This window comes from Empedobacter sp. UBA2044 (assembly GCF_002333005.1).
In the GTDB taxonomy this organism is placed as follows: Bacteria; Bacteroidota; Bacteroidia; order Flavobacteriales; family Weeksellaceae; genus Empedobacter; species Empedobacter falsenii_B.
Genome location: NZ_DDBA01000027.1, coordinates 1 through 57,671, shown reverse-complemented (window position 1 = coordinate 57,671; position 57,671 = coordinate 1). Strand labels below are relative to the sequence as shown.

49 protein-coding genes and 3 pseudogenes (1 of these 52 running past the window's edge) are annotated in these 57,671 nt (G+C 33.2%); 34 read left to right on the top strand and 18 right to left on the bottom strand.

The genetic code is table 11. The features are described 5' to 3' along the window. From ccoO to B4E59_RS04285, 13 genes and pseudogenes are all read left to right on the top strand, one after another. Positions 1-646 carry the end of a cytochrome-c oxidase, cbb3-type subunit II gene (gene ccoO, locus B4E59_RS04345; RefSeq protein ID WP_180905302.1) on the top strand. 1,622 nt of this gene lie to the left of the window's left edge, so 646 of the gene's 2,268 nt are visible here — the last part of the coding sequence; the start codon falls outside the window, past its left edge; its stop codon occupies positions 644-646. Beyond that, positions 646-846 (top strand): cbb3-type cytochrome c oxidase subunit 3, encoded by a 201-nt coding sequence (locus B4E59_RS04340; RefSeq protein ID WP_180905301.1) that lies wholly within the window; start codon positions 646-648, stop codon positions 844-846. Before ccoO ends, B4E59_RS04340 begins: the two co-directional genes overlap by 1 nt. After that, entirely contained in the window at positions 843-1,790 is a 948-nt protein-coding gene (locus B4E59_RS04335; RefSeq protein ID WP_180905300.1) for a cbb3-type cytochrome c oxidase N-terminal domain-containing protein, read from the top strand. Before B4E59_RS04340 ends, B4E59_RS04335 begins: the two co-directional genes overlap by 4 nt. 103 nt (positions 1,791-1,893) lie before the next feature. Continuing rightward, the gene (gene ccoG / locus B4E59_RS04330) at positions 1,894-3,375 is read left to right on the top strand and encodes a cytochrome c oxidase accessory protein CcoG (RefSeq protein ID WP_291051662.1); all 1,482 of its coding nucleotides are present in this window, start codon (positions 1,894-1,896) and stop codon (positions 3,373-3,375) included. Between the two features lie 4 nt (positions 3,376-3,379). Then, positions 3,380-3,823, top strand: coding sequence for a FixH family protein (locus tag B4E59_RS04325; RefSeq protein ID WP_291051659.1), 444 nt, complete (start codon positions 3,380-3,382; stop codon positions 3,821-3,823). Next, the gene (locus B4E59_RS04320; protein WP_286487080.1) at positions 3,808-4,524 is read left to right on the top strand and encodes a sulfite exporter TauE/SafE family protein; all 717 of its coding nucleotides are present in this window, start codon (positions 3,808-3,810) and stop codon (positions 4,522-4,524) included. Before B4E59_RS04325 ends, B4E59_RS04320 begins: the two co-directional genes overlap by 16 nt. A 71-nt stretch (positions 4,525-4,595) precedes the next feature. Next, positions 4,596-5,732 (top strand): helix-turn-helix domain-containing protein, encoded by a 1,137-nt coding sequence (locus tag B4E59_RS04315; RefSeq protein WP_291051653.1) that lies wholly within the window; start codon positions 4,596-4,598, stop codon positions 5,730-5,732. Between the two features lie 125 nt (positions 5,733-5,857). Further along, entirely contained in the window at positions 5,858-7,363 is a 1,506-nt protein-coding gene (locus tag B4E59_RS04310) for a serine hydrolase (RefSeq protein ID WP_291051650.1), read from the top strand. A gap of 6 nt (positions 7,364-7,369) precedes the next feature. Beyond that, a pseudogene (locus B4E59_RS04305) lies at positions 7,370-8,767 on the top strand (serine hydrolase). Positions 8,768-8,927: 160 nt separating this feature from the next. Continuing rightward, positions 8,928-9,509 (top strand): Holliday junction branch migration protein RuvA, encoded by a 582-nt coding sequence (ruvA, locus tag B4E59_RS04300; RefSeq protein ID WP_180905294.1) that lies wholly within the window; start codon positions 8,928-8,930, stop codon positions 9,507-9,509. After that, positions 9,509-16,702: a T9SS outer membrane translocon Sov/SprA gene (gene sov, locus B4E59_RS04295; RefSeq protein ID WP_291051646.1), complete on the top strand. Its 7,194-nt coding sequence runs from the start codon at positions 9,509-9,511 to the stop codon at positions 16,700-16,702. The genes ruvA and sov overlap by 1 nt, the downstream gene beginning before the upstream one ends. Positions 16,703-16,723: 21 nt before the next feature. Then, positions 16,724-17,104 (top strand): glycine cleavage system protein GcvH, encoded by a 381-nt coding sequence (gene gcvH, locus B4E59_RS04290; RefSeq protein ID WP_038335019.1) that lies wholly within the window; start codon positions 16,724-16,726, stop codon positions 17,102-17,104. After that, on the top strand, positions 17,097-17,477 hold the full coding sequence (locus tag B4E59_RS04285) for a VanZ family protein (protein WP_221854263.1): 381 nt from the start codon (positions 17,097-17,099) through the stop codon (positions 17,475-17,477). Before gcvH ends, B4E59_RS04285 begins: the two co-directional genes overlap by 8 nt. 228 nt (positions 17,478-17,705) lie before the next feature. Here B4E59_RS04285 and nadE read toward each other — a convergent pair whose 3' ends face one another. Continuing rightward, positions 17,706-18,500, bottom strand: a complete 795-nt coding sequence (gene nadE / locus B4E59_RS04280; protein ID WP_286495309.1) for an NAD(+) synthase — start codon at positions 18,498-18,500, stop codon at positions 17,706-17,708. A gap of 100 nt (positions 18,501-18,600) precedes the next feature. On the opposite strand from nadE, the gene gldB reads away from it, so the two are divergent. The 6 genes from gldB to B4E59_RS04250 all read left to right on the top strand — a co-directional run bounded on the left by gldB (position 18,601) and on the right by B4E59_RS04250 (position 23,196). Then, positions 18,601-19,650, top strand: a complete 1,050-nt coding sequence (gene gldB / locus B4E59_RS04275; protein ID WP_291051644.1) for a gliding motility lipoprotein GldB — start codon at positions 18,601-18,603, stop codon at positions 19,648-19,650. 17 nt (positions 19,651-19,667) lie between these two features. After that, positions 19,668-19,994 carry a gliding motility protein GldC gene (gene gldC / locus B4E59_RS04270; protein ID WP_038335027.1) on the top strand — a complete coding sequence of 109 codons (327 nt, stop codon included), beginning with the start codon at positions 19,668-19,670 and terminating at the stop codon, positions 19,992-19,994. 96 nt (positions 19,995-20,090) lie between these two features. After that, a complete protein-coding gene (locus B4E59_RS04265; protein WP_291051642.1) occupies positions 20,091-21,413 on the top strand; it encodes a TolC family protein in 1,323 nt (440 codons plus the stop codon). A 152-nt stretch (positions 21,414-21,565) separates the two neighbouring features. Then, entirely contained in the window at positions 21,566-22,237 is a 672-nt protein-coding gene (tsaB, locus tag B4E59_RS04260; RefSeq protein ID WP_291051639.1) for a tRNA (adenosine(37)-N6)-threonylcarbamoyltransferase complex dimerization subunit type 1 TsaB, read from the top strand. 18 nt (positions 22,238-22,255) lie between these two features. Next, a complete protein-coding gene (locus B4E59_RS04255) occupies positions 22,256-22,639 on the top strand; it encodes a DUF423 domain-containing protein (RefSeq protein ID WP_291051637.1) in 384 nt (127 codons plus the stop codon). 35 nt (positions 22,640-22,674) lie between these two features. Then, on the top strand, positions 22,675-23,196 hold the full coding sequence (locus B4E59_RS04250; protein WP_291051635.1) for a hypothetical protein: 522 nt from the start codon (positions 22,675-22,677) through the stop codon (positions 23,194-23,196). 33 nt (positions 23,197-23,229) lie between these two features. On the opposite strand, the pseudogene B4E59_RS04245 reads toward B4E59_RS04250, so the two are convergent. The 3 genes and pseudogenes from B4E59_RS04245 to B4E59_RS04235 all read right to left on the bottom strand — a co-directional run bounded on the left by B4E59_RS04245 (position 23,230) and on the right by B4E59_RS04235 (position 25,196). After that, positions 23,230-23,790, bottom strand: a pseudogene (locus tag B4E59_RS04245) (cytochrome b/b6 domain-containing protein). 57 nt (positions 23,791-23,847) lie between these two features. Then, the gene (locus B4E59_RS04240; RefSeq protein ID WP_038335039.1) at positions 23,848-24,348 is read right to left on the bottom strand and encodes a hypothetical protein; all 501 of its coding nucleotides are present in this window, start codon (positions 24,346-24,348) and stop codon (positions 23,848-23,850) included. 161 nt (positions 24,349-24,509) lie between these two features. Then, on the bottom strand, positions 24,510-25,196 hold the full coding sequence (locus tag B4E59_RS04235; protein WP_291051631.1) for a YceI family protein: 687 nt from the start codon (positions 25,194-25,196) through the stop codon (positions 24,510-24,512). A gap of 100 nt (positions 25,197-25,296) precedes the next feature. Here B4E59_RS04235 and B4E59_RS04230 point away from each other — a divergent pair, with 100 nt between their 5' ends. Together B4E59_RS04230 and B4E59_RS04225 are read left to right on the top strand one after the other, a co-directional pair. Continuing rightward, on the top strand, positions 25,297-26,310 hold the full coding sequence (locus B4E59_RS04230; RefSeq protein WP_291051628.1) for an ABC transporter ATP-binding protein: 1,014 nt from the start codon (positions 25,297-25,299) through the stop codon (positions 26,308-26,310). Continuing rightward, positions 26,301-26,840: a GNAT family N-acetyltransferase gene (locus tag B4E59_RS04225; RefSeq protein ID WP_286495302.1), complete on the top strand. Its 540-nt coding sequence runs from the start codon at positions 26,301-26,303 to the stop codon at positions 26,838-26,840. The genes B4E59_RS04230 and B4E59_RS04225 overlap by 10 nt, the downstream gene beginning before the upstream one ends. 82 nt (positions 26,841-26,922) lie before the next feature. Here B4E59_RS04225 and B4E59_RS04220 read toward each other — a convergent pair whose 3' ends face one another. From B4E59_RS04220 to B4E59_RS04210, 3 genes are read right to left on the bottom strand one after another with little or no spacing between them, the layout of a single operon-like run. Further along, positions 26,923-27,699 (bottom strand): alpha/beta fold hydrolase, encoded by a 777-nt coding sequence (locus B4E59_RS04220; protein WP_291051625.1) that lies wholly within the window; start codon positions 27,697-27,699, stop codon positions 26,923-26,925. A 3-nt stretch (positions 27,700-27,702) separates the two neighbouring features. Continuing rightward, the gene (locus tag B4E59_RS04215) at positions 27,703-28,428 is read right to left on the bottom strand and encodes a pyridoxine 5'-phosphate synthase (RefSeq protein ID WP_291049654.1); all 726 of its coding nucleotides are present in this window, start codon (positions 28,426-28,428) and stop codon (positions 27,703-27,705) included. Positions 28,429-28,437: 9 nt separating this feature from the next. Continuing rightward, a complete protein-coding gene (locus B4E59_RS04210) occupies positions 28,438-29,697 on the bottom strand; it encodes a mechanosensitive ion channel family protein (RefSeq protein ID WP_291051622.1) in 1,260 nt (419 codons plus the stop codon). A gap of 65 nt (positions 29,698-29,762) precedes the next feature. On the opposite strand from B4E59_RS04210, the gene B4E59_RS04205 reads away from it, so the two are divergent. The 6 genes from B4E59_RS04205 to ggt all read left to right on the top strand — a co-directional run bounded on the left by B4E59_RS04205 (position 29,763) and on the right by ggt (position 39,978). Further along, a complete protein-coding gene (locus tag B4E59_RS04205; protein WP_291051619.1) occupies positions 29,763-30,248 on the top strand; it encodes a DUF456 domain-containing protein in 486 nt (161 codons plus the stop codon). A 110-nt stretch (positions 30,249-30,358) separates the two neighbouring features. Then, a complete protein-coding gene (rimP, locus tag B4E59_RS04200; protein ID WP_291051616.1) occupies positions 30,359-30,820 on the top strand; it encodes a ribosome assembly cofactor RimP in 462 nt (153 codons plus the stop codon). 15 nt (positions 30,821-30,835) lie between these two features. Then, on the top strand, positions 30,836-32,071 hold the full coding sequence (nusA, locus tag B4E59_RS04195) for a transcription termination factor NusA (protein WP_038335048.1): 1,236 nt from the start codon (positions 30,836-30,838) through the stop codon (positions 32,069-32,071). A 63-nt stretch (positions 32,072-32,134) separates the two neighbouring features. Beyond that, complete coding sequence (gene infB / locus B4E59_RS04190; RefSeq protein WP_291051613.1) at positions 32,135-35,194, top strand: translation initiation factor IF-2; 3,060 nt, start codon at positions 32,135-32,137, stop codon at positions 35,192-35,194. Between the two features lie 238 nt (positions 35,195-35,432). Beyond that, positions 35,433-38,234, top strand: coding sequence for a TonB-dependent receptor (locus B4E59_RS04185; protein ID WP_291051610.1), 2,802 nt, complete (start codon positions 35,433-35,435; stop codon positions 38,232-38,234). Positions 38,235-38,310: 76 nt separating this feature from the next. Continuing rightward, positions 38,311-39,978, top strand: a complete 1,668-nt coding sequence (gene ggt / locus B4E59_RS04180) for a gamma-glutamyltransferase (protein WP_291051607.1) — start codon at positions 38,311-38,313, stop codon at positions 39,976-39,978. Positions 39,979-40,040: 62 nt separating this feature from the next. Here the strand turns inward: ggt and metQ are convergent, their stop codons facing one another. From metQ to hutH, 11 genes and pseudogenes are all read right to left on the bottom strand, one after another. After that, complete coding sequence (gene metQ / locus B4E59_RS04175) at positions 40,041-40,850, bottom strand: methionine ABC transporter substrate-binding lipoprotein MetQ (protein ID WP_291051604.1); 810 nt, start codon at positions 40,848-40,850, stop codon at positions 40,041-40,043. A gap of 8 nt (positions 40,851-40,858) precedes the next feature. Beyond that, the gene (locus B4E59_RS04170) at positions 40,859-41,512 is read right to left on the bottom strand and encodes a methionine ABC transporter permease MetI (RefSeq protein WP_291051601.1); all 654 of its coding nucleotides are present in this window, start codon (positions 41,510-41,512) and stop codon (positions 40,859-40,861) included. Further along, complete coding sequence (locus tag B4E59_RS04165) at positions 41,493-42,530, bottom strand: methionine ABC transporter ATP-binding protein (protein ID WP_291051598.1); 1,038 nt, start codon at positions 42,528-42,530, stop codon at positions 41,493-41,495. The genes B4E59_RS04170 and B4E59_RS04165 overlap by 20 nt, the downstream gene beginning before the upstream one ends. A 256-nt stretch (positions 42,531-42,786) precedes the next feature. Beyond that, on the bottom strand, positions 42,787-43,068 hold the full coding sequence (locus tag B4E59_RS04160; RefSeq protein ID WP_291051595.1) for a GNAT family N-acetyltransferase: 282 nt from the start codon (positions 43,066-43,068) through the stop codon (positions 42,787-42,789). A gap of 24 nt (positions 43,069-43,092) precedes the next feature. Beyond that, positions 43,093-43,965 carry a pirin family protein gene (locus tag B4E59_RS04155; protein ID WP_291051592.1) on the bottom strand — a complete coding sequence of 291 codons (873 nt, stop codon included), beginning with the start codon at positions 43,963-43,965 and terminating at the stop codon, positions 43,093-43,095. Positions 43,966-44,482: 517 nt separating this feature from the next. Next, complete coding sequence (locus tag B4E59_RS04150; protein ID WP_291051589.1) at positions 44,483-44,749, bottom strand: hypothetical protein; 267 nt, start codon at positions 44,747-44,749, stop codon at positions 44,483-44,485. A 127-nt stretch (positions 44,750-44,876) separates the two neighbouring features. Further along, positions 44,877-45,761: pseudogene (locus B4E59_RS04145) on the bottom strand (IS982 family transposase). 102 nt (positions 45,762-45,863) lie between these two features. Then, positions 45,864-47,843 (bottom strand): urocanate hydratase, encoded by a 1,980-nt coding sequence (gene hutU, locus B4E59_RS04140; protein ID WP_291051586.1) that lies wholly within the window; start codon positions 47,841-47,843, stop codon positions 45,864-45,866. A 28-nt stretch (positions 47,844-47,871) separates the two neighbouring features. Then, the gene (locus B4E59_RS04135) at positions 47,872-48,246 is read right to left on the bottom strand and encodes a ribosomal maturation YjgA family protein (protein ID WP_291051583.1); all 375 of its coding nucleotides are present in this window, start codon (positions 48,244-48,246) and stop codon (positions 47,872-47,874) included. A 14-nt stretch (positions 48,247-48,260) separates the two neighbouring features. Continuing rightward, complete coding sequence (locus B4E59_RS04130) at positions 48,261-48,611, bottom strand: hypothetical protein (RefSeq protein ID WP_291051580.1); 351 nt, start codon at positions 48,609-48,611, stop codon at positions 48,261-48,263. Between the two features lie 28 nt (positions 48,612-48,639). Next, positions 48,640-50,148 carry a histidine ammonia-lyase gene (gene hutH, locus B4E59_RS04125; RefSeq protein ID WP_291051578.1) on the bottom strand — a complete coding sequence of 503 codons (1,509 nt, stop codon included), beginning with the start codon at positions 50,146-50,148 and terminating at the stop codon, positions 48,640-48,642. Between the two features lie 139 nt (positions 50,149-50,287). On the opposite strand from hutH, the gene folE reads away from it, so the two are divergent. The 7 genes from folE to B4E59_RS04090 all read left to right on the top strand — a co-directional run bounded on the left by folE (position 50,288) and on the right by B4E59_RS04090 (position 57,614). Further along, positions 50,288-50,965 (top strand): GTP cyclohydrolase I FolE, encoded by a 678-nt coding sequence (gene folE, locus B4E59_RS04120; RefSeq protein WP_291051576.1) that lies wholly within the window; start codon positions 50,288-50,290, stop codon positions 50,963-50,965. Between the two features lie 17 nt (positions 50,966-50,982). After that, a complete protein-coding gene (cysS, locus tag B4E59_RS04115; protein WP_280037258.1) occupies positions 50,983-52,455 on the top strand; it encodes a cysteine--tRNA ligase in 1,473 nt (490 codons plus the stop codon). Between the two features lie 95 nt (positions 52,456-52,550). Continuing rightward, the gene (locus tag B4E59_RS04110; protein ID WP_291051572.1) at positions 52,551-54,479 is read left to right on the top strand and encodes a putative porin; all 1,929 of its coding nucleotides are present in this window, start codon (positions 52,551-52,553) and stop codon (positions 54,477-54,479) included. 109 nt (positions 54,480-54,588) lie between these two features. Further along, positions 54,589-55,626: an alpha/beta hydrolase gene (locus B4E59_RS04105; protein ID WP_291051570.1), complete on the top strand. Its 1,038-nt coding sequence runs from the start codon at positions 54,589-54,591 to the stop codon at positions 55,624-55,626. A gap of 18 nt (positions 55,627-55,644) precedes the next feature. After that, complete coding sequence (locus tag B4E59_RS04100; RefSeq protein WP_291051567.1) at positions 55,645-56,706, top strand: DUF2891 domain-containing protein; 1,062 nt, start codon at positions 55,645-55,647, stop codon at positions 56,704-56,706. Between the two features lie 300 nt (positions 56,707-57,006). Then, on the top strand, positions 57,007-57,237 hold the full coding sequence (locus tag B4E59_RS14585; protein WP_312067554.1) for a hypothetical protein: 231 nt from the start codon (positions 57,007-57,009) through the stop codon (positions 57,235-57,237). An 80-nt stretch (positions 57,238-57,317) separates the two neighbouring features. Next, positions 57,318-57,614 (top strand): hypothetical protein, encoded by a 297-nt coding sequence (locus tag B4E59_RS04090; protein ID WP_038335098.1) that lies wholly within the window; start codon positions 57,318-57,320, stop codon positions 57,612-57,614. Positions 57,615-57,671 lie beyond the last annotated feature (57 nt).

The window sequence follows — 57,671 nt, the reverse complement described above, 5'->3', positions numbered from 1 at the left end:
AATCGTAGTAAAATCGAACGTACCTACAATCGCAAGTATCAAACCTTATACTCCGTTAGAATTAGAAGGACGTGATTTATATATTCGTGAAGGATGTAATGCTTGTCATACGCAAATGGTTCGTCCATTCCGTGACGAAGTAAAACGTTATGGTGAATACTCTAAAGCAGGAGAATTTGTTTACGATCACCCATTCTTATGGGGTTCTAAAAGAACTGGTCCAGACTTACACCGCGAAGGAGGTAAAAACCCAGATGCTTGGCATTACAAACACATGTGGAATCCACGTTCTACATCAGATGGTTCTATCATGCCACGTTACCCTTGGTTAATTGACAATAAATTAGACCGTGAGTTAACGCGTGATAAAATGAAATCAATGGTTGCATTAGGTGTTCCTTATCAACAAGAAGATTTTGACAGTATGCAAGTTTCTATGAACAAACAAGCTTTAGCAATCGAGCAAACTATCTTTAAAGATGCGTCTGACTTGAAAGAGTTATATGCGAAAAAAGAAGCAGAAGCTAAACAACAAGGTAAAGAGTTTGTTCCGTTAAGAGATCGTGAGATTACAGCGTTAATCGCATATTTACAACGTTTAGGAACAGATATCAAAGCTGAACAAGTAGAGACAGCAAGTAACTAATGTTAAAATATTATAAAGAATTCCTTTCTCAGTATGAGTATGCATCTTTATTGCAGACATTAATCCTAATAGGATTTATAGCAGTCTTTGTGACGATTTTTGTTAAGGTTATGAAAAAACCAAAAGAGTTTTACAAAGACAGCGAGTCAGCAGCTTTAGATTTAGAACCAGAAGAGAACGAAAAAAATAATACAAAATGAGACAACGTACCCCGGCTTATATATTTATTCCATTAACGCTATTAGCAGTAATCTTAGCGTTTACAATGGTGACGCCAGTAGATGTGGTGCCAGAACCAGGTTTTCAAGGAATGATGCACAATTTATTGGAGCACTTGAAACATGTGTTTGCACAAGGAATTTTCTGGGCAGTATTAGCAGTTGCAATCGTGATGCTTTTAATCATCAATGCTTTAAACAAAGTTGTTGAAGCAGAGAAATTTAAAAGATTATCTGAAGAAGAACAAGCTAAATATTTAGAAGATGGTAAAATCGGTTACTTCAAAAGATTGTTCAGTAGTGCTGGTAAAAAACAATCAGACGAAGAAGAAGAATCTATTATCTTAGATCACGGTTTTGACGGAATCAAAGAGTTAGACAACGCTTTACCACAATGGTGGTTATCATTATTCTACTTTGGTGTAGTATTTATGGTAGTTTACGTAATGGCATATAGCTTCACTGACTTTGCTCACATGGACAAAGAATACGAAGAAGAAATGGTTTACAAAGATGCGCAAGATAGTATTTGGGCAGTTGCAAATGATATTGATATCACAGGAGCTGTAAACAAATCTAACGATCCTGCAATCGTAGAACAAGGTAAAAAAATCTTTGAGCAAAACTGTACACAATGTCACATGGAAGGTGGTAAAGGAGGTATTGGACCAAACTTAACTGATGATTACTGGGTGAATCATGTAGAAGATAGTTTGTTCAAAAATATCTATCACATTGTTTATAATGGATCTCCTCACAATCCTCAAATGCGTGCATTTGGTCAACGTAAAGAGTTATCTGGATTAGCAATTGAGAAAGTAGCTTCTTATGTTTATTACATCAACCAAAAAGAACCTACGAAAACAGTTGCAGAAGGTGCAGCTGCTCCTCAAGGTGACTTAATGGAAGCATGGAAACAAAAGTAATTCATTAAATAATTACAACAAATATCATATTGAAAGAGAGCTTATTTATAAGCTCTCTTTTCTTTTTTAGTCGTAAATTTGTATACATTTAAAATTCACTAAAATGAGTGTTCAAAATTCTGACCCAAAAGATGAATTTAATTTAGACGATTATTTGGATGATAACAACCAAATGAAAGAAGATGTTCGTAGTTCCATTGGAACCATGGAGCGAACTGGAGAACGTAAATGGGTTTATCCTAAAAAGCCAAAAGGTAAGTTTACAAACTATAGGACGTATGTAAGTTATGTATTGTTAGCAATATTAATCTTAACGCCTTTCTTTAAATTACCTAATGGAAATCCATTATTCAAATTTGATGTTTTGCACAGCCAATTCATCTTATTCGGATTTCCGTTCTTTACATCCGATTTCTTCCTTTTAGCTTTAGGAATGATTACGACAATTATTTTCATCGTATTATTCACCATGGCTTATGGTCGTTTGTTCTGCGGATGGGTATGTCCGCAAACAATTTTCTTGGAAATGGTTTTCCGAAAAATAGAATACGCCATAGAAGGAGATAGAGCAAAACAAATTAGATTAGATAAGCAAGATTGGGACGAAGAAAAAATTCGTAAAAAATTATTGAAATGGACCATCTTCGCTATCATTTCATTTATTATTGCTAATGTTTTCTTAGCATATATTATTGGTGCTGACGCTTTATACGCAGTTATAAAAGAAGGACCAGCCGAAAATGTAGGAACATTGGTTGGATTAGTTTTCTTCTCAGCAATGTTTTATTTCGTATTCGCATGGTTTCGCGAACAAGCGTGTACATTGGTTTGTCCTTACGGACGTTTCCAAGGAGTATTAATTGATTCGCATACAATCAATGTAACATACGATTTCAAACGTGGTGAAGGAACAGCTGGTCGTGCAAAATTCAAAAAGAATGAAGATCGTAAAGCAGAAGGAAAAGGAGATTGTATTGACTGTGGTCAATGTGTTGTTGTTTGTCCTACTGGAATTGATATTCGTAACGGAATCCAATTAGAATGTGTTAACTGTACAGCTTGTATTGATGCATGTGACGAAGTAATGGAAAAAGTCGGTTTACCAACAGGATTGATTCGTTATGCTTCGGAAGATGATATCAAACGTGGCGAAAAATTCAAATTCACAAAACGATTAGCTGCTTATACATTTGCTTTATTATTATTAATTGGAGCAATGACAGCTTTCTTGTTCTCTCGTTCTGATGTAGAATCTAAATACCTTAAAGTTCCTGGAACAGATTACAAAGTAGAAGGTAAATATTACGTTAATCAATTCGAGTATACATTGTACAATAAAACAAATGCAGACCAAATTGTAACTGTTCAATTGCTATCTCACAAAAACTCAAAAGTAGAAATGTACGAAGGCGAAAATAAATTGGACATGGAAAAAGGTCAAATCATCCAAGGGAAATTCTTCTTGAAAATTCCAATGGATGAAGTTAAATCGTACAAAGAAAAAGTCGTGATTGGATTAGTCAATCAAAAAGGAAAAGTAATCGATAAATACGAAACGAGCTTCTCAGCTCCATTCAAATATTAATCATATGAAGTTAAATTGGGGACATTATGTAGCAATTGCTTTGGGATGTTTTATGATATTCATTCTATCGTTGTTATATTTTGCAGGAGATACAGGCGGAATGGTAACCGAGGATTATTACGAAAAAGAAATTCATTTTCAGGATGAAATAAATGCTGAAAAACGTGCAAATGCTTTGGAAGAAAAGCCAGAAGTCATTGTACAAGCAAATGGATTTTTATTTCAATTTCCAGCGACTACTGCTGCCGATTTTAAAGGAGATATTTTTTTGATGCGTAATGATGACGAAACAAAAGATGTCAAAATGCCGATTAAATTATCTGATAAAAAGAATTTTTTAGTACCATCTGTTAAGTTAATTGATGGAGAATACGAATTAACTTTAAGCTGGAAAGAAAATAATCAAACTTATTTGATTAAAAAGTCCATTCGATGGATTTCACAATAGTTATCATAGCATTATCCATAGGTCTTACATCGTCCCTGCATTGCGTGGGGATGTGCGGACCTATTGCTTTATCTTTGGGATTAGAATCTCAAAACAAACTAAAATTTACACTTCGTAATTTGACTTATCAATTAGGACGTGTAACCACTTATACAATTTTAGGTGCAATTTTAGGATTGATTGGTGAATCATTTTCATTTGTTGGATTACAAAATTATCTAAGTATTTTGATTGGAGTTTTGATGATTATTATGGTCATGATTCCAAAATTTTACGAAAATGGTGCTACGCAACTTCGTCCTGTAAACGCCTTGATGGTAAAAGTAAAACTCTCTCTTGGTAAATTCTTAATCAAGAAAGATTCTTCCTCTCTTTATATAGTTGGTGTATTAAACGGACTTTTACCTTGCGGAATGGTTTACGCTTCACTTACAGCAGCCATTGGTTTAGGATCTGTTTACAAAAGTGCGATGTTTATGTTCTTCTTCGGACTTGGAACTTTGCCTCTGATGTTTGCAACCGTTTTATTTGGTAATTTTTTATCAGTGAAACAGCGTCAAACGATCTTGAAAATCTTACCAATTATCACACTTATTTTGGGTGTATTATTTATCCTTCGTGGATTAGAATTAAACATACCTTTTATCTCACCAGCCAAAGAAGCACTTCAGCTAAATGGAATGGATGAGCATTGTATGTAGATTTTATTGAATAAATGTATTTTCTCAAAGATGTGAAAAAATATTACATTTGATTTTGTATTCAAAACAAAATGGACAACTTCACATTTAAAGAAATAGCTGCTTTTATAGGGATTTTCCTTGTACTTGTCCTTGCCTTATTTTTGGTTACGGTGAAAACCAAGCACAAACTTTCCAACTGTTTATTGGCGTTTTTCCTTTTTACGACTGCTGCGGATGGTTTGAAGTTTTTGATGCGGGATTTCCCTATCAATTACATCAATCTAGAAGCTTTTCGTTGGAGTTTTAATTTTATCTTTCAGGCATCATTTTATTTCTACGTTTGTTCGGTTTGTTTTACAAAATTTCATTTAAAAGCAAAACATTTATGGCATACCATTCCGTTTATTGCGTTCAACTTGTATATGGCGTACGGGATTTATTTTCAAGATAAAGCAGCAAAAATTAGTTTTATCAATGGACTTAAAGAATCGCCGATAATGATTTTTTTTCATATTCTTTTTGAAGTTCTATTTCAGGCTTATTTCATTGCTTCATTTTTGGCGATTAGAAAAGCTAAAACGGTCTATCTCGAGAATTATACCAACCCCAATATTTCCATTTTCAATACGCTTTATAAAATTAGCATTCTGTATTATGTTGTACATTTTTTAGTATTGACACGATGGGTAGTTACTTTTATTTTGGGAAATGTAGAATTGAGGGAATGGATTGTTATGCTTGATAGCGTTTCTTTTTTTATCTGTACCTGTTGGTATCTATTAGTAGCATTAAACAATCCAGATTTTTTCCGTAGAGTGAATTCGGATTTAAAACCGATTAAAGAAGTCGTTTCCGAAGAAAAACCGAGTCCCGAAATTAATGAGGAGAAAAATGCCGCAATCGAATCTTTAAAAGATTTTATGCTTAAAAACGAGCCTTATTTGGATTCGTCTTTAACAATTCAGAATTTGGCGGAGCAAGTCAAGATGCCCGTGAAAGATTTATCGGCTTTGATTAATCTATATATGAACAAACATTTTTTTGATTTTATTAATGAATACCGAATCGAAAAAGCCAAAGAAATTTTAAGAGATCCATCTAAAAAAGACGTGACAATTTTAGAGGTCCTTTATGAAGTAGGTTTTAATTCCAAATCATCATTTAGTACTTCATTCAAAAAATATACGGGTACAACGCCGACTGATTTTAGGAAAAACGCGAATTAATTGTTACTACTTTCAGGAAAATGAGTTCGACTTTTTTTAGTCGGTCGTGTATTAAAGCATTTTGACGCAGTTTTGCAGAAAAATAATTATTATTGAATATGAATCACAATCAAATGGTTTCACTTATGAAAAATGCAATCCTTTTCCTATTTCTGATTTTTTCAAGCTTTACCTATGCTCAAAATGTCAACGAAAAAATCAAATCTTTAGAGAATAATTTAAATGCTTGGGACAAGACTAAAACTAAAAAAACGACTTTAAAAGAGCGAATGGATTTTTACGAAGTCAATGCAGTAAGTATTGCTGTCGTTAAAAATTACAAGATTGAATGGGTAAAGGCCTATGGTTTTGCGGATGTCTCTGAGAGAAGACCAACGACTTCAAAAACGTTGTTTCAAGCAGCATCGATTAGTAAATCGTTTAACAGTTTGGGCGTTCTAAAGTTGGTTGAAGCTAAAAAATTAAATCTGGATCAGGATATTAATACCTTTTTAAAAACATGGAAATTTCCTTACGATTCGATTTCAAAAGGAAAAAAAATCAACATCGCACAATTGTTAAGTCATACGGCTGGACTTTCTGTCAGCGGTTTTGGTGGTTATGAAAAAGGACAAGCTTTACCGACGATTACGCAAATTTTGGATGGCGAAAAACCTGCAAATTCTAATGCCGTTCGTTCTATTTTTGAGCCTGGTCTCAAGTTTCAATATTCAGGCGGTGGCACGACTGTTTCTCAATTAATTGTTGAAAATGTAACTAGCGAAAAATATGCAGATTATATGCTAAAAAATGTTTTGCAACCTTTGGGAATGAAGCAAAGTTCCTTCAATCAACCGCCATCGTCGGACAAGCAAAATCTTTTAGCGACGGGTTACAATGGAAAGGTAGAAGTTGTTGGTAAATACCATATTTATCCCGAACAAGCTGCTGCTGGTTTGTGGACAAATCCGACAGATTTGGCAAAATACATCATCGAAACTCAACTGTCTTTACAAGGGAAATCCAATAAAATTCTTTCAAAAGAAATGTCAATTAAAAGGCTTGATAACAATTTAGGTGTATTTGTTCAAGATTATAATGGTACAAAATACTTTGGTCACAGCGGTGGAAATGATGGATTTGTTTGTCACTACATTGGAAGTTTGGAAGATGGAAACGGCGTTGTTGTGATGACCAACGGTAGAAACATGCAGCTAATCAATGAAATTGTTTCAAATATTGCTTATCAAAATCATTGGAGAAATTATCCATTTGAACCCATAAAGGAATCTATTTCGTTAACAATTAAAAAAATCGCCAATCAAGACATTGATAAAGGCATTGAACTTTACAAAAAATTGAAGTTAACCAATCCAAACGATTACAATTTTTCGAATGCAAGCGAACTGAATACTTTGGGTTACGAATTTTTAAGAAATAACAAAATTGATGAAGCTATCAAGATTTTCAGTTTGAATATTAATCAATTTCCTGATTTAGCAAATGCGTACGATAGCCGTGCTGAAGCTTATTTTGATAAAAAAGATTTCGCAGCATCAAAAGCTGATTATCAAAAAGTATTGCAGTTGGAACCGGCCAATCAAAACGCAAAAGAAATGCTTTCAAAAATTGAAAAAGAATCGAAGAAATAGACAATTATGATAGTACATAATCTAGCAAAAAATATCGGTTTCCTTTTCGTTTTGCTGATTTTTTCAAGCTTCACTTTCGCTCAAAATGTCACCGAAAAAATCGATTTCTTAATGAGTAAATCTTACGAAAGAGGTTTGTTCAATGGAAATGTTTTGGTTGCCAAAAAAGGAAAAATCATCTATCAAAAATCATTTGGTTTTACCGATGAGACAAAGAAAACACCCTTAACGAAGAACTCAATTTTAAATTTTGGCTCTATTGCAAAGGAATTTAATGCAGTTGCAATTATGATGTTGGTAGAGCGCGGTAAACTCAATCTTGACGAGTCGATTTCGAAATACAATTTAGATTTACCAAAATGGTCGGAAAAAGTAACGACAAGACATCTGATTAATTATGCCAGCGGAATTCCCAGAATAGAAAATGGGCTAATAGTCCCGAAAAATGATGAAGAAGCTTGAAAGATTTTGAGAAAAACGGATACTTTGTTATTTGAACCTGAAAAGGATTACCGATACGATAATGGCAATGTTTTTTTACAGAGAAGAATTATTGAAAAAATAACAGGAATGACTTTTCAAGATTTTGTAACGAAAAACATTATTAAACCTTTGAAAATGACAAATTCTGTGTTTGATGCAAAATTCGATTATAAAAACCGAACATCTTGTTATGATATGGACAATGTTCGATGCCCAGAAATGGAATTTATCAGTGGTTGGCTTTGGATGGATACAAACGATATGTACAAATGGGTTGATGCGATGGATCATAATCGTTTGATTACCCGAAAATCCTATGAAACCTTATTGAATAATCCCTATACAAAAGACCATCAAGGTGGATCATTTGGAGATTATTTTGCAGAAGAAGAATTGCAGCGTCATAATGGTGTCTCCTACAAATTTGAATCTTTGGTGTTAAATGATATGAAGAATGATGTAGTTATCATTTTAGCATCCAACAATCGAAATAAAGTTTGGGATTTAGGACATATCATTCGTGATATTATGTTGGGAAAATCGTTTGAAATCCCTAAAAAATCGATTTACCAAGCGTTAAGAAAAGAGGCACAAACTGATGTCAATAAAGCGATTGAGAATTATTATCAATTGAAAAATACTTCCGAAAAAGAGTATAGTTTTGAAAATCCAACTGAACTTAACACATTGGGTTACGAATTATTAAGAGCAGACAAAATTAATGAGTCTATAAAAATATTTCAACTGGTTGTAAAAGAGTTCCCAAATAACGCAAGTGTTGCCGATAGTTTGGGCGAAGCTTATCTTACTAACAAGCAATATGATTTGGCGTTAGAATGGTACAATAAAGCCATCAGTCTTGGCGGAACCAACGGTAATGCCGAAAGAATGATTGAGAAAATTATAGCGTTAAAAAACTAAAAATTGATTTCTCAAAATATTTAATTCAAATCACTCGAAGCCTTATCAAGGGTTCTAAATCTTGACAAGGCTTTCATTCAAATCAATACTTTCATCCTTACAAAATAAATTGTATTTTTGACGTTATCACTATATGTAGTGTAACTAAATAAACGTCAAAATGATAACACAATTAAGAGGTAAATTAATCGAGATTTATCCAACAAATGCTGTAATAGATTGCAATGGTGTCGGATATTGGGTCAATATTTCATTGAATACTTATTCTACTTTAGAACACGAAGAGTTGGTTACAATTTTTACACATTTAATTGTTCGAGAAGATGCGCATATACTTTATGGATTTGCAACAAAATTAGAACGAGAAATTTTTCAGAAATTAATTAGTGTTAACGGTGTTGGTCCAGCTTCTGGAATGATGATTATTTCTACACTTTCTTCCAAAGAAATTGCAACTGCAATCGCTCAAGAAGATGCCAAATTATTGCAAAGTGTAAAAGGAATTGGAGCTAAAACGGCGCAAAGAATCATCATTGATTTGAAAGATAAATTGGATCAAAATTTAATATTAGATGTTAATTCTACTTCGGTTAAAAATAAATCTAAGAATGAAGCGTTATCTGCTTTAGAAGTTTTAGGAATTCCTAAAAAATCTGCGGAGAAAATCATGGACAAAATCTTACAAGATCAACCAGATGCAGACGTGGAATTCTTAGTAAAAGAAACCTTGAAGAAAATTTAATGAAGATTCATAACGAACCAAAAACTATTCGTAAAGGCTCTACTATAGCGGCTTTGTGTTTCCTTTTTGCAATGGGAACTATGAGCGATGTTATGGCTCAGGAAAGTGATACGCTTAAGTTTCCTATCCGAGATCAAAAAGGTGGATTGTTTTTAGATAATCAAATAAAATACGATGTACAATATGATGCGATAAAGCGTCAGTATATTTTATATCCTCAAATTGGAACAAGTTTAGTTTCCGAACCTATCTATTTGACACGTCAAGAATACCTGACTTTGGTTCAGAATCAAGACATGAAAAATTATTTCCGTACAAAATCTCAAACCAATGATCAATTTTATCGTGAAGAACGTTTTGGTGATAAGGAAGGAAAAAAAGAAGGAAGTATTTTACCAAGTTTTAAGGTGAAATCTAAAGCTTTCGAAACTATTTTTGGTGGATCAGAAATTTCATTAATTCCGCAAGGTTATGCAAATTTAGAATTGGGTGTTTTCTTGCAAAAGATAGATAATCCAATGTTGTTGCCACAAAACCGTCAAACGCTTACAATGGATCTTAACCAACGTATGCAATTGAGTATTTTGGGTAGAGTCGGAGAAAATCTTCAGATGAAAGTGAATTATGATACGCAAGCCGGTTTTGGCTTCGAAAATCAAATGAAACTTCAGTGGAGAAAGGCTTTAGGGAATAAATTAGATCCATTTGGTGGAGAAGATGATATCCTACAAAATATTGAGGTTGGTAATATTTCGATGCCGCTTAGTACTTCGTTGATTACGGGTGCGCAGTCACTTTTTGGAGTTAGAACAGATCTTAAATTTGGTCGTACAAATGTATCGGCTGTCTTTTCAGAACAACGTTCGGAATCTAAAAATATCGTGGTTCAAGGAGGTGGTGTGATGACTGATTTTAAAGTCGCTGCCGAAAAATATGAATACAATAGACACTTTTTCTTAGGTCAATTTTTTAGAAATAGTTACGACAAAGCATTAGCAAATTATCCTGCGGTTAATAGTAATATCAATATTAGTAATATTGAGGTTTGGAAAGTTGATAAATCTGGAGGGAATCAACAGAATAGACGTTCTATTATCGCTTTGCGAGATATTGCAGAAGGTGATACAGCGCCTCAAAATAGTAGTAATGCCTTATTTAATGAGATTAATTCTCAAGGTTTTACTAAGATTAGTGATGCAAGAAGTTATTTGAACGGATATTCTTTCAATGGAGAACAATTTCAGGATGGAGAAAACTTTATCGTCAACGAAAATGTTCGTAAACTTGATGCTTCCGAATTCACTTTCTATCCAAAATTAGGATACATTTCCTTGAATACGCCTTTGGTTGATGGTGAAGATTTATTAGCGGTTTCGTTTCAATATTCGTTAAGCTCTGATCCGACAAAATTATACAAAGTTGGACAAATGTCGAGCGAGACAGATAAACCAATTATTGCGAAATTAATCAAACCAAATTCTGCAGTTAATGTGGCTTCGCCAATGTGGGATTTGATGATGAAAAATATTTATTCGTTAAATGCTTATGGTGTTTCGAGTGAAGATTTTTTGATGAATATTAATTTCAAGGATAATGGTGAACAATCTTCTGGAAAATTAAATTACTTACCAAATTCTGCTGTTTCAGAACAATCGTTAATTCAAGTTCTGAACATGGATAGATTAAATTCGAACGGACAATTACAACAAAATCCTGACGGAAGTAAAGGTGATGGTTTATTTGATTTTCAACCAGGATTGACAATTGATACAGAAAGAGGAAACATTATTTTTACTTCTGTAGAACCTTTTGGTAAATATTTGAGCAATAAATTACAAGGTCAAAATCAAGAATACGTTTTCAATCAAATTTATCGTCAATTACCAAATACTCTTTCTGGCGAAAAATTAGCTAATCGTTATACGTTAGAAGGTCGTTACAAAGGAACAGTGACAGATGGTATTCCATTAGGAGCTTTTAATGTGCCGCAAGGTTCTGTTAAGGTAACTTCAGGTGGAGCAACATTGACGGAAGGCGTAGATTATACGGTAGATTATCAGTTGGGGCGTGTAAAAATCATTAATGAACAATTGAAAAATTCTGGAGCACCAATTAATGTTTCTTTAGAAAATCAATCTACATTTAATTTACAGAAAAAACGTTTCATGGGAATTAATGTCGAGCATAAATTTAGTGATAAGTTTATGTTAGGCGGAACTTTAATTAATTACCAAGAACGTCCAGTTACGCAAAAAACACAATTTGGTTCAGAACCTGTGAATAACACAATTGTTGGACTTAATACACAATATAACTCAGAAGCTGAGTGGTTAACTCGTTTAACAAATAAAATTCCGGGAATCAAAACGGACCAAATGTCGAACATTAGTGTTCAGGCAGAGGCGGCTTATTTGATGCCAGGAATGAACAAAGTGACAGGAGGTTATTCTTATATAGACGATTTCGAAGATGCACAATCGCGCATTAGTTTATTAGATGTTGGTTCATGGAAATTTGGATCAACACCAGGAAAACCTGCTGGATATTCTGCTTCTGGTTACCACCCGTTCTTCCCAAATGGAATGAAAAATGACGATTTATCATTCAACAATGGTCGTCGTATGTTATCGTGGTATTCTATCGATCCTCGTTTTTATGGGATGGGAGGAAGCTCGCCTTTAACAGATCAACAAATGTCAACGCATATGGCGCGTCGCATTAAGCTGAAAGAGCTTTTCGATCAACGTGATGTAATGGCTGGTACAAATTCATACATCAGCACATTAGATATGACATTCTATCCGCAAGAACGTGGACCTTATAATGTTAATCCAAATGCAGTAGATACGAAAAACTGGGGAGCAATTATGCGTCCTATTTCAGTTTCTAACTTCAAAGATTCGAATGTGGAATACATCGAGTTTTGGATGATGGATCCTTATGCAGATGGAAAAGGTGGAGAAGGAGAGCTATTGGTACATTTAGGAAATGTTTCGGAAGATGTCTTAAAAGACGGCGAAATGATGTACGAAAATGGATTGCCTCATTCTGGAAATGGTGCGGCGACTGTTGCTTCTAAATGGGGATTAACACCTCAGTTAAATCCAATTTTATATGCTTTTGATACGGAAGGAGCTGCCCGAAAACAACAAGATTTGGGTTATAATGGATTAACAGATGAGGAAGAAGCACAACGTTATGGAATAACGAGTAATAATTTAGTAACAGGAGAATTAGATCCTGCGAATGATAATTATTTATTCTTCTTAGATGATCGCTTTAGAGGTGCATCAATCGGGAATACGGTTCAAGATCGTTACCGTTATTTCAGAAATCCACAAGGAAATAATTCAACTGATAATCCTTTACATGCATCATCTTTAACGCCAGATACAGAAGATATTAATGGTGATTTCAATTTAGATCAGACAGAAAACTATAATCAGTATACATTAAAAATTAACCGTCAAACGTTAGAAGATCCAAACAATAAATTTATTGTTGCAAGAAAAACGGTTCAAGGAGAATTTCCAGACAAAACGAAACATGATGTTAAATGGTATCAAGTTCGTATTCCTGTTGACAACTTTGATTTAGATCTTGACGGAGATGGAGTAGAAGAGTTAAACAATGATGCGTCTATTGCGCAAGCAGAAAGCGTATTAACAGCTGCTCGTTTTATGCGTATGGTGATGCGAGGTTTCGAGGAAGAAACAACTCTTCGTTTTGGTACGTTTGATTTAGTTCGTTCTGAATGGCGTCGTTATACCAAAAACATTTATCCTTATATTATTAGTAATCAAGAGGGTTACGAAGAGGATAAGAATATTGATGATTTAGAAGTTGGTGAGGTTAGTATCGAACGAAATGGTACTGATCGCCCTCGTTATATGATTCCTCCTGGAGTTTATCGTGAACAAACACAAGGAACAACGGGATATCAATCTCAGAACGAAGCTTCGATGACATTGAAAGCGAAGTTTAAACCAGGAAGTACTTCAAAAGCTATTTTTAAGAATACAAATTTAGATTTGCGTCGATACAAAAAATTACAAATGTTTGTATCTGCTCAAAACTTATTAGATAGAGCTTCAAATGCGATTGATAATGGTACAAAATTATTTATTCGTGTAGGTAGTGATTATACAGATAATTACTATGAATATGAAATGCCGTTGAAATATACGCCACAAAGTTCTGCAACAGAAAGCACAGTTTGGCCAGATGAAAACTTTATCGATCTGAATACAGATTTGTTTACAGATGCTAAAAAACAAAGGGATGCTGATGGTTTCAGTACATTGCAACGTTTCAATTTTGCTTTTGATCAAGAGAATCCAAACAAAACGGTTTATGTAAAAGGTCGTCCAACATTGGGTAATGTCTCTTCAATTATGATTGGGGTTCGTAACACTTCTGGACCGTCTGATAAAGAAGTTTTACTTTGGGTAAATGAACTTCGTTTAAGCGAAATTGATAACCAAGGTGGTTATGCAGCTTCAGCAAATGTGCAGTTCAATTTAGGTGATTTTGCGAATGTACAAGTTTCTGGAAGCACAAGTTCTGTAGGTTTTGGTGCGATAGATCAAGGTCCTGCAAATCGTAATCAGGACGAATCATTACAATATGCGTTGAATGCACAAGTAAAATTAGACAAATTCTTACCAAAGAAATGGGGAATGGAAATTCCGTTCGATTTTACAATTCAGGAAAGTTTTGTCGATCCAAAATATAATCCATTAGACAATGATATTATTTTTGATGAAGCGCCTAATAAAGCTGAATTAGAAAAAGTTGTTCGTACTTATACGCAGTTCAAAAGTTTTGCTTTTAATAATATTCGAAAAGTTAGATCAACAAATAACAACAACCCTGTTCGTTTCTATGATCCATCTAACTTTTCAGTTTCGATGATGTATTCGGATAATTATTACCGTGATATTTACACGCAATATAACATCAACCAACAATTAAGAGCGTCGATTAATTATAATTACGGATTTAGAGGAAAATCGTACGAGCCTTTCAAAAAATGGCGTGCGGTTCAACCAAAAGAGGAATCAGGAAAATATTTACAATTTATTCGTGAATTTAATGTGAATCCTTTGCCAACACGTTTCTCTTTCCGTACAGAGATTGCGCGTACTTACAGTGAAAGACAATATCGAGATATCAGTCAATATTTAGGTGGAGGAAGCTCATCGAGTTTAATTCGTCCGACATATAGTAACAATTTCTTGTTCAATTGGCAATATAATTTAGGTTTTGATTTGACAAAATCGTTGCGTTTAGATTTAACATCTTCGACAATGACATTGAATGATGGAACAACTTTCCAGCGTGCAGATCAAGATATGATTTGGCAAAATATGTTCACAATTGGACGTCCAGTTCAGTATGATCAACAATTTCAGGTGAATTATAAATTACCTTTAAAATTCTTCCCATATTTAAATTGGATGAATGTTGAAGCTGGATTTACTTCGAATTATAACTGGATTGCAACTTCTACAGCTTACAGAAATTTTGAGACAGAAGTTACAAATCCTGATGGTTCTACATCAACACGAATTGCGAATTTAGGTAGAGGTACAGCTCAAAACTCGAATTCGATCAACTTGATGGGAGATTTAGATTTTGCAAAATTTTATCCAGAATTTAAAGGATATAAACGTTACGATTCGATCTTAAAAGGACGTCGAGCAGAAATAGATTCGTTGAATACAGTTTATACAAATTTATTTGCTAAAAAACGTCGTACAAATAAGAAATCAGCTTATAAATTCAAACATAAATTTACAGCAAAAGATTATGGTTGGATGGTTTTATCATCACTAAAGCGTGCTAATTTTACGTATAATCAGACAAATGGAGCTGTAATTCCAGGATTATTGTATGAGCCAGGTTTCTTTGGTGTTGATGGTAAAAATGGACCAACTTTAGGTTTTGTTTATGGAACGCAATTCGATATCAAACGACAATTAGTCGAAAGAGGATTGATTGTTGGTGATGAATTGATGACAGATGCGTATCAAATTACAAAAGGTTCTGATTTTAATGGAACTGCTTTAATTGAGCCTATTCCAGATTTACGAATTGATTTGAATGCAAAACGCACAAAAGATCGTCGTATTTATCATTCAGGATTTAATTTAGCAGTCGAAAATCTTTACATCGATGAATTAGCAAATCTTAATATTTCAACTGTTAATATCAAAACAGCTTTCAAAGATGGAGATGCAATTTTTGAGCAATTCCTAACAAATACTAAAACTATTTCTGGACGTTTAGCACAGAAAAGAGGTAGTGGAAATGTTGATGGATTGGGTTATTATGAAGGATTTAATGCAAGAAGTTCTGATGTACTTTTACCAGCCTTTTTAGCGGCAGTCCAAGGAAAAGATGCAGGTTCGTCTAAGTTAGGGTACAATCGTTCTATTCCAGTTCCGAATTGGCGCGTAACGTACACAGGATTGAAATCTGTTCCAATTATTAATAAATATTTTGATAATGTTGAGGTTTCGAGTTCATATAATTCGACATATACAACAACTGGTATTCAGTCCAATCCAAACTTTATGTTAGATACAGGAATTATGGGTAGTGGACAAGTGACTGGTAAAGATGAAAACGGAAACTTCTATACACAGAATTTATATGGAGCGGTTACGATGATCGAATCATTTTCACCATTATTGGGAGTGGATTTAACATTCCGTAACAGTATGCAATTACGTGCACAATATAACAGAGATCGTTTATTATCATTAAGTACAACAAATTATACGTATACAGAAGATTATGGATCTGAATATATTATTGGATTTGGGTATATTTTCAAAGATTTCAAAATGAAGATTCGTTACCAAGGAAATCAGAAAACAATCAAAGGTGACTTAAATATTCGTGGAGATTTCTCATTAAGAGATAATCAAACAACAATTCGAAAAGTAATTTATAACTTTGATGACGTACAAAATCCAAACGTACCAACAAGTATTTATGGAGATTCGCAAATTACAGGTGGACAGCGAATTATGACGTTTAAGATAACGGCAGATTATAACGTAAGTAAGAATTTGAACTTGAGATTCTATTGGGATCAGATGATGAGTAAATATAAAATTTCAACAGCTTTTCCAATTTCTCAAATTCGTGCCGGATTTAGTGCTACCTTTACATTCGGAAATTAAAAAAACAATAAAACAAACATTATGAGCATTCCAAACAATTTAAAGTACAGTAAAGATCACGAGTGGATTTCTGTAGAAGGAGATGTAGCAACAATCGGTATTACAGCTTTCGCACAAGGAGAGTTAGGAGATATTGTTTATGTTGACGTAGAAACAGAAGGAGAAACTTTAGGTCAAGAAGAAGTATTTGGAACAGTAGAAGCAGTAAAAACAGTTTCTGACTTATTTATGCCAATTAGCGGTGAAGTTGTAGAATTTAACACTGAATTAGAAGGTGAGCCAGAATTAATCAACACTGATCCTTACGGAAAAGGGTGGATTATCAAAGTAAAAATTGAAGATGCTTCTCAATTAGATGCTTTATTAGACGCAGCTGCTTACGGAGAATTAATTGGTGCATAAGACAAAAAAAATAATATTCTTTGCATATGTAGCGTTGGTGTTTTATCTGACGCTACTTCCACAAGAAAATTTCTCGAAATTAAGCACAATCAAAGAATTAGAAATCTTTTTGGAGATTGATAATTTAGATAAAATTGTACATTGTGGAATGTTTGGGATGATGACGATTTTGTTATTTGTCGCATACAAAATAACAACTCTGCGCTTGATGATAATTCCGTTTTTGGTAAGTTTTCTTATCGAAATTTTGCAAGGTATTTTAACATCACTTCATCGTAGTTTTGATTTTGTCGATTTAATGGCAAACTTATCCGGAATCTCCCTCGCATATATCGCAATAGCATATTATTTACAACATAAAAAAACTCAGTAGTATTACTGAGTTTTTTGTTTTTCTTATCTTTTTGACTTATTCAAGTGTAAACTAAGAAAATGTCATTCCGACGTTAGGAGGAATCTTCGATTCTTCATTCTACTAACGTTTTATTCAGAATGACATTTATACGTAAGTCATATTGAACTCGTTTCAACATCACATCAAAATAAAAAAAAGCAACCTTTCGCTTGCTTTTATATTGAAAAAATTAATTGTGCTTACCGCTTAGTTCATCAACTCCTCAGGAATATCACATATCGGAATTGGAACCATTTTATGTTGGTTAATACGATTTAATCTGGAATAAATCTCGAATACTTCTTTTTCTCTACCTTCAAATTCATTTGCAGTTTTTCCAGCTTCTTTCGCTTTCATTGCCCATTCTAATTCATCGTAATTTGCACCTAATTGATCTTCATCCGAACGATCATCACCAAACAAACCATCTGTTGGTTTTGCTTTTTGAATATCTGTATTAACTCCTAAAAACTCAGCAATTTTATACACTTCCGATTTCATCAAATCAGCAATTGGACTAAGATCTACACCGCCATCACCATATTTCGTATAAAAACCAACGCCAAAATCTTCGACTTTATTTCCTGTTCCTGCAACCAAATAATTGTGTAAACCAGCAAAATAATAAAGTGTTGTCATACGCAAACGAGAGCGTGTATTGGCCAAGGCTAAATTCACTTTATCCGTTGTTTCCGTTTCTGGTAAAGCCAAAACCATTGCATCAAAAGTTGAGGTTAAATCAACTTCTATCGAATCGATTGGCGACGAAAACTTATTTTTTAACCATTCAATATGACGTTTTGCTCTATCCGCTTGATTTTTTTCTTGATGAATTGGCATTTCCAAATTAAGTAAAGGGGAGCCTGTCATCGCACAAAGTGTTGAGGTTACAGCCGAATCAATTCCGCCCGAAATTCCAATCACAAAGCCTTTTTGGTGCGCTGTTTCCAAATAATCTTTCAACCAAGAAACAATATATTCTACAACTTTTTCAGTTTGCATAGTTTAATAATTTATTTCAAAGATAGCAGATTATGAAAAAAATTAGGGTTGAAAATACTACAGATTATTTTACTATTTTTGTTAGCTAAATAACCAAGCAATGAAATTTGTATATGGCTTAGCTTTTGCGAGTTTAATTTTATTTACTGCGTGCAAAAAAGAAAAATCGTGGGAAGTGGATGTCAAAGAACAAAATGTTCAGTTGAATATTCATGATATCAGCCAAGATTTTTTTAACGATTCGATTCCTTTAGCGACTTTACGAAAAGATTATCCTTTCTTTTTTGATGCAAAAACTGCGGATGATGTATGGGAAAGTCAACGTCGTAATAAAGAAGAATTGAGTATTTATGGACAATCTCGAAAGGTTTTTGGAGATTTTAAAAACTTAAATGAATCGTTAACTCCGATGTTTCAACGTTACCAATTTTATTTTCCAGAATATAAAATTCCGACGGTTTATACTTATTCATCAGGTTTGCAAAATATAGATTATCCTGTGATGTTTAGTCAGCAATCTGGCTTGATGTTTATTGCGATGGATGCGTATTTGGGGTCAAAGAATAAATTATATGATAGCATTGGTGTAGAACGTTATTTACGCACAAATTTAGATTTTAATCGTTTGCCTTCTCAAGCTGTTGATGCAATTGCGAATGATGTGGTAACATTTAGCCCAAGAAATCAATTATTTATTGATAAAATGATTTATGAAGGTAAGAAATTGATTTTGCAAGATGCATTGTTAACAGATACACCAGACGAATATAAAGTTGGTTACACGCCAGAACAAATTCAGTGGTGTATTGAGAACGAAGGTCAAATTTGGAACTTTTTTGTGGAGCAAAATTATGTATTCAGTTCAGATGCTTCTTTGGATAAACGCTTTTTAGCAGTTAGTCCATTTTCAAAATTTAATAATGAAATTGAGCAAGATTCTCCAGGAAGAATTGCGGCTTGGATTGGTTTGCAAATTATTCGCCAATACATGAAAGAGAATCCGAAGGTAGAATTGAAAGCTTTATTAGATGATATGGATGGTCAAAAAATCTTCAAAGAATCTAAATATAAACCAGCTTTAGAAGGAAATAATTTAGCAAAATATACAACAAAAACTATTGATGGTAAAATTTACCATTTTGTGAAATAAAATAATAATTAGAAGTTATGAGAACAACAAATATTACAGTTGAGATTGAATTGGACGAAAATCACGTACCAGAAAAAATGACTTGGAATGCACCAGATGGTGGAATTAGTCACGAAGAAACAAAAGCAATGTTACTTTCTGTTTGGGACGATAAAGCAAAAGAGGCTTTGCGTATCGATTTGTGGACAAAAGAAATGACGCAAGATGATATGAAACGTTTCTTTCATCAGATTTTAATTTCGATGTCTAGTTCTTACGAAAGAGCAACAGAAGAAAAAGAAGTTGCAGAAAGAATCGCTGCTTTTGCAGAAGAATTCGCAATTGCTTCAAAAATTAAAGGTTAATTTACTGACCAAATAAAACTTTAAGTCGAATTTCGTAACATTTTGGTTAGAAATTCGACTTATTTTATATCTTTAATTTTCTGACAAGAATAGTCTATGAAACAATTATTTTTTACTTTACTATTTATTACTTCTCTTTCTTCGTTTGCCCAAGAAGAATGGACAATTGAAAAGTGTATTGAGTATGCTTCGAAAAATAATTTGACTGTTCAGCAGAATACCATCAACCAAGAAATTTTCAATAAAAATTTAGAGTTAACCTACAATGCATGGTTGCCAACGGTTTCGGGTTATGTAGATACTAATTTTACAATCGGAACGTATAATCCAACGATAGAAAAGGGATATTATCAATTTGCGCATTCATTTGGCGTACAATCGAGCATTAATATTTATAGTGGTGGAGTTGTTCAATTGAATAAAGACAAAGCTGCTTTGGAATTAGAAGCGTCGAAAGTGCAAACTGCGATGACGATAAATGATATTTCGTTGCAAGTTGCCAATTATTATTTGGCGGTTTTATTGAACAAAGAATTGAAACAAGTTGCAGTTGGAAATCCAACTATTTCGAAGCAATTATTGGATCAAAATCAAAAAAAGTTCAAAGCTGGAACTGTAGCTCAATCTGTTGTAGCACAATCTGAATCTGAAGTCGCGACAAATACACGTGAAGTTGTAAATGCACAAATCGAAATAGAGCGTGCATTATTCAATTTAGCGATGTTATTACAATTAAATGATTACCGAAATTTTGTTGTAACCGATGTGAAAATTCCAGATAATGTTACGTCTCAATTGTATAATTTGGATGATGTGGTGGAAACGGCTTATCAAAATCAACCTTCTGTAAAACATGCCGAATTGCAAATTGATGTTGCTGCGAAAGAAACTCAAATCGCGCGAACTTCATTATTTCCAAAAGTGACAGGAAGTTTCAATTTCGGAACGAATTATCTACAATATTTCAATAAAAGATTACGTCAAGATGCATTATTAGAGCAATTAGGACATAATGTAACAGGCGTTTTTGGAGTTGGTGTGAGTATTCCAATTTGGAATCAATATTCCTATAAAATTAATATTCAGAAAGCATTAATCAACGAGGATTTAGCAAAAGTTGACCTTCTACAATCGAAACAAGATGTGCTGAAAAATGTTCAATCTGCGTATTTCGAAGTAAATAGTTCTTATGCGTCATACGACTCGTCGAAAGAAGCGGTAAAATATGCGAAAATTTCATACGATTTTGCACAAAAATCTTACAATGCTGGAGTCATTAATCAATACGATTTTAACCGTTCGCGTAATGATATGATGGTTGCAGAATCGCAAATGTTGCAAGCGAAATACAATTACATTTTTAAACAAAAAGTATTAGATTTCTATGCTGGCGTTCCAATAACGTTGGAAGGAAAATAGAGGTTAAATGAAGTAAATAGAGAAAATATTAATCAAATTATTGAAAATTATTTTCATAAAAGAGTTTCAGAGTGTAATAAATATTTCTAAATCTATTCTAAAATCATAAATTCAAACTTTATACATCAATTTTCCTTGTGTATCTTTGCAACATGGCAACAATCTTAAATTTAGAAACTTCAACAAAAAATTGTTCGGTTTCGATTGCTAAAGATGGCGTTCAACTATGTTTGGTTGAAGAAAGTGATGAAAATTATGCACATGGTGAAAAACTGAATCAGTTTGTGGATTGGTGCGTGGAAGGCGCGCAAATAAATTGGAAAGATATAGAGGCGGTTTGTGTTTCAAAAGGCCCAGGTTCTTACACAGGTTTGCGTATTGGCGTTTCGTCTGCCAAAGGTTTTGCATATGGATCTGATATTCCACTTATGGCAATTAATTCGTTGCAAATTTTGGCGGAATCACAATTGAATCAAGAGGTCGATTATATCATTCCGATGATTGATGCAAGACGAATGGAAGTCTATACAGCTTTGTTTGATAAGCAAGGAAATCAGTTAACAGAAACAGAAGCTAAAGTAATCGATGAAACTTCTTTTGAAGAATTGAAAGGAAAGAAAATTATTTTTGTGGGTGATGGAGCAGAAAAATGTCAAGAAGTTTTAGCGCATTTAGATGCTACGTTTATACAAGCTTTTCCATCGGCAAAAGATATGATTCGTGTTGCGGAAGAAAAATTTAACCAAAAATCATTTGAAGATGTTGCGTATTTCGAGCCATATTATTTGAAAGATTTTGTGGCAGGAAAAAAGAAATCTGAATAAAATAAAAAGAGATAATTTATGAAAAATCTTGTGTTGACAATTGCTTCATTATACGGAATGACGGCGGTTATATTAGGCGCTTTTGGTGCTCATGCATTCAAGAAAATTTTGCCTGCCGAAAAATTAGCAAGTTTTGAAGTTGGAGTACGTTACCAAATGTATCACGCAATTGTTTTGTTAGCTGTTGGAATGTATTTTCAATTTAACAACGGTTTAGAACGCTCTGCCGCTTGGTGTTTAATTGCCGGAACATTTGTTTTTTCTGTGAGTATCTATTTGTTGTCATTCGCAGAACATTGGAATGCAAACCTTAAATTTTTAGGACCAATTACGCCACTTGGAGGATTATTCATGATTATGGGTTGGGGTTTATTGGCTTGGATTTTTATGAAAGGAAGATAATTTTCTTTAAATTTATATAATTGTTAATCAGTTATATGAATTTGTGGAATAAATTATTGGTTGGATTATTATTTTTACTTGCAATTAATACAAAAGCGCAAGATAAATTAGTATTGACCACTCCTTTAATCTTTAAACATAGCAACTTTGAATTGAAATTGTTTAATAATCAACAATTCAAATACAAGTCGGTTTTTTATAACTGTATTGTAGAGTTAGATAAAAACGGTAAAGAAATCAATAATGCTAATTATGATTTTGCTGAAGGAACTTATCAAGTAATGGATAATAAATTAATCTTAACTGTAAAATCATCAAGCAGCTATTATTCCTTAGAAAAAGAATATTACTTTTTGATTCTTGATAAAAAGACTTTTTTGATTTCTAACAAAGATCGAAAAAATCTCAAAGAAGCAAGAATGCAAAGACCAAATAAATCTTTTCCGAATTATATTATAGATACGGATAATCGTAGAGAATATACATTTTATAGTTCTGATCAAAAAGTAACTATCGAAGGTTACGAAAAAGATAAAATATATCAAATGTTTAAATAAAAAAGACACTTTATAAAGTGTCTTTTTCTATTTTTAATCTTTACCATTTATCATTTTAGAAACAATTCCAGAATTTTTATTGACTTCATCGATAATAACTCCAATGAGATGAATAAGAAAAAAGATAGGAAACCAATAAATTGCAGTTTTATGCAGTTCTTCCATTGGGTCTTTGTAAGTTCCATTTCCCCACATTAAATAAAATCCTGTCACAATATTAATTAGCATTAACAAATAGAAAATCATATAAATTATTCACTGAAACTTTTCGGATGTTGAATGACTTTTCAAAGGATTAGGAAATCGGATTCCCTTTACCAGCATATAAACAATTCGGACAGCAAAAAGACCTAAAGCGATATAAGCAAATATTTCGTGCCATTGCCACATTGGTTCTAAAGAACTTCTCCCAATTGTTTTTAAAGTAGCGTCAGAAATGTTTAAACCTTCTTTTGAAACTTCATTAGTAATTAAAGCAGAAAGATTTTTCTTGCTCATCCATTCCATTCTCAAAAAACCAGTTAAGAAAAGCATTATCATCGATATTCCGATTGTCCAATGTAATAATCGATGAGTTAAAGTAAACTTTTTCATAATTTATAGTGATTAAAAAAAACCTCTCTAAATTGAGAGGTTTTTGTTGTATTTTTTTTATTCAAAATCGTCTTCCGTGAATTCGAATTCTTCAAATGTACATTCTATTTCGAAAGGAATATCTTTTTCAGATTCTTCTACAAAATCTTGCACTTCACCTTTCCAGTTCAAGGTCAAAATTCCTTTATCGTTTACACTAAAAGTTAATTCGTTGTTTACCGTTTCGTAATCTTCTTCCGAAACATTCAACGTTGTATAATATACTTCCACAGTTTCACCTTCTTCGTCTTCTTCCTCGGCAAAACCGTAAGGAATAGAAACTTTTTTACCGTTTAATTCTTCTACAGATTCTACATCCAAAGGAAAATCATCAATAAATAAAGAAAGTTGAGGAAAATCGTTTTGTAACGAATCGCCTTCTACGTGTTCTAAGTCATCAGTCGAATGTATTTCGACCAACAAACATTTTTTATTTCCTTGAAAAACGACTTTGCATAACGATTTTTCAATATTATAATTAAATGTTTCATCCGGATGGAAGAACTTAATTGTTTTCATTGTTTTGTTAATGTATGTTATTAATTATGAGTACGAATATAATTAAGTTCAATTAATTATCACAAAAAAAATGAGAGAAATTATATTTTTTCGCCTCTAAAACAAAAAAGCCATCTATCTAAGATAAATGGCTTCTATTATTTTATGAATATTCAATTCGATTATTTTGCAGCTTCTTCAGTTGCAGCAGCTGGTTTAGCTGATAAATCTACTTGTAATAAAACTTCGTCTTTTATGATAGAACCTCCAGCACCTACGAATGCAATTCCGAAATCTTTACGGTTAATTCCGAATTCTTCAGATTTGATTGTTACACCATTCGCATCAACAGTTACATTAGCTTTGAAAGTAACATTTTTAGGAACTCCACGGAAATCTAAGTTTCCAGAAATTTCTGAATTGTAATCTCCACCTTCTAAAGCTTTAACTCCTGTATTTTCGAAAGTTGCAGTTGGGAATTTTTCAACGTCTAAGAAATCAGCAGATTTTAAGTGTCCGTCTAATTTTCCTTTGCTTTCTGCATCAGCATCTAAATCTTTAGATTCGAAAGAAGCAAAATCAGCAACAAATTTCCCTGATTCTAAAACTCCATCGTGTACTTTTACAGAACCTTCTTTTAATTTTACAACTCCGTAGTGACCTTCTTCTGGTTTGTTGATATCGTCAAAAGTTTTTCCACCTTTCCAATTTACAACAGATGCAGTCGTATCAACAGCATATTCTGCAGCTCCTTCAGTTGATGTTGCTCCTTCTTGAGCTTCAGTTGCAGCTTTAGTTTCAGTTTTTCCTCCACAAGAAGTTAATGTAACAGCAGAAACAACAGCCAATCCTAAGAATAATTTTTTCATATTGCTTTTTTTAATTTTTTCTTTTACAAAACTATAATATAAATTAATAGTTGATATTGATTTATATCAATAAATGAAATAATTAAACAATTATTTCATATTGAATAAATCTAATACCTTAGCCAAACATAAGAAAAATTATTCAATCGTGCTAAACGTAAAACAACTCAGTTATAATTATCCAGATTTCGAAGAAAAAGTACTCGATAACATCAATTTTGCAGTTAACAAAGGCGAAGTGATAAGTATTATTGGGGAAAGTGGAAGTGGAAAATCAACTTTACTGAAATTGATTTATGGATTGTTGGATTTTAAAGAAGGAGAAATTTACTATCATACCAAAAAATTACGCGGTCCTGCTTATAACTTGATTCCAGGTCATAAAATGATGAAATACGTAGCGCAAGATTATGATTTGTTAGATTTTGTAACGGTTGGTGAGAATGTTGGGAAATTTTTAAGCAATTTCGATTTAGAGCTTAAACAACAACAAATTGACGAAGCGTTAACGGTGGTTGAAATGTTAGATTTTAAACATATTTTTCCAAATAAACTGAGTGGAGGTCAGCGACAGCGTGTGTCTATTGCACGAGCTTTGGCACAACAACCCGAAATTTTGTTGTTGGATGAACCTTTTTCTAATTTAGATCAAACATTAAAATTAACCATTCGAGAAAAAATTATGGATTGGTGCAAGGTGCATCAAATTACAGTGATTTTTACAACGCATGATTTGAATGATGCTTTTTATACTTCGGATAAAATTTTAGTTTTGCAAAACGGAAAAATGATTCAGTTTGATGAGGTCGAGAATGTGCGAAATTCTCCTGCAACAGCTTATGTGGCCAAACTTTTTGGTTATGTAAATGTGTTGGATGATTCGCAAGATTTAGGAATTGATTCGTCTAAAATTGTGATTTATCCAGAAGAAATTACAATTTCTGAAAATGGAAAATTTGAAGGAAAAGTAATTTCATCAAAATTTCAGGGAAGAGATTATTTGGTAAGATTTACATTCAAAAACATTGAATTGTTGATTTATTCTTCTCAAAAATTAATGAAAGATGAGTTGATACATTTTGAAGTTATAAAATTTCATCAATTATGCATTTAGAAAGTTTGCAAGTAACGGAATTGTGTAGCGAACGATTAATTTTGATGCCGTTCACGATTTCCATTTGCGAAAATATATTACAGAATAATTATACCGAATTAGAGCAATTAAATTTAGTTAGAGGAAAAGGTTGGCCAGATGCAGATGTAATCGAAACATTGCCTCGAATTATTGTAAACTTGTCTAAAGTTGACGCACCAACAGGTTTCGAATCGTGGATGATTATCAAGAAATCAACACGAGAAATAATTGGTGACATTGGTTTTAAAGGTTATAATTTTGTTGGAAGAAGTTGTGATATTGGTTATGGAATTATCGAAGCAGAAAGAAAACAAGGTTTTGCCGCTGAAGCAGCTGCGGAATTGATAAATTGGGCATTTACAAAAGAAACTTTAGAAGAAGTAACCGCTTGTTGTTTGATAGAAAATATTGGTTCAACGAAACTTTTGACAAAACTAAATTTCTCTGAATTGAGTCGAGATTCAACTATGATTTATTGGTCGTTGTTGAGAGAAAATAAATTGAGTTAAAAATAGATTCTTCGACAAGACCGGAATGACAATCAGATATAAAAAAAAGCGAGGTTCAAATTTTGAGCCTCGCTTTTTTTAATTATTTATTCAACAAAAAGTTCAAAACCTCTGCTGTAAAATCTTTCGGATTTTCAGCATGTAACCAATGTCCTGCATTTGCAATTTTCTTGATTTCCGCATTTGGAAAACGTTCCTTGATAATCATTTCATCTTCTGGCATAATGTAATTTGAATTTGCACCACCCAAAAATAAAGTTGGACCATCAAATTTGCCTTTTAACAATTCAGAACCAACCATTTCTTGGTAAAATTTATCTAAAACATCTAAATTGAATCGAAAAGCATATTTTCCATTATCGGCGTGGTAAACGTTTTTCAACAAAAATTGTCGCACACCAATTTCAGGAATATATTGTTCCAAAGTCGTTTCTACATCTTTTCGAGTTTCAACTTGATCAAAATTAACAGATTTCAACGCTTTGAAAATCGCATTATGATGAGGTTGATACGCTTTTGGTGCCATATCCACAACAATCAAATGATCTAATCTATTTTGATGAATCATCGCAAAATCAATCACAATTCTTCCGCCAAGCGAATGTCCCAACAAATGTGCTTTTTCAATAGAATTTGCATCCATATAATTCACGATATCTTGTGCCATCGCTGCTAAAGAAGAATCTTCGCTATGAAAACTACGTCCATGATTGCGTAAATCAATCAAATGTGTTGTAAAATATTCGCCAAAATGTTTTCCTAATGTGCTCCAATTATCCAATTGTCCAAACAATCCATGAAAAACCAATAAATGTTTTTCACCAGAGCCGACAATTTTGCTATGTAAGATTTCTGCCATTTTCTACAAATTTGCTAATTCAATTTTACGTAAATACGCTTGTATCGTATTTTCTAAACCTAAATATAGAGCTTCAGAAATTAACGCGTGACCAATAGAAACTTCTGCAATTGTTGGAATTTCGCGAATAAAATATTCAATATTATCTAAACTCAAATCGTGTCCAGCATTTACAGCCAATCCATTTTCGATTGCTAATTTTGCCGTTTCTTTATAAGGAAGAATTGCGTCAAGATTTCCTAAACCGTATTGCGTCGCAAATTCTTCTGTGTACAACTCGATTCGATTAGCACCAGTTTTCGCAGCACTTTCAATTAAAGCAGGATTTGGATCTAAGAAAATAGATGTTCTGATTCCAGCATCTTTAAAGGTTTTAATCACATCAGTTAAATAATCAAAATGTTTGATTGTATCCCAACCAGCATTTGATGTAATCGCATCTTCTGCATCAGGAACCAAGGTAACTTGTTCTGGTTTTGAGTTTAAAACCAATTCCATAAAACTATCAATCGGTTTTCCTTCAATATTAAATTCAGTTGTTACAACAGGTTTCAAATCGTACACATCTTGGTAACGAATATGACGTTCGTCTGGACGCGGATGTATCGTAATTCCTTGTCCTCCGAATTCCTGAATTTTGATTGCCGCTTCTACAAGATTTGGCGTATTTCCACCACGTGCATTACGAATTGTGGCAATTTTATTTATATTAACACTTAATTTAGTCATGATTTTATATTATAATTTTTTTATATCAGAAAGCGAAATGCTTTGCATAATTTCTAAGTCAAATTTACGACAAGCTGTCAACAAATGATCGAAAATATCGGACTGAATTCTTTCAAATTCCAAATTGCTTGCCGAAGTTGTAAAACAACCAATTTCTAACGGCATTCCAAGCGGAGAAACAGGTAATTGTTTTACGATAATTGGATCATTTTGCGAAACAGTTTTCAAACTTTTTAAATAATGTTCAACATAAATTCTAAAAACACCAATGTTGGTTAAATTTTTACCATTAATATCTAAATCAGAATTTTCAATGTTTTGATTATAGATGGAAATTTCGTGACGTTTTTGTTGAATATAATGATGAATTAAAGTAATATTTACGAAACGATTTAACATTTCTTCGTTACAAAACTGAAACGAATTAACATTAAACGAAACCGAACGTTTTATTTGACGAGTTCCAGTCGCCAACATCGCCATATGATTGGTTACCTGAGACGAAACCAAATCCACAGTAGGAACCGTTGCAATAGATTTATCAAACTTCTCAATTTTCACCAAATTGATGTTAATTTCTTTTACTGTTCCTTCAATATCGCCTTTGGAAACGGTAATCCAATCGCCAACTTTTACAATTTTAGAATAAGAGATTTGCAAACCAGAAACAAATCCGAAAATTGCATCACGAAAAATCAATAAAACAGCTGCGGTTAAAGCTCCGAGAACAGTAATAATTGTGTTTTTATCAACCGTAAACAAAATCATTATTCCAGAAATAATCGCAAAAAACGTGATGATAAACTTCAACATCTGCCCAAAAGTTCGCACTCCAACTGTTGTATAACTATTTTCTTCGTTGTACACATCAATAATTGTATTGATAACTCGGAAAATAAGTTGCGTAAAAACGATTAATGAAATAAGTTGCGTAATGCGTTGAACAACATGAAAAATATTTCCTTCATTCTTGAACAAAATAACATTCATGCTTAATGCAAAACTGATTGGAATAAGATGAATAGCTGAAACAAAGACTTTGTTTTTGTACAAAAACTTCAACCAATCGTTTTCGGTGAAATTCTTTAATTTTTTTAGAAGCGGAAGAATAATAGCTCTTAGCACAAAATCTAACACAAAAAGAATAGCTATCCAAGTGACAATTTCTAAGAAATTAAAAAGATTTTCAGACAAATCAATTTTGAAATATTGATTGAAAAAAAATTTTACACCATCAGAAAATTCTTCATAAAAAGATTTATCTTGCATAAGCTGTTAATTGAGTTTAAATAGATTTGTTTGTGCAAAGTTACAGTTTTAAAAATACTAAAATAATGGATAACGATAGTATACTAAATCTTATTAGTGGAATTTTATTGGTTGTTGGTTTGATCGGAACTGTTTTGCCAGTTTTACCAGGAGCACCTTTAGCATTGGTAGGATTATTGGTTTTTAAATTCAGTGGTGATTGTAGTTACAATTGGGGAACGATAATTATTGCAGGACTTTTTGTGTTATTAGGCGCGATTTTAGATTATTTATTGCCTGCATATATGACCAAAAAATTAGGTGGAACCAAATACGGAATTTGGGGATCTATTGTCGGATTAATCATCGGATTATTTTTCCCCCCAATCGGTTTTATCGTAGGACCTTTTTTGGGAGCGTTTTTAGGTGAATTAATTTTTACTGCAGCTTCGCCAAAAGTTGCATTAAAATCTGCTTTCGGATCTTTTGTAGGATTTATTTTAACAACAGGTTACGACATTATTTTAACGTTAATCTTTATCGGAATATTTGTATATCAATTGATGAATTAATCAGATTAAATGGTTGAAATTAGGTCAATAAAAAAAAATGACCTATATTTGCAAAGAATTTAAAGGAATAAATGGAGGAGGGCTGGTTATAGCTCTCTTTTTCGTTGTATATGGATTCAAGTAAAGTAAAACAGCTGATAGACGAAGCAATTGCGGAAAATCCGTCATTGTTTCTTATCGATTGGAAAATCACTCCAGATGATAAAATTGTAATTTTAGCAGATGGAGACGAAGGTCTTTCAGTCGAAGAAATTGTAAGAATAAGCCGATATGTAGAACACAATCTTGATAGAGAAGAATGTGATTTTGCATTAGAGGTTTCCTCTCCTGGTGTAGGAAGTAACCTAACCATGCCACGCCAATTTGCCAAAAATGTAGGTAGAACTTTAGAAGCTACATTAAATGACAAAGTGGTGGAAGGCGAAATTGTAGAAGCCGATGAAGAAGGTGTCACAATTTTTTGGGAAGCGCGCGAACCAAAACCTGTAGGAAAAGGAAAAATTACAGTAGAACACGAAGAAAAAATAAATTACGCTGACATCAAGAAAGCGATTATAAAAGTCACCTTTTAAAAAAATTAAAGTTTAATGGACAATCTTGCATTAATTGAATCTTTTGGAGATTTTAAAGACGATAAGAACATCGACCGTATTACGCTGATGGCAATCTTAGAAGAAACCCTGAAAAGTGTTTTGAAAAAGAAATATGGTACAGATGATAACTTTGATATTATTGTAAATCCTGATAAAGGAGACTTAGAGATTTGGCATAACCGTATCGTTGTAGAAGACGGTTTTTCAGAAGACGACGCAACAGATATCGAATTATCAGAAGCACGTAAAATTGAGCCAGATTTTGAAGTAGGTGAAGAAGTATCGGAAAAAATTCCGATCGAAGCATTAGGTCGTCGTGCGATTTTAACATTACGCCAAACATTGGTTTCTAAAGTAATGGAGCATGATAACTCTAATTTATACGAGAAATTTAAAGGTTTAATTGGAGAAGTAGTTTCGGGAGAAATCCACTATGTACGTCACAAACAAGTGATTATTATGGATGACGAACAAAACGAAATGATTTTACCAAAAGAAAATCAAATACCATCAGATTTTTTCAGAAAAGGGGATACATTACGTGCAGTTGTAGATGACGTAAAATTAAGAGGAGCAAAACCTCAAATTATTTTATCTAGAACATCACCAAAATTCTTAGAGAAATTATTTGAACAAGAAATTCCAGAAATTTTAGACGGATTAATTACAATCAAAAATGTAGTTCGTATCCCTGGAGATAAAGCAAAAGTTGCAGTAGAATCTTACGACGATCGTATCGATCCAGTAGGAGCTTGTGTCGGAATGAAAGGATCTCGTATTCATTCAATTGTACGCGAATTACGTAACGAGAATATCGACGTAATTAACTACACAAACAACATGAGTTTGTTTATTCAACGCGCTTTAAGCCCAGCTAAAATTTCGAATATCGAAATTAATGAAGAAGAAAACAAAGCCTTAGTTTACGTAAATGCAGACGAAGTTTCGAAAGCAATTGGTAAGGGAGGTTACAATGTTCGTTTAGCTTCTAAATTAGTTGGAATGGAAATTGATATTTTCAGAGAAGGAGCCCAAGACGAAGACGTAGAATTATCAGAATTCTCAGACGAAATCGATGCATGGGTAATCGAAGCATTTAGTGCTATCGGGTTAGATACTGCCAAAAGTATTTTAGAACAAGATGTTGATGATTTAATCAAACGTACGGATTTAGAAGAAGAGACGATCTTAGACGTTATCCGTGTGTTAAAAGAAGAGTTTGAAGATTAATTCATACTCAAGTCATAAACAATTCATACATTTGCAAACATTAAAATAAGAGATTAGCTTCATATGTCGGAAACAATAAGATTAAGTAAAGTATTAAAAGAATTAAATATATCAATAGATAGAGCTGTTGATTTTTTAGAAGGGAAGGGTACAACAGTAGAAAAAAATCCGAACTCTAAAATCGATGTGCCAACTTACGATATTTTAGTTAATGAGTTCCGATCTGATGCTAAACAAAAGCAAGCTTCCGGTGAAGTAGTCATTAACAAAATTTCAGATATCAAAGCCGCTGAGAAAAAAGAAGCAGAAGCAAAAGCTGCAACTGAAAAACCAGTAGAAAAGAAACCTGAAATCATTGAAACGACGAAAGTTGAATTGGAAGGACCAAAGACTGTTGGAAAAATAGACTTAGATGCTTTGAAACCTAAAGCCAAAGTAGAAAAAACTGCGGTAAAAGAAGAGGTGAAGAAAGAAGAAATCAAGAAAGAGGAGGCACCAAAAGCTGAACCTAAAACTGAATCAAAAGAGGAACCGAAAGGACCGAAAGTGATAAAAGTTATTGATCTTGATAAAATAAATAATACAGGTAAACCTAAAAAGCAAGATTCTCCAGCTCCTAAAAAAGAGCAAGCAGAACCTAAAAAGGCGGAAGCACCGAAGGCGGAAGTTAAAAAAGAGGTGAAGAAAGAAGAACCTAAAAAGGTGGAAGAGGTTAGAAAGCCTGAAATAAAAACGGAAGCGAAGCCTGAAGTGAAGAAAGAAGAAATTGAAGAAGTAGCAGCAGTTGAACCTCAAAAAATTGAAACTGTCTACACAAAATTAGATGGACCTAATTTTACAGGTGCAAAGATTGACTTATCTAAATTTGATAAGAAAAAAACTGACGATAAAAAAGGGAATCAAAAAGGTGCTAATAACGCTGCTGACAAGAAAAAGCGCAAACGTATCCAGAAAAACGTTAAACCAGAAGATGTAGCAAAAGCTGGAGAAAACGGAGGAAACAATAATAATCGTCAAGGTGGTAACAATAACCACGGAGGAAATAATAATAACCGCCAAGGTGGTAATAACAACCATGGAGGAGGAAATAATAACAACCGTCAAGGAGGTCAAGGACAAGGAGGAAATCGCCCAGGAGGTCAAGGCGGCAATCGTCAAGGTGGTGGAAACTTTAGAGGTGGAAACAATCGTGGACCAAGAGTTCCTCAAGTAGAACTTTCTGACGAAGATGTTAAAAAACAAATTAAAGACACTTTAGATAAACTTACTAATAAAGGAAAAGGATCTAAAGGGGCTAAACACAGAAGAGACAAACGTAAAGAGCGTCGTGAGTTTGCTGAGCAAGAGCAAGAAGCAATAGACATGGACAAAACTTTACATGTAACAGAATTTGTAACGGTTAACGAATTAGCTTCGTTAATGGATGTTTCTGTTACAGAAGTTATCTCTGCATGTATGTCATTGGGAATCATGGTTACCATGAACCAACGTCTTGAAGCGGATACAATTCAATTAGTTGCAGATGATTTTGGATTCGAAGCAGTATTTGCTAATGCTGAAGAAGAAATCTCAACTGAAGAAGAAGAAATCGATAACGAAGAAGATTTAGTAACTCGTGCGCCAATCGTAACTGTAATGGGACACGTTGACCACGGTAAAACATCTTTATTAGATTATATTCGTAAAGCAAATGTAATTGCTGGTGAGTCTGGAGGTATTACACAACATATTGGTGCGTACAACGTAACATTGCCAAGTGGTAAACGTGTAGCGTTCTTAGATACACCAGGTCACGAGGCTTTTACAGCGATGCGTGCTCGTGGTGCTCAGGTAACGGATATTGCAATTATTGTGATTGCAGCCGATGACCAAATCATGCCACAAACGCGTGAAGCAATTTCTCACGCTCAAGCAGCTGGAGTACCAATGGTATTCGCAATCAACAAAGTTGATAAACCAGCAGCTAATCCAGAAAAAGTAAAAGAGCAATTAGCTCAAATGAACTTATTAGTTGAAGACTGGGGTGGGACTTACCAATCTCAAGAAATCTCGGCTAAATCTGGTTTAGGAGTAGAAGATTTATTAGAAAAAGTATTATTAGAAGCTGAGGTATTAGACCTTAAAGCAAATCCAAAACGTAAAGCATCTGGTACAGTTGTAGAAGCTGCATTAGACAAAGGACGTGGATATGTTTCGACAATTATTGTACAAACAGGTACATTACACATCGGAGATTATGTATTAGCAGGATCTCATCATGGTAAAGTTCGTGCAATGTTAGATGAGCGTGGTAACAATATCAAAGTTGCTGGACCATCAACACCAGTTACAATATTAGGATTAGCAGGCGCGCCAACTGCAGGTGATAAGTTCAAAGTTTACGAAGACGAACGCGAAGCGAAACAAATTGCAACTCGTAGAGATCAATTACAACGTGAGCAAACTATTCGTACACAAAAACACATCACACTTGATGAGATTGGACGTCGTATCGCTTTAGGAGATTTCAAAGAGTTGAATATTATCTTGAAAGGGGACGTGGATGGTTCTGTGGAAGCATTAACAGACTCTTTACAAAAACTTTCGACAGAAGAAATTATTGTTAACATCTTACACAAAGGAGTTGGACAAATTACAGAATCTGACGTATTATTAGCTTCTGCTTCAGATGCGATTATTATCGGATTTAATGTTCGTCCTGGTGGATCTGCTCGTGATATTGCAGAAAAAGAAGAAGTTGAAATTAGAACTTACTCAATTATCTATGCTGCGATCGAAGAGATTAAAGAAGCGATGGAAGGTATGTTATCTCCAGAGTTGAAAGAGCAAGTAACAGGTAATATTGAAGTTCGTGAAACATTCAAAGTAACGAAAGTTGGTACTATTGCTGGATGTATGGTCTTAGACGGTAAAGTTTACAGAAACTCTAGTATTCGTATCATTCGAGACGGAGTTGTGATCCACGATGGTGAATTAGCTTCATTGAAACGTTTCAAAGATGACGTGAAAGAAGTTAGTAAAGGTTACGAATGTGGTCTTAATATCAAAAACTTCAACGATATTCAAGTAGGTGATATTATCGAAGCTTACGAAACTGTAGAGGTTAAAAAGAAATTGAAATAATCAATTCTCAACAAATATTTTAAAAAGGAGCTCAATTTGAGCTCCTTTTTTTATGAAATTTTATTTAATAAAAATCAATACTCTACTTGTTATATAGAACTATATTCTATTGTTCATCTTATTTTTAGAATAGAATCTTTATTTAACATTAATTTAAATTTTTCTTTTATTTTATTTAAAAACGATTGTTTTATATTCTATAAAATCTATAAATTTGCTAGACTTTAAAATTGTAAATATGAACAAAAAATTATACTCACTCAAAAAAATATTTTTTCTCACTGCTCTTTTCGGCGGAACATTTTTATTCGCTCAAACTAAAGTCACAGGTACGGTTGAAGATGTAAATGGACCAATCGATCAAGCAACGGTTAATGTAAAAGGAACGAATATAACGACGACAACAGATGCAGATGGTTTATATCAATTAACGTTAGAGCCTGGGAAGTATGAAATTATTGTTTCAATAATAGGTGAGCCAACAACGACGCAAACGATTAATGTACTTGATGAAAATGAAGTTTCTTTAGATTTCTTTTTGCAATCAATCAATTCGGATACTGATCTTAGCGAAGTCGTTTTGATTGGTTCACGTGCAGTTGGACGTACACAATTAGATTCTTCAACACCAGTTGATGTGATAGATATTAAAGAGGTGACAAAAGATGTAGGACAAGTTTCGTTGAATCAAATCTTAAATTATGTTGCGCCATCTTTTAGCTCGAATACGCAAGTTATTTCTGATGGAACAGATCACATCGATCCTGCTTCTTTGCGCGGTTTAGGACCAGATCAAGTATTGGTTTTGATTAACGGAAAGCGTCGTCATACAACATCATTGGTTAATATTAATGGTTCGTTTGGTAAAGGTTCTGTTGGTACAGATTTGAATGCGATTCCAACTTCTGCAATTAAAAGAATTGAAATTCTTCGAGATGGAGCAGCTGCTCAATATGGTTCTGATGCGATTGCAGGTGTGATTAATATTGTCTTGGAAGATTCGACAGATAAACTACGTGCGTCAATTTCGTATGGAGGAAATCTTTCGAAAAATGCAGAAGATAATTTTGATGGTGAAACTTTTCAAGCGAATGTAAATTATGGTGTAAAAGTGGGTGAAAAAGGAGGATTTGTAAATGTTGCAGGTTCTTACGACAAGCGTCAACCATTCAATCGTCAAAAAGAATTTACAGGAACAATTTTCTCAGATTATAATCGACCAGATTTATACCCAAATCCAACTGGAAAAGATATTACAGAGGAAGAATTAGCGCGTCGTGGAGAAACGCGTGCTGATTATGTTTCGCGCATTGGACAATCAAAAAATGAAGGAGGAGCGATTTTTATTAATTCACTTTTTCCAGTTTTAGATAAAACCGAAATTTATGCATTTGGAGGATTAAATTATCGTTTGGGTGAATCGGCGGCTTTTCGTCGTCAGCCTGCTCAGTTACATCAAACAGTAGCGTCAATTTATCCAAATGGATTTTTACCATTGATTCAAACTAATAATTACGATCGCTCTATAGCAGCGGGAATTCGTAGTGAAATTAACGGTTGGAAAGTTGATTTTTCGAACACATACGGAAATAATACCATCGATTTTGGAGTCAAAAATACAGTTAATGCATCGATGAAAGAATCTTCTCCAACATCTTTTGAAGCTGGTGGATATCGTTTTACGCAGAATACAACCAACCTAGATTTTACGCGTTTTTTTGATGATGTTTTAGCTGGAATTAATGTCGCGTTTGGTGCAGAATTTCGTTATGAGAATTATCAAATTGTAGGAGGTGAAGAATCATCTTATGCGAATTATGGTAAAGTTCGTCAAATTGGCGTAGACGGAAATGGAAAGCCAATTTATGTTCAAGATTTTAACGGAAATATCAATACTTTATTTGCTGCAAATGGTACTGCTTTAGCAGGTGGAGCGCAAGCTTTTCCTGGATTTTTACCAGCGAACGAAGTCAATGCAAATCGTCATTCTGTTGCGGGGTATTTAGATACTGAATTCAATTTTACGAAAGATTTCTTAGTAGCTGCTGCGTTACGTTACGAAGATTATTCAGATTTTGGATCAACGTTAAATGGAAAAATTTCGACTCGATACAAATTAGGAAACTATGTGTTGAGAGCCGCTGCAAGTACAGGATTTAGAGCACCATCTTTACATCAATTATACTTTAGCGCAACTTCAAGTTTATTCTTAGATGGAGCAATTTCTAATTCAGGAACTTTTACAAATGATAGTCGTGCTGCAAAATTATTAGGAATTCCACAATTGAACGAAGAAAAATCGAAATCAGTTTCGGCTGGAGCAACGGCAAATTGGGGAAAATTCAAATTGAGTGTTGATGGATATTTCATCAGAATTGATGACCGAATCATTTACACAGGATCTTTCACAGGAAGCAATGCAGCAAATGCATCAGCTCAAGACAAAGAGATTTACGAATTATTGCAACAAGCAAATGCAACTTCGGCGCGTTTCTTCGCAAATGCAATTGATACCGAAACCAAAGGAATAGATGTAGTTTTGACGTATCAAGATCGTTTGGGAGCAGGGAAATTACGTGGAGATTTATCGGCGACTTTTAGTAAAACAAATGTTGTGGGCGACGTTCATGCTTCGGATTTATTAAAAGGAAAAGAGTCTACTTATTTTGATCGTTCAAGTCGTATTTATTTAGAATCAGCGATTCCTCGTACAAAAATCAATTTATCACTGAATTATTCATTGGATAAATGGAATGTTTACTTAAGAAATGTATATTTCGGAGAAGTTGATGCAGCGACAAATACGGTGGCAGATTCGCAAACTTTTAGCGGAAAAGTTGTAACAGATTTGAGTTTTGGTTATGCTTTCAACAAAAATATTTCGTTAACAATCGGTGCAAATAATTTATTTGATATTTATCCTGATGAAACGAAAATTGGAGGAAATAGAGGAGCAGGATATTTCGTGTATTCACGTACTGGACAACAATTCGGAACTGGAGGACGATTTGCTTTTGCTCGTTTATCATTAAGTTTATAATTTAAATAGTTTATATGTTTTACCAAATCTTTGTCTTAATTGATGGAGGTTTGGTATTTTTGTTTAAATCGATTTTATGAAGAAAATATCATTTATTATAGTTTTATTCTTCGCGATTATTCAGTTGAATGCGCAAGAATCTTACAACAATGGAGTTGTTGTAACGGCTCATCCCGAAGCTTCAAAAGTTGGAGTTGAAATTCTGAAAAAAGGTGGAAATGCGATTGACGCTTCTATTGCAGTTCAGTTTGCGTTGGCGGTTGTTTATCCAAATGCAGGAAATATTGGAGGCGGTGGATTTTTGGTTTATCGTGATTCAAAAGGAAAGACTGATGCGTTAGATTATCGTGAAAAAGCACCTTTGAAAGCGAGTGAAGATATGTATTGGGACAAAAACGGCAATGCAATTACTGATCTTAGTTTGTATGGACAATTTGCTGCAGGTGTTCCCGGAACAGTCGATGGAATGGTGAAAGCGCATGAAAAATATGGAAAATTAAATTGGAAAGAATTAGTTCAGCCAGCTATTAATTTAGCTCAAAAAGGATTTAAAATTACAAAGCAACAAGCAAGCGAATTGACAAATAAGCACAATGATTTTGTAAAATATAATTCAAAAACGAATGCTTTAACGTCTAAATCATCTTGGAAAGAAGGGGATTTACTAATTCAGAAAGATTTAGCTAATACGTTAAAATTAATTCAGAAAAAAGGTCGAGCTGGTTTTTATGAAGGAAAAACAGCTGATTTAATAGTGAGAGAAATGAAACGTGGAAACGGAATTATTTCTCATGAAGATTTAAAAGAATATCAGTCAGTTTGGAGAACGCCAGTTTCTGGAAATTATAAAGGTTTTAAAGTGATTTCGATGCCGCCGCCTTCAAGTGGAGGAATTGCATTGGTTTCGTTATTTCAATCAATCGAAGATTATCCAATTAATAAATGGGGATTTCAGGCAGATTCTACAATTCAAGTGATGGTAGAAGCAGAGCGTCGCGTTTATGCAGATCGAGCAGAACACTTAGGTGATCCAGATTTTATAAAAGTTCCGCAAAAACAATTATTGGATAAAAGTTATAATGTGAATCGAATGAAAGATTTTTCGTTTGATAGAGCAACACCTAGTTCAGTAATCAAAGCGGGTGAAATAATCGGTAAAGAATCAATGGAAACGACGCATTATGTAATTGTTGATAAAGATGGAAATGCAGCTTCTGTAACGACTACTTTGAATAATTCGTACGGATCTTTGGTTGTTGTAGAAGGTGCAGGATTTTTGTTGAATGATGAAATGGATGATTTTTCTGTAAAACCAGGTACACCGAATTTGTATGGTTTGGTTGGAGGAAAAGCAAATGCGATTGAACCTTCGAAAAGAATGTTAAGTTCGATGACGCCTTCGATTTTAGAGAAAGATGGTAAATTGTTTATGGTTGTGGGAACACCAGGTGGTTCTACAATTATTACGTCTGTTTTTCAAGCAATTTTGAATGTTGTTGATTTCGGAATGACGATGCAAGAAGCTGTTGCAGTACCAAGATTTCATCATCAATGGTTACCAGACCAGATCGATTATGAACCAAATGCGATATCAGAAAATGTTCGCGAAACGTTAAAACAAAAAGGTTATAAGTTGAAAGAACGTAAACCTTATGGACGTGTAGAAGGAATTTTGGTAAATAAGGATGGAACGTATCAAGCTGGAGCAGATCCGCGAGGAGATGATAAGGCAGTAGGGTATTAAAAAAGTTAGATAAACAAAAAGGCTATTCAATTGAATAGCCTTTTTAATTATAAATAATTATTTTACCAACCTTTTATAGCTCCACCTTTGAATACTTCGTCTGCTTTTTTAGCAACTTGTTCAGATTGGTATGCTTGTACAAATTTCTTCACTTTTTCATCGTTTTTGTTGTCTTCACGGCTCACAATGATATTGACATAAGGCGATTCTTTATCCTCTGTAAAAATTCCTTGTTTTTTAGCATCTAAACCAGCTTGTCCTGCAAAATTATTATTAATAACAGAAATCGCTACTTTTTCATCATCTAAAACACGAGGTAATTGTGGAGCTTCTAATTCTAAAATCTCTAATTTTTTAGGATTAGAAACAATATCAGTTAATTTAGGAAATAAACCAACACCATCTTTCAATTTAATTAAACCTATTTTTTGTAACAACAATAAAGATCGACCTCCATTAGCTGGATCATTCGGAATAGCAATTGTATTACCTTCTTTTAATTCATTTATAGATTTTATTTTTTTAGAATATCCAACGATTGGGTATAAAAATGTATTTCCAATAGGTTCTAATTTGTAACCACGTTGTTTTTCTTGTTCTTCTAAAAATGGAACTGTTTGGTAAGCATTAACATCTAAATCACCTTGATTCAACGCTTCATTCGGAATAATATAATCATTGAAAGTAATCAATTCTACTTCCAAATTGTATTTTTCTTTTGCAACTTGTTTTGCAACTTGAGCAACCTCAAATTCAGGTCCAGTCATTACACCAACATTTATTGTATTTGCATCAGTTTTAGATTCTCCACATGCTGTTAAAGCAAGTGCTGATAATGTTGTAAGAAGTATATTTTTAATTAACTTTTTCATTGTTTAAATTATTTATAATTGAATTTTTTTGATAAGAAATCACCAGTAAATTGGATGATAAAAACGATAATTATTAATAGAATTAAAACGGTATTCATTATAAAAGTATCATATCCAACATACCCATATTGATAGCCGATTTGTCCTAATCCGCCAGCTCCTACAGCGCCACCCATTGCCGAATAGCCGACTAAAGTAATTAACGTAATTGTTGCGGCATTTATTAACGATGGTAATGCTTCTGGTAACAAAACTTTGAAAATGATTTGCGAAGGTTTTGCACCCATAGAACGTGCTGCTTCTATCAAATCTTCAGGAATCTCTAATAAACTATTTTCTACTAAACGCGCTATAAATGGTGCGGCTCCAATACTAAGAGGTACCAAGGCAGCAGAAACGCCGATTGATGTTCCAACTAAACTTCGTGTAAAAGGAATCATCCAAACGATTAGAATAATGAATGGAATTGATCTGAAAATATTGACAAAAAAGGCTAAAATTTGATTAACCAATTTGTTTTCTAATAATTGTCCTTTTCTCGTTAAAAACAAGAATATTCCGATTGGAAGACCAAGTACAAAACCAAAAAATCCGGAAACAAATGTCATTAAAACTGTTTCCCAAGTTCCCTTAAGTAATAGATTAATAACTGCTTCTGACATAACCGATTTTTTCTAAATTAAATTTATTTTGCTGTAAATATGTTTCGATTGCTGAGTTTTCTTTTGAATTAATTTTCAAGAAAAATGTTCCGTAATTGATTTCTCCAGCATATTCGATTCTTGAATTTATGATTTCTGCTTCAATATTATGCAACGAATTTATTTCTGCAATAAGTTGATTGAATTTTGGTTGATTCGTGAAATTGATTTTATAAATTGTTGAGTTATTTTCTGAATAAGTATCAACCAAATTTTTCTGAAAACTTAGTGGTAAAGCTATGTCCAATGAATTTTTGATAAATTCTTGCGTGATATTCTCTTTCGGATTTGTGAAAATTTCTTCTACTGTACCATGTTCTACTAATTTTCCACTTTCAATCACTCCAACTTCATCACAAATAGAATTGATTACTTCCATTTCATGGGTGATTAAGAGAATCGTTAGATTTAATCGTTGATTGATTTCTTTCAACAATTTCAAAATAGATTTTGTAGTCGCAGGATCTAACGCACTTGTCGCTTCGTCACATAACAAAACTGTTGGATTATTAGCCAAAGCACGCGCTATTGCAACACGTTGTTTTTGTCCGCCCGATAAATTTGTAGGATATTCTTTTGCTTTTTCGTGAATATCAACAAGGTGTAAAAGTTCGTCAACCTTTGTTTTTATTTGGCTTTTTGAGATACCTTCCAATTCCATCGGAAAAGCAATATTTTCTTCTACAGTTCGCGAAGAAAGTAAATTGAAATGTTGAAAAATCATACCGATTTTTCTTCTTTCTAAAGTTAATTTTGAATTATTTAAGTTCAATAAATTTGTTCCATTTATCAAAACTTCTCCTGTATCAGGTCGTTCTAATAAATTAACACAGCGAATCAAGGTGCTTTTTCCGGCACCAGATTTACCAATGATTCCAAAAATTTTTCCTTCTTCAATCTGCAAAGAAACATCGCGCAAAGCATGAATTTCTCTTTTAGAAGTTCTGAAAGTTTTGGATATATTTTTTAGTTCAATCATTCTAAAAATCTTAATAAAAAAACCTCTCAATTATTATAAATAAATGCAGAGAGGTTGTGTTTTTTTTGCTTTTATAAAGTCTATTAAAATTATGGACTTATAAAAAGTTATGCAAAAATAATTAGTTTTTTTTAATGATTTTTTATTAAAAATGAAATTTATTCTACAAAATAACCATCTTGCAGGATAAATTTTCTAATTAATATTTAAGATTACGATTTATTATTGTATAATCGAAATTCATAGTAATTATTTCTTAAGATAAGATATCTCTAATTTCTGGATTTTTTTCAAACTGCGCTTTTGCAAAAGGACACAAAGGAATTACTTTGATATTATCTTTTCTCACCCAATCTACTAAGGCTAATAAAGCTTTTTTACCAACACCTTGTCCACCATATGCTTCGTCAACCTCTGTATGATCGATAATAATTTTATCATTACCAGCCCAAACGTAATCCATTTTTCCAGCTTTTTTATCGCCATCTAAAACGACAAAAGCACCATTTTTCTTATCATCAATTTGTTTAATTTCCATGAGTTTTATTTTTTAAGTTGTTTATTAATCTTCTAAAGTACCAAACTTTCCGTTATTAAAATCCTCAAAAGCTTCGCGAATTTGCTCTTGTGTATTCATCACAAAAGGACCATAGGAAGCGATTGGCTCATTCAAAGGTTTTCCACTCAAAATTAATACCACACTATTTTTTGTTGCTTCAATTGAGAAATCTTCGCCTTCGTTTGTAAACAATAATAAGTGATCCGTTGGAACAATTTCTTGGTTGTTCACTTTTACTTCTCCATCAATAACTAATAAAACGGTATTGTAATTTGCAGGAAAATTAAAATTAGCTTTTCCATCTTCATTCAGTTTTGCATTCAGCATATTAACAGGAGAAAATGTTGATGCAGCACCTTTTGTTTGGTTATATTCACCAGAAATAACTTCGATAAAACCATTTTCAACTTCTACAGTTGGAATATCTTTATGTTCAATCGCTTGATATTTTGGAGTGCTCATTTTATCCTTTGCAGGAAGATTTACCCACAATTGAATCATTTGAAAAATTCCACCTTGTTTATAAAATTCTTCGGCATGATATTCTTTGTGTAAAACACCCGAAGCCGCTGTCATCCATTGTACATCGCCTTGATGAATTGTTCCTCCTCCACCAGAACTATCGTGATGAGAAACGCTTCCTTCATAAGCAATAGTTACAGTTTCGAAACCACGGTGTGGATGCACGCCAACACCTTTTGGTTTGTCTGTTGCTGGAAAATGAAATTTTGAATTGTAATCTAACATAATAAATGGATCCATTCTACGCATATCCAAATGATAACCACTTGGAATAAAATTGTGTACTCTAAATCCATCCCCTACAAAATGTGGTTCTCTTGGTGCGATAACGGCTTCTATATTTTTTGTATTCATCTTCTTATTATTTAGTGATTGTTAACTTGTTTTATTTTCTTTTACAAAGTTAGTACCGCCTGATTTGTAATGTATTGATATAGGATAAGAAGTTGTACATGAATTAATTGATGTAGGGTAATGGAAATGATTCAGACATTTTTTTACATAATAAATACAACTCTAATCGATTGTTTTTATCTTTGTGGGACTGCTTTAATTGACTCAATATTTTCGTTTTAAAAACATTAATTTATTAGTCTTCTATACCGATTCTATGCCGCCTTTATGTCGCCTCTATGCTACCTCTATGCCGTGCTTAGAGGCATTAATCTCGCCTTAACAAGGAGGCTTGTTCGGTCTTTCTTCGGTGTTTCTTTATCCATAGTCCAGCTATAGGACTAATTACCCTCGACCTAAAGTATGAGAAGCTGAAATGAATTCAGCTAAACAATTCTATATAAGAATCGTTATCCTTAATTTCTTTCAGGATAGTTTTCAAAACAAAAAACCACCTCGAATGAGGTGGTTTTTTAGTTTATAAAATCTCTTTAAGACTTCCGTCAGGATGATAAGTTTTACCATCACATTCCCACTCATGAGAAATAATCGTATCTTTTTTATGAATGTTAAAAGTTAACTCTCCTTTTCTTTTGATGATTGTGTCACCAATATTTATTTGATTTCTATAATTAGCCCACCATCTATTTTCTTCATTACAATTACATTTTTCATTATTAGATGGATTTCGTCCATTCATTGCTAAATTCCCACTTGTTCCCCAATCTTTATTTTCTACAATCATTAAACATTCACTATTTAATCTTTTGGAAAAAAAAACTTCACAATTAGGTTTTTCGTTGCAGGAAAAGAGAATAAATAATAAGCTAAATACAGAAATAAGTTTATTCATTATAACCCGTTGGGTGTAATTAAATAGCTTGATTTTTAATATTGTTTATTGGTCTATCAAAGATGAACTTATTGATATATTGGATCAATGTTAAAGCTGTTATTTTTGCTAAAATTCTTGTTTTAAAACCTTGAAAAGTTTTAGCATAATTGTTTCTAATTCTGAACTGGTCGCATAGTTGTGAAAATAATGTTTCAATTCTTTTTCTTGATTTCCTAAAGATATAAGGTTGTGGCTTATAATCTTTCTGATTAGCTCTTTTTGGTGTTTCTAATTTGATATTAACAGTTTGAAATAAATCTAATTGAATGCTTTGAGATAAGTAACCTCTATCTCCAAGTAGGACGCAATCAGACATTTGTTGTTTTATGTTTTTCAAAAAATGAACATCGTGAACTTCTGCTTTTGTAATATCTAATGAATGAAAAATTCCATTTATGGAACAAACACCATGTAATTTATACCCGTAAAACCAATTGTTTTGAGAAGCACAAAACCCTTTTGAAGGAGCTGTTTCAAACTCATTTTTACAGATTTTAATTCTTCTATGACGTGCAAATTTGCAAATTTCCAACGGCATGCTATCCACTATGAAATAATCTTCAAATTCTAAAAACCGAGAAGCTAATTTTGTTCTTACTTCTTCTAAAAAGAAAAACAATTTTCGTCTTCTTTTATTGAACTGACTTCGCTCAATTAAATTGGGAATTTGTTGATTGTTAATCTCTTTAAACAACTAATTTTCACTATAAATGGACATAAATTCAGCAGTTAAACTCAAAGCAACTATCTCTAAATCAGACATTTTTTCTTTTCTACCTACTCCTGATTTTAATTCTAATTCAAAATTCAATGAACTTATAACTTCTAAAACTCTAAAATAATTTTTTACTATATTTGACATAGATATTGGTTTGTTTAGCGACTTCAAGATACTGTATTTCAGTGTCTTGACCAATGTCTAATCAATCTATTTTACTGCTAATAATTACACCCAAGGGGTTCATTATAGTAATTTTTCATCAAAGATATTCGGTAAAGTCACCTTCAATAAAGGTTCTTCTTCCATGGCGCGTTTTATTGCGAAAATAGCTTCCTCGTTTCGTGCCCAAGAGCGACGAGCAATTCCGTTATTCACATCCCAATGTAACATCGATTTTAGACGCTGTTCAGCATCAGAAGATCCATCCAATAACATTCCGAATCCACCATTGATTACTTCGCCCCATCCAACGCCACCACCGTTGTGAATAGAAACCCAAGTTGCACCTCGGAAACTGTCGCCAATGACATTATGAATCGCCATATCAGCTGTGAATTTTGAGCCATCATAAATGTTAGACGTTTCGCGGAAAGGAGAATCTGTTCCAGAAACATCATGATGATCGCGTCCTAAAACAACTGCTCCGATTTCACCTTTCGCAATTGCATCGTTGAATGCTTTCGCAATCTTGATTCGACCTTCAGCATCCGCATATAAAATACGAGCTTGTGATCCAACCACCAATTTATTTTGTTGCGCTCCTTTAATCCACGTGATGTTATCCTGCATTTGTTGCTGAATTTCTTGTGGAGAATGCTGCATGATTTCTTCTAAAACTTGACAAGCAATTTCATCTGTTTTTTGTAAATCTTCTGGTTTCCCCGACGTACAAACCCAACGGAAAGGTCCAAATCCATAATCGAAACACATTGGTCCCATAATGTCTTGAACATAACTTGGATATTTAAAATCGATATTATTTTCAGCCATTACATCTGCTCCAGCACGAGAAGCTTCTAATAAAAAGGCATTTCCATAATCAAAGAAATACGTTCCTTTTGCGGTATGTTTATTCACAGCTGCTGCATGACGACGTAACGATTCTTGTACTTTCTGTTTGAATAATTCTGGATTATTCGCCATCATTTCATTGGCTTCTTCAAAGGATAATCCAACTGGATAATATCCTCCTGCCCAAGGATTATGTAATGAAGTTTGATCTGAGCCTAAGTCGATGTATAGATCTTCTTGGTCAAATTTTTCCCAAACCTCAACAATATTTCCATCGTAAGCAATCGAAACAACTTCTTTGTCTTCTTTCGCTTTTCGAACACGAGTGACTAATTCATCCAAATCTGAAATGACTTCATCGACCCAACCTTGTTCATGGCGTTTCCAAGTCGCTGCAGGATTTACTTCAGCTGTTACCGAAATCACGCCTGCAATATTTCCAGCTTTTGGTTGTGCACCCGACATTCCACCTAAACCAGCGGTTACAAATAACTTACCAGCTGTTCCGTTCGAATCGATTTTACGACATCCATTTAAAACGGTAATTGTAGTTCCGTGAACAATTCCTTGCGGCCCAATGTACATATAACTTCCGGCTGTCATTTGTCCGTATTGTGAAACCCCTAAGGCATTCATTTTTTCCCAATCATCCGGTTTCGAATAATTAGGAATCACCATTCCGTTCGTTACCACTACACGAGGTGCATTCTTGTGGGAAGGAAATAATCCCATCGGATGACCAGAATACATCACTAACGTTTGTTCGTCGGTCATTTCCGACAAATATTTCATTGTTAAAAGGTATTGTGCCCAATTTTGAAATACGGCACCATTTCCACCATACGTGATTAATTCTTCAGGATGTTGTGCTACAGCATGATCCAAATTGTTTTGAATCATGAGCATAATCGCTTTTGCTTGTTGCGATTTTCCTGGATATTCATCAATAGGTTGCGCGTAGATTTTGTAATCCGGCATGAAGCGGTACATATAAATACGACCGTAGTTTTCCAATTCTTCTTTGAATTCAGGAATTAATTCAGCATGATGCTGCGGATTAAAATAGCGTAACGCATTTTTTAAAGCTAATTTCTTTTCGTCCTCCGTTAGAATTTCTTTTCGCTTAGGTGCGTGACTAACGTTTGGATCTCTATATTTTTTTTCAGGAAGTTGTGTAGGAATTCCTTGTTGTATGTGTTCTTGAAATGTCATTTTTTTTGTGTGTTTTTTGTTTTTACAATTATGCGTTTTTTCTCAACTCTTTATCCATGATGAATAAACATCCAAATCCGATGATATAACAAAGCATATCAATCCAAGAAAATGAAGTGCCGATAATCATTTTTGCTAATGTTGAATCTTTTAAACCAATTAATTCAATGAATTTGAAATATTGTAAAGTTTCAACTGTAAAGGCAATAAGAAGAGTGAAAATTGCGATGTACAAGGGTTTAATTTGAACAAATGCTTTGATGAAATAGTAAATTAATATGACCACTAAAATATCGCCAACGTAAGGTCGGATAATGGCATCGTGTACATATAAAGCAATAAGCACTTCTAAAATAAAAATGATTAAGGCGATGATAAAGGATTTGATATGGAATCGAAACATATTTTAATAATGATTTATGTGAATAATCTAAAATATTTGATAATATAAAATCCAATGCTAGATAGAATGAGAATTAAACTCAATAAATAGGCTACAAAATTCCAAAAATTTGCAGGTTTGCAGATTCTGAAATGGATAATCATATAGATGAAACCAAAACTTAAAATTACACTAAGAATAATTAAAGCAATTAAAATTAGATTGATTTTTTGATGACTAAATAAGTCAGCACTTAAAAAGAATAAGGCAATTGAAATTATTGCAGAAATTGTAAGAATGTATCCTGCTTGATCATTCTTTTTAACATTATCATCAATAGAATTAATTCCTGTAAATACATCTAATATTGCTTGTATTAAATCCATAAATTGTAATTTCTTGTTTGTTTTTAAATTAAAACTTCATAATCAAATCTTGGAAATCATCTGTCTGTAAAAGATCAATGATATTATTGATATCCTCACCAATTAATCGATCATCTTCTAACTTTGGACATACCGAGCGAACAGCAACAAAAACTTGCTCTAAATAAGGACTTGTTTGTTTTGGTCGTCTAAATTCTAAACCTTGGCAAGCATACATCAGCTCAATGGCTAAAATACGTTCCACATTATCTAAGACTTGATTGAATTTTCGTCCAGAAATACTTCCCATCGAAACGTGATCTTCTTGTCCTAACGAAGTCGGAATACTATCGGCAGAAGCAGGGAAACATAAGGTTTTGTTCTCCGTACATAATGCAGCCGAAGTATATTGTGGAATCATAAAGCCAGAATTTAAACCAGAACTTTCTGTTAATAATTTTGGTAACCCGTATTTCCCTTCAATTAATAAGTATTGACGACGATCTGAAATATTTCCTAATTCAGAAGCGGCAACTGTCGCATAATCTAAAGCCATTGCTAAAGGTTGACCGTGGAAATTTCCACCTGAAATAGCTTCTTCATCTGAAACTACGATTGGATTATCAGTAACAGAATTCAATTCGATTTCGGCTAATTCTTGTAAATGGAAAAAGGCATTGCGAGATGCACCATGTACTTGTGGAATACAACGTAACGAATAAGGATCTTGTACACGTCCACACTCTTGATGCGAATAAGCGATTCCTGAACCTTCTAATAATTTTCGCATGCGTTCAGCCACTAAAACTGATCCTGCAAACGGACGGATTTGATGTAATTCGGCTTTGAACGGACTTGGAGAACCTTCATAAGCTTCTAAAGATAATGCACCTACAACATCTGCTAAGTTTAATAAATATTCGAATTTTTTTAAGCCGTGTAAAGCGTGAGATAAAATAAATTGTGTACCGTTAATTAAACCTAATCCTTCTTTCGCGGATAAATTTAAAGGTTGTAGGTTATGTTTTACTAAGGCTTCTTTCGTCGATATGATTTGATCTCCATCCCAAACTTTTCCTTCGCCAATTAAAGGCAAAAATAAATGGGATAATGGAGCTAAATCACCAGATGCTCCAACAGATCCTTTTTCTGGAACGACTGGGATAATATCTTTTTCGACCATTAGTAAAATTCGTTCCACAACATCTAAAGTCACACCAGAATATCCTTTTGATAAAGCATGTGCTTTTGCAATTAACATGGTTTTAGAAATTTCTTTCTTGATTGGATTTCCAACACCAACCGCATGACTGATTAATAAATTATGTTGAAGTTGACGGGTTTCTTCTTCCGAGATTTTAGTGTCGCAAAGTGGTCCAAAACCAGTGTTAATTCCATAAACTGTTTGACCAGAAGCAACTATTTTAGCAACGTTTTGTTGCGATTTTAAGATTTGTTGTTTACTCGCTTCATTAAGTTCAATTTCGATGTTTCCTTCTTTGATTCCTTTGTAATCCTCGAACGAAAGAAAATCGATACCGTAAGTTTTCTTGATCATTTTTTCGAATTTGTGATACTTCAAAGATAATCTTTTCATTGATTTGATAAAAGATAGAAATCATTTCAGATGTAATAAATTGAGATTTGATAAGGTTTTATAACACTATCTTTTATAAATTTGCTAAAATTTTTATGTAATGTGTGATAAACATCTTCATGACGAAATGGGGGACGACCATATTTCAGCAAACTTAGAAACGCCTTTGAGAGCTGATGCATTTGAGTTGTCTGCTGAAGAAAAAGTGGAAAAGATAGAAGCGGATTTCCGTAACATCATGGAAACTTTAGGCTTAGATTTAACAGATGATAGTTTGAAAGGAACGCCAAAACGTGTTGCGAAAATGTTCGTAAAAGAGATTTTTGGTGGTTTATTGCCAGAGCGTAAGCCTGGAATGTCAACTTTCGAAAATAAATATAACTACAATCAAATGTTGGTTGAAAAGGATATCGTGGTTTATTCAACTTGCGAGCATCACTTTTTACCAATTGTTGGACGTGCACATGTTGGTTACATCTCGAAAGGGAAAGTAATCGGATTGTCTAAAATGAATCGTATTGTAGAATATTATGCAAAACGTCCGCAAGTACAAGAGCGTTTGACAATGCAAATTGTGAAAGCAATGCAAGAAGCGTTAGGTACAAACGATGTAGCATGTATTATTGATGCGAAACATTTGTGTGTAAACTCGCGCGGAATCAAAGATATCGAATCAAGTACAGTAACTGCCGAATACGGTGGAGCATTTAAAGATAATGAGCAATTAAGAAAAGAGTTTATTTCGTACATCGGAATGAAAACTACTTTTAATGTTTAAAATATAAATCCTATAAAATGGTAAAAGAAAATCAATTAAAATTACATAATTCCTTAACGGGACAGAAAGAAACATTCGAACCAATTAATCAAGATAATGTTGGAATGTATGTTTGTGGACCTACCGTTTACAGTAATGTGCATCTTGGGAATGTGCGTACGTTTATGTCATTTGATATGATTTATCGTTACCTAAAATTTTTGGGTTACAAAGTTCGTTATGTTCGTAATATTACGGATGCTGGGCATTTAACAGATGATGGAAATGTAGAAAATGATCGTTTTGTAAAGCAATCTAAATTAGAGAAATTAGAACCAATGGAAATCGTACAGAAATATACGGTCGATTTTCATAAAGTTTTAGAAAAATTTAATTTACTTCCTCCAACAATCGAGCCTACAGCAACGGGACATATTTTAGAACAAATTGCTTTAGCGGAGAAATTAATTGATTTAGGATTTGCTTATGAAGTAAACGGATCAGTTTATTTTGATGTAGAAGCTTACAACAAAAAAGGACTTGATTATGGTGAATTGAGTAACCGTAACATCGAAGAATTAATCAATAATACAAGAGATTTAGACGGGCAAGGAGAGAAGAAAAATCCAGTTGATTTTGCACTTTGGAAAAACGCTTCGCCTGCTCACATTATGCGTTGGGCTTCGCCTTGGGGAGATGGTTTCCCTGGTTGGCACTTAGAATGTACAGTGATGAGTACAAAATATCTTGGCGATTATTTCGATATTCATGGAGGTGGAATGGATCTTAAATTTCCTCATCACGAATGCGAGATTGCTCAAGCAAAAGGTTCTAACGGTCACGAACCAGTAAAATATTGGATGCATGCAAATATGTTGACGATGAATGGTCAGCGTATGAGTAAATCGACAGGAAATTACATTTTGCCAATGCAATTAGTGAATGGTGAAAATGATTTCTTCGAAAAACCATTTCATCCAGCTGTTGTACGTTTTTGTTTCTTACAAGCTCATTATCGCAGTGTTTTAGATATTTCGAATGATGCAATGTTAGCTTCAGAAAAAGGATATAATCGTTTGGTTGAAGCATTAAAAACATTAGAAACAATTACACCAAAGAAAACTTCTACCGTTAATATTGATGAATTAGAAGCGAAATTATACACCGCAATGGATGATGATTTCAATACGCCAATATTGATTGCTCATTTATTTGATGCAGTAAAAATGATTAATTCAATCAAAGATAGTTTCGAGAATATTACAGCTGAAGATTTAGAGCGCTTAAAGGCAATTATGAATGGTTTTGTTCATGATGTTTTAGGTTTAGATACAGAAGCTGCAAACGAAAGTTCTGACAAATTAGATGGTGTTGTGAAAATGCTAATCGAAATGCGTAATCAGGCACGTGTGGATAAAAATTGGGCTTTATCTGATCAGATTCGTGATCAATTAAGCGCATTAGGTATCCAACTAAAAGATGGCGCTGACGGAACGACTTTCACTTTTTAAGAAAGATTTATAAAATATTTAACCCACTTAGAAATAAGTGGGTTTTTTTGTATCTCTCAATTTTAGATTACTTTTGTAAGGATTTATTCAACAGGATGAAAAAAACAATCATTGGTTTATTTTTATTAGGAGCTATTCTAGCGCAGGCTCAAGAGGATTCGATAAAAGTTTTAAAACCATTAAAAGGATCATCAACAAATGATTCGGTTACATATTATAAAACCAAAATCGACGATTATAAGTTTTGGACGAATGGCAGAAAACCAGAAGTATTGGATACGACATTAAGTATCAAAAACTATTATAATCAAAATTTTATTCGCAAAGATGCGTTCGGAAAATTATTTTTTCCGAATGTTGGTGGTGTAGTGGTGGATTTGGAGTATCAAAATACACCATTCAATCCGTCGATGTTGCCAACTGGTAAAAAATACAACTATTATTACGCAAATGATATCAAATATTATGATGTGAAAACGCCATATACCGAGTTTATTTACGAGAATGGTGTTAAAGAAGGTAACTTTTTGTCTTCGACATTTTCGCATAATATCAACAAGCAATTCAATTATACGTTTCATTATCGTGGATTAATTTCCGAAGGTCGTTATCGTCATGAAAAAGCTCAGAATAATACCTTTGTTTTTTCGTCAAACTATAAAACAAAATCAGAGCGTTTCAAATTGTGGTGGAATTATGCAGCACAAAATCTGAAAAATAATGAAAACGGTGGTATAGAAGATGTCAACGATTTTATTTTGCAAGATGACCGTAGAATGACGAATGTTCGTAATATTCCGTTGAATTCGCAAACAGCAAAATCTGAATTTGATGCGCGTCGAATAGAATTGAATGCTTCGTACGGAATCTTAAAAAAGATGAATGAAAAAGATTCGACTTTTTATAATCCAATCGAATTGAAGAATAAATTTTCGTACGAAAAACAAAAATATCGCTACGAGGATACGTCTCCAAATGGAACTTTATATTCTACGCCGATTATCACTGGAATGGATTATAGAAGTAAAAAGAGTTTTACAGATTTATCCAATACGACAACTGCTGGTTTTCAATGGACAGATCGTGTGAAGATAGAGGCTGGTGTTAAATTCCAGAATTTACGTGTTTTTGCTGATCAAGCCATGACGATTGTTGCAGTTCCAAAGCAAATAGAGGAAAATCTTTTTGGAGTTGTTGGAAAAGTGGATTTTGATTGGAATGAAAAATTGAAACTTTACGGAAATGTTGAATATTTGCAATCTGATAATTACAAAAGTGTTTATAATGTAGATGCAGTTTTAGATGTGACGCCGATAGAAGGTTACACATTGAGTGCTGGAGCAGTTATTCAGTCAAAACTTCCTTCTTTGAATGCGGTTTATAATCAAAGTTTCTTTAATAATTTTAATTACGTAAATAAATTTCAAACTGAAAATGTTCAAAATTTATTTGCAAAATTAAAGTTAGATAAAGTCAACACGACTTTAGAAGCTTCAATTTATAACATTGATAATAAAGTATATTTGAATGAAAATTTGAATTATGAGCAATTGGCGGATAACATTAATTATTTCAAGATAAAAGGTGAAAATCATTTACGTTTCGGAAAGATTAATTTAGTTTCGACAGCGCAATATCAAAAAGTAACGAAAAACGAAGAATATATGCCTTTGCCAGATTTCTTGATTCGTGAAACGTTGTATTGGCAAGGAGAATTATTCAACAAGAATGCTCAACTGCAAGCTGGTATTAATGCAACATATTTTACGAAATACAATGGTTTGCGTTATATCCCGATTCTTAATGAATTTGCGTTGCAAAATCCAGCAAGTATACAAGAGATTGGAGGTTATCCTATTTTGGATGTTTTTATCAATTTCAAGGTTCGTAATATGCGTTTTTACATTCGTGGTGAGCATATCAATGCGTCGTTTACAAAACAACCTGATTATTTTGCAGCGCCAAATGTTCCGTATCGAGATTTCAAATTTCAACTTGGCTTGAAATGGAATATTTTTAGTTAAAAAAAATCAAATTATATAAAAAAACGACTTCTTGATGAGGTCGTTTTTTCTGTCTAAAATCATTTATGTAGAATAATTCTAAATAATTATTTTTAGAAAAATTTTATACATGAAAAAATTCCTACTTTTATTTTGTTTGATTTTCTCTCAAATCGGTTTTTCGCAAGAAAAATTATCAATTGCTGAAATTCAAAAAATAAATTCTAAAATCTTAACTACTGAACGAGAAATTTGGGTGAATCTTCCTGAATCGTATTCTAATGATAAACTTCAAAAAGTAAATTATCCTGTGATTTATGTGTTAGATGCCGAATCTAATTTTACGTTTTTAACAGGTGTAGTTTCTAAATTTCAATCTGGTTTTTATCCAGAAATGCCCGAATCGATCATTGTCGGAATTACAAATAAAAATGGTGATCGGACAAAAGATTTTACACATGTAAATGATGTTAATTTCCTCAATTTTATTCAAACTGAATTGTTTCCTTTTATGCAGAAAAATTATCGTGTGAATGACTTTCGTTTGTTAATAGGACATTCTTTGGGTGGTTATTTTGCGTTGAAAACTTTATACAATCATCCCAAAACTTTCAATGGATATGTTGCGCACGATCCAAGTATTTGGTTTAACAACAAAGAATTATTGAATCTTTATCAAAATGTAGAAAATCATTCTTTCGAGAATCGATTTTTGATGATAACACAAGTTGGTGAAAGTCAAAATGCAGATCATTTACGTGATCATTATCAAAGTATAAAAAAGGTGGACGAAAGTTTGAAATCTTCGATGAATAAATCGTTGAATTATCATTACAAACAATATGTTGACGAAGAACATGGTTCGGTTCCGATGATTGGCTCGATTGATTATTTGCGTTGGCAGTTTGATGGTTATCGTGTGAATATTAAAGAGATTCCGAATCAACCAAATTTGGTAAAAGAATCGTTTGAAACGATCTCAAAAAAGCTAAATTATACGTTTCAACCAACGGAAACGTATATTAACAATGTTGCAAATTATTTCGTAAAACAAAAGAAAAATGATTTAGCAAAACAGTTTTTTGAACAAAATGTAAAAAATTTTCCTGAAAGTTTACAAGCAAAAGAAGAATTGAAAAAATTCTTGGACTCGAATAAAAATTATTAATTTGGTAAAAACATTTTGATGAAAAAATTACTCTATTTAACAACTTTATTGACGACGACTGCTTTTTCCCAAGAATTACACTTAGATCAAGCCAAAAAAATATTTGAATTACCAACGCATTGTATCAAGACTGAGTATCCGAATAAACTAGGAAATGTTTTGGGAAGTGATCAGGATTTGAAAACGCCAAAGCAATTACGTCCAATTTTTTATGGTTGCTTTGATTGGCATTCGTCTGTACATGGATTTTGGTCGATTGTGAAATTGTTGAAAGATTTTCCTGAATTGGATCAAAATAATCAGGTTAGAAATGACTTAAATCAATTGATTACAGCAGAAAATGTTGCGGTCGAAATGGCCTTTTTCAATGATAAAAATAATAAGAATTTCGAACGTACTTATGGTTGGGCATGGTTGTTACAATTGCAAATGGAATTGAATAATTGGCAAGATAAAGATGCGCAAGTTTGGGCAAAAAATCTGAAACCTTTGAGTGATTTGATTATTGTTCGATACAAAGAATATCTGCCGAAATTAGTTTATCCAATTCGTACAGGAACGCATGATAATACGGCTTTTGGTTTAAGCTTAGCGATAGATTATGCACGTTCTGTGAATGATAAAACATTCCAAAAAGTGATTATTGATAATGCTAATCGTCTTTATTTAAAAGATAAAAGTTGCAATATTGCTTTCGAACCAAGTGGATCAGATTTTCTTTCGGCTTGTTTGGAAGAAGCGTTAATTATGTCTAAAATTCAACAAAATGATGAGTATAAGAAATGGTTAAAAGGATTTTTGCCTCAGTTACAAAAAAAGAATTTTGACTTGAAACCTGGTGTAGTTTCGGATCGTACAGATGGACATTTGGTGCATTTGGATGGGTTAAATTTTAGTCGTGCAACGGCTTTGTATCAAATCGAACATAAATTACCAGAGTTTAAACATTTGAATAAAATTGCGCAAATTCATCTCAATTATTCCTTAAATAATATTACAAATGACGATTATATGGGAAGTCATTGGTTGGGAACTTTTGCACTTTATGCGTTGAAAACCAAACATGAAAAAGAAAAATAGTTACGAATAATCTTTCTTAATCTGGTTTAAGATTTTTGAGGAAGCATTAATTTAGTTTTGTCGTATAAAATAATTTATACTTATGCCAAAACAAGGACTTCCTCAGTTTTTTTTAAGAATAGCTTTGGCTTTTTCCATGCTTTTAGCAGTTGCTGACCGTTTTGGAATTTGGACTGAAAACGTGTCTTGGGGGAATTGGCATCTTTTGAAGATTATACTCTTACGTTAACTTTTTTTCTTCCATAATATTTAAGTGAATTAGGAGCCTATGGTGCGGCATTTTTAGAAACTCTATTTTCTATTTTATTATTAATAGGATTTAAAACTAGGATTACAGCACTAGGTACATTTTTACTTTTAACAATTTTTGCACTAGCTATGTATATTGCCTTTGGTGTAAAAGTTACTTTTAATTATTCTGTTTGGTTAAGTGCGACAGCAGCACTTTTACTTGCTGTACAATCTCAGTATTTATTTAGTATTGATCAATTAATGATTAATAAAAAATGTTGTAGATTGAAAATTAGCTAATAATAGGGATTTTATAACGATAGAATTGAATCTAAATTTGTTTCAAACAAAACTAATACGAAACATTAAATTTTAATTTTATGAAAAAATATTTTTATATCGTCATCGCAATTTTAGGACTTGCTGCATTCGGATTTAGTCAATATTCGAAAAGTCAATTAGAAGATCAATTGGCTAAAACAGGGAAATGCGTAGAAGGTGTTGTTGTGGAAACTAGCGGAACATTTAAACGTCCGAAAGCAACGATACAATATCCTGTAAATGATGAAGTTTATGAAGTTACTTTACGATCTAGAGCAGACGTGGACGAAGTTGTATTGATGAAATATGATACGCTGAATCCAGAAGAAGTGTTGCTTGTAGATAATTGTAATTAATTATAGTCTCAAGTTTAAATGAAAAATCCACCAAGTTTTTGGACTGCACCCAAAAAT

What these genes read in the sequence shown, in the direction of transcription:
- B4E59_RS04335 (WP_180905300.1), top strand. Translation starts at nt 843, where the DNA reads ATGAGACAACGTACCCCGGCTTATATATTTATTCCATTAACGCTATTA.
- B4E59_RS04165 (WP_291051598.1), bottom strand. Translation starts at nt 42,530, where the DNA reads ATGATTGAACTAAAAAATATATCCAAAACTTTCAGAACTTCTAAAAGA.
- B4E59_RS04255 (WP_291051637.1), top strand. Translation starts at nt 22,256, where the DNA reads ATGAAAAATCTTGTGTTGACAATTGCTTCATTATACGGAATGACGGCG.
- B4E59_RS04155 (WP_291051592.1), bottom strand. Translation starts at nt 43,965, where the DNA reads ATGAATACAAAAAATATAGAAGCCGTTATCGCACCAAGAGAACCACAT.
- B4E59_RS04225 (WP_286495302.1), top strand. Translation starts at nt 26,301, where the DNA reads ATGCATTTAGAAAGTTTGCAAGTAACGGAATTGTGTAGCGAACGATTA.
- B4E59_RS04160 (WP_291051595.1), bottom strand. Translation starts at nt 43,068, where the DNA reads ATGGAAATTAAACAAATTGATGATAAGAAAAATGGTGCTTTTGTCGTT.
- nusA (WP_038335048.1), top strand. Translation starts at nt 30,836, where the DNA reads ATGGACAATCTTGCATTAATTGAATCTTTTGGAGATTTTAAAGACGAT.
- folE (WP_291051576.1), top strand. Translation starts at nt 50,288, where the DNA reads ATGTGTGATAAACATCTTCATGACGAAATGGGGGACGACCATATTTCA.
- B4E59_RS04100 (WP_291051567.1), top strand. Translation starts at nt 55,645, where the DNA reads ATGAAAAAATTACTCTATTTAACAACTTTATTGACGACGACTGCTTTT.
- B4E59_RS04320 (WP_286487080.1), top strand. Translation starts at nt 3,808, where the DNA reads ATGGATTTCACAATAGTTATCATAGCATTATCCATAGGTCTTACATCG.
- B4E59_RS04235 (WP_291051631.1), bottom strand. Translation starts at nt 25,196, where the DNA reads ATGAAAAAATTATTCTTAGGATTGGCTGTTGTTTCTGCTGTTACATTA.
- B4E59_RS04110 (WP_291051572.1), top strand. Translation starts at nt 52,551, where the DNA reads ATGAAAAAAACAATCATTGGTTTATTTTTATTAGGAGCTATTCTAGCG.
- hutU (WP_291051586.1), bottom strand. Translation starts at nt 47,843, where the DNA reads ATGACATTTCAAGAACACATACAACAAGGAATTCCTACACAACTTCCT.
- gldC (WP_038335027.1), top strand. Translation starts at nt 19,668, where the DNA reads ATGAGAACAACAAATATTACAGTTGAGATTGAATTGGACGAAAATCAC.
- B4E59_RS04315 (WP_291051653.1), top strand. Translation starts at nt 4,596, where the DNA reads ATGGACAACTTCACATTTAAAGAAATAGCTGCTTTTATAGGGATTTTC.
- tsaB (WP_291051639.1), top strand. Translation starts at nt 21,566, where the DNA reads ATGGCAACAATCTTAAATTTAGAAACTTCAACAAAAAATTGTTCGGTT.
- B4E59_RS04250 (WP_291051635.1), top strand. Translation starts at nt 22,675, where the DNA reads ATGAATTTGTGGAATAAATTATTGGTTGGATTATTATTTTTACTTGCA.
- B4E59_RS04105 (WP_291051570.1), top strand. Translation starts at nt 54,589, where the DNA reads ATGAAAAAATTCCTACTTTTATTTTGTTTGATTTTCTCTCAAATCGGT.
- B4E59_RS04325 (WP_291051659.1), top strand. Translation starts at nt 3,380, where the DNA reads ATGAAGTTAAATTGGGGACATTATGTAGCAATTGCTTTGGGATGTTTT.
- B4E59_RS04135 (WP_291051583.1), bottom strand. Translation starts at nt 48,246, where the DNA reads ATGTTTCGATTCCATATCAAATCCTTTATCATCGCCTTAATCATTTTT.
- ruvA (WP_180905294.1), top strand. Translation starts at nt 8,928, where the DNA reads ATGATAACACAATTAAGAGGTAAATTAATCGAGATTTATCCAACAAAT.
- B4E59_RS04240 (WP_038335039.1), bottom strand. Translation starts at nt 24,348, where the DNA reads ATGAAAACAATTAAGTTCTTCCATCCGGATGAAACATTTAATTATAAT.
- gcvH (WP_038335019.1), top strand. Translation starts at nt 16,724, where the DNA reads ATGAGCATTCCAAACAATTTAAAGTACAGTAAAGATCACGAGTGGATT.
- metQ (WP_291051604.1), bottom strand. Translation starts at nt 40,850, where the DNA reads ATGAAAAAGTTAATTAAAAATATACTTCTTACAACATTATCAGCACTT.
- cysS (WP_280037258.1), top strand. Translation starts at nt 50,983, where the DNA reads ATGGTAAAAGAAAATCAATTAAAATTACATAATTCCTTAACGGGACAG.
- B4E59_RS04265 (WP_291051642.1), top strand. Translation starts at nt 20,091, where the DNA reads ATGAAACAATTATTTTTTACTTTACTATTTATTACTTCTCTTTCTTCG.
- B4E59_RS04310 (WP_291051650.1), top strand. Translation starts at nt 5,858, where the DNA reads ATGAAAAATGCAATCCTTTTCCTATTTCTGATTTTTTCAAGCTTTACC.
- infB (WP_291051613.1), top strand. Translation starts at nt 32,135, where the DNA reads ATGTCGGAAACAATAAGATTAAGTAAAGTATTAAAAGAATTAAATATA.
- sov (WP_291051646.1), top strand. Translation starts at nt 9,509, where the DNA reads ATGAAGATTCATAACGAACCAAAAACTATTCGTAAAGGCTCTACTATA.
- rimP (WP_291051616.1), top strand. Translation starts at nt 30,359, where the DNA reads ATGGATTCAAGTAAAGTAAAACAGCTGATAGACGAAGCAATTGCGGAA.
- B4E59_RS04090 (WP_038335098.1), top strand. Translation starts at nt 57,318, where the DNA reads ATGAAAAAATATTTTTATATCGTCATCGCAATTTTAGGACTTGCTGCA.
- ggt (WP_291051607.1), top strand. Translation starts at nt 38,311, where the DNA reads ATGAAGAAAATATCATTTATTATAGTTTTATTCTTCGCGATTATTCAG.
- B4E59_RS04185 (WP_291051610.1), top strand. Translation starts at nt 35,433, where the DNA reads ATGAACAAAAAATTATACTCACTCAAAAAAATATTTTTTCTCACTGCT.
- nadE (WP_286495309.1), bottom strand. Translation starts at nt 18,500, where the DNA reads ATGCAAACTGAAAAAGTTGTAGAATATATTGTTTCTTGGTTGAAAGAT.
- B4E59_RS04170 (WP_291051601.1), bottom strand. Translation starts at nt 41,512, where the DNA reads ATGTCAGAAGCAGTTATTAATCTATTACTTAAGGGAACTTGGGAAACA.
- B4E59_RS04150 (WP_291051589.1), bottom strand. Translation starts at nt 44,749, where the DNA reads ATGATTGTAGAAAATAAAGATTGGGGAACAAGTGGGAATTTAGCAATG.
- B4E59_RS04340 (WP_180905301.1), top strand. Translation starts at nt 646, where the DNA reads ATGTTAAAATATTATAAAGAATTCCTTTCTCAGTATGAGTATGCATCT.
- B4E59_RS04205 (WP_291051619.1), top strand. Translation starts at nt 29,763, where the DNA reads ATGGATAACGATAGTATACTAAATCTTATTAGTGGAATTTTATTGGTT.
- gldB (WP_291051644.1), top strand. Translation starts at nt 18,601, where the DNA reads ATGAAATTTGTATATGGCTTAGCTTTTGCGAGTTTAATTTTATTTACT.
- B4E59_RS04210 (WP_291051622.1), bottom strand. Translation starts at nt 29,697, where the DNA reads ATGCAAGATAAATCTTTTTATGAAGAATTTTCTGATGGTGTAAAATTT.
- ccoG (WP_291051662.1), top strand. Translation starts at nt 1,894, where the DNA reads ATGAGTGTTCAAAATTCTGACCCAAAAGATGAATTTAATTTAGACGAT.
- B4E59_RS04220 (WP_291051625.1), bottom strand. Translation starts at nt 27,699, where the DNA reads ATGGCAGAAATCTTACATAGCAAAATTGTCGGCTCTGGTGAAAAACAT.
- B4E59_RS04130 (WP_291051580.1), bottom strand. Translation starts at nt 48,611, where the DNA reads ATGGATTTAATACAAGCAATATTAGATGTATTTACAGGAATTAATTCT.
- hutH (WP_291051578.1), bottom strand. Translation starts at nt 50,148, where the DNA reads ATGATCAAGAAAACTTACGGTATCGATTTTCTTTCGTTCGAGGATTAC.
- B4E59_RS04215 (WP_291049654.1), bottom strand. Translation starts at nt 28,428, where the DNA reads ATGACTAAATTAAGTGTTAATATAAATAAAATTGCCACAATTCGTAAT.